Annotated in this window: 56 protein-coding genes, 2 tRNA genes and 2 rRNA genes (1 of these 60 running past the window's edge); 31 read left to right on the top strand and 29 right to left on the bottom strand. The window is 59.9% G+C overall.

The window, feature by feature from the left end:
* The 4 genes from F8N96_RS07825 to F8N96_RS07810 all read right to left on the bottom strand — a co-directional run.
* Positions 1–293 carry the beginning of a M48 family metallopeptidase gene (locus F8N96_RS07825; protein WP_150797326.1) on the bottom strand. The gene continues 526 nt to the left of window position 1, outside the view, so the window shows 293 of its 819 coding nt (coding positions 1–293); the start codon lies at positions 291–293; its stop codon lies beyond the left edge, outside the window.
* Between the two features lie 277 nt (positions 294–570).
* Positions 571–1,194: an SOS response-associated peptidase gene (locus F8N96_RS07820; RefSeq protein WP_150797325.1), complete on the bottom strand. Its 624-nt coding sequence runs from the start codon at positions 1,192–1,194 to the stop codon at positions 571–573.
* Positions 1,195–1,232: 38 nt separating this feature from the next.
* Complete coding sequence (locus tag F8N96_RS07815) at positions 1,233–1,493, bottom strand: putative signal transducing protein (RefSeq protein WP_150797324.1); 261 nt, start codon at positions 1,491–1,493, stop codon at positions 1,233–1,235.
* Between the two features lie 13 nt (positions 1,494–1,506).
* On the bottom strand, positions 1,507–1,689 hold the full coding sequence (locus F8N96_RS07810) for a CPXCG motif-containing cysteine-rich protein (protein WP_008153387.1): 183 nt from the start codon (positions 1,687–1,689) through the stop codon (positions 1,507–1,509).
* Between the two features lie 139 nt (positions 1,690–1,828).
* Between F8N96_RS07810 and F8N96_RS07805 the strand changes: the two genes are divergently transcribed.
* Positions 1,829–2,995 carry a 1-acyl-sn-glycerol-3-phosphate acyltransferase gene (locus F8N96_RS07805; protein WP_150797323.1) on the top strand — a complete coding sequence of 389 codons (1,167 nt, stop codon included), beginning with the start codon at positions 1,829–1,831 and terminating at the stop codon, positions 2,993–2,995.
* A gap of 231 nt (positions 2,996–3,226) precedes the next feature.
* Here the strand turns inward: F8N96_RS07805 and F8N96_RS07800 are convergent, their stop codons facing one another.
* Together F8N96_RS07800 and F8N96_RS07790 are read right to left on the bottom strand one after the other, a co-directional pair.
* Positions 3,227–3,505 (bottom strand): hypothetical protein, encoded by a 279-nt coding sequence (locus F8N96_RS07800; protein ID WP_150767390.1) that lies wholly within the window; start codon positions 3,503–3,505, stop codon positions 3,227–3,229.
* Between the two features lie 339 nt (positions 3,506–3,844).
* On the bottom strand, positions 3,845–4,429 hold the full coding sequence (locus F8N96_RS07790; RefSeq protein WP_150797322.1) for a YajG family lipoprotein: 585 nt from the start codon (positions 4,427–4,429) through the stop codon (positions 3,845–3,847).
* Between the two features lie 199 nt (positions 4,430–4,628).
* Here F8N96_RS07790 and F8N96_RS07785 point away from each other — a divergent pair, with 199 nt between their 5' ends.
* Positions 4,629–4,862 (top strand): hypothetical protein, encoded by a 234-nt coding sequence (locus F8N96_RS07785; RefSeq protein WP_150797321.1) that lies wholly within the window; start codon positions 4,629–4,631, stop codon positions 4,860–4,862.
* Positions 4,863–5,601: 739 nt separating this feature from the next.
* Positions 5,602–7,110: a malate dehydrogenase (quinone) gene (gene mqo / locus F8N96_RS07780; protein WP_150797320.1), complete on the top strand. Its 1,509-nt coding sequence runs from the start codon at positions 5,602–5,604 to the stop codon at positions 7,108–7,110.
* A 65-nt stretch (positions 7,111–7,175) separates the two neighbouring features.
* Here the strand turns inward: mqo and F8N96_RS07775 are convergent, their stop codons facing one another.
* The 4 genes from F8N96_RS07775 to F8N96_RS07760 form a co-directional block, all read right to left on the bottom strand.
* Positions 7,176–7,463 carry a PA4642 family protein gene (locus F8N96_RS07775; protein WP_059406169.1) on the bottom strand — a complete coding sequence of 96 codons (288 nt, stop codon included), beginning with the start codon at positions 7,461–7,463 and terminating at the stop codon, positions 7,176–7,178.
* Between the two features lie 63 nt (positions 7,464–7,526).
* Positions 7,527–8,012 (bottom strand): hypothetical protein, encoded by a 486-nt coding sequence (locus F8N96_RS07770; protein WP_150797319.1) that lies wholly within the window; start codon positions 8,010–8,012, stop codon positions 7,527–7,529.
* Between the two features lie 188 nt (positions 8,013–8,200).
* Positions 8,201–8,674: a WbuC family cupin fold metalloprotein gene (locus F8N96_RS07765; protein WP_150797318.1), complete on the bottom strand. Its 474-nt coding sequence runs from the start codon at positions 8,672–8,674 to the stop codon at positions 8,201–8,203.
* A 4-nt stretch (positions 8,675–8,678) separates the two neighbouring features.
* Positions 8,679–9,236, bottom strand: a complete 558-nt coding sequence (locus F8N96_RS07760; RefSeq protein ID WP_150797317.1) for a hypoxanthine-guanine phosphoribosyltransferase — start codon at positions 9,234–9,236, stop codon at positions 8,679–8,681.
* A gap of 175 nt (positions 9,237–9,411) precedes the next feature.
* Between F8N96_RS07760 and upp the strand changes: the two genes are divergently transcribed.
* Entirely contained in the window at positions 9,412–10,050 is a 639-nt protein-coding gene (gene upp / locus F8N96_RS07755) for a uracil phosphoribosyltransferase (protein WP_064675925.1), read from the top strand.
* A gap of 2 nt (positions 10,051–10,052) precedes the next feature.
* Positions 10,053–11,327, top strand: a complete 1,275-nt coding sequence (locus tag F8N96_RS07750) for a uracil-xanthine permease family protein (protein ID WP_150797316.1) — start codon at positions 10,053–10,055, stop codon at positions 11,325–11,327.
* Positions 11,328–11,434: 107 nt separating this feature from the next.
* Here the strand turns inward: F8N96_RS07750 and hemH are convergent, their stop codons facing one another.
* Together hemH and F8N96_RS07740 are read right to left on the bottom strand one after the other, a co-directional pair.
* Positions 11,435–12,457, bottom strand: coding sequence for a ferrochelatase (hemH, locus tag F8N96_RS07745; RefSeq protein WP_150797315.1), 1,023 nt, complete (start codon positions 12,455–12,457; stop codon positions 11,435–11,437).
* Positions 12,458–12,470: 13 nt separating this feature from the next.
* Positions 12,471–13,373, bottom strand: coding sequence for a TIGR01777 family oxidoreductase (locus F8N96_RS07740; RefSeq protein ID WP_150797314.1), 903 nt, complete (start codon positions 13,371–13,373; stop codon positions 12,471–12,473).
* A gap of 196 nt (positions 13,374–13,569) precedes the next feature.
* Between F8N96_RS07740 and F8N96_RS07735 the strand changes: the two genes are divergently transcribed.
* The 6 genes from F8N96_RS07735 (at position 13,570) to F8N96_RS07705 (ending at position 19,476) form a co-directional block, all read left to right on the top strand.
* Positions 13,570–14,556 carry an NAD(P)/FAD-dependent oxidoreductase gene (locus F8N96_RS07735; protein WP_150797313.1) on the top strand — a complete coding sequence of 329 codons (987 nt, stop codon included), beginning with the start codon at positions 13,570–13,572 and terminating at the stop codon, positions 14,554–14,556.
* Between the two features lie 258 nt (positions 14,557–14,814).
* Complete coding sequence (locus F8N96_RS07730; protein WP_150797312.1) at positions 14,815–15,774, top strand: YbgA family protein; 960 nt, start codon at positions 14,815–14,817, stop codon at positions 15,772–15,774.
* On the top strand, positions 15,774–16,715 hold the full coding sequence (locus F8N96_RS07725) for a MerR family transcriptional regulator (RefSeq protein WP_150797311.1): 942 nt from the start codon (positions 15,774–15,776) through the stop codon (positions 16,713–16,715). Before F8N96_RS07730 ends, F8N96_RS07725 begins: the two co-directional genes overlap by 1 nt.
* A 21-nt stretch (positions 16,716–16,736) precedes the next feature.
* Entirely contained in the window at positions 16,737–18,182 is a 1,446-nt protein-coding gene (gene phrB / locus F8N96_RS07720; protein ID WP_150797310.1) for a deoxyribodipyrimidine photo-lyase, read from the top strand.
* 113 nt (positions 18,183–18,295) lie between these two features.
* A complete protein-coding gene (locus F8N96_RS07710) occupies positions 18,296–19,078 on the top strand; it encodes an SDR family NAD(P)-dependent oxidoreductase (protein ID WP_150797308.1) in 783 nt (260 codons plus the stop codon).
* A 92-nt stretch (positions 19,079–19,170) separates the two neighbouring features.
* Positions 19,171–19,476 (top strand): YkgJ family cysteine cluster protein, encoded by a 306-nt coding sequence (locus F8N96_RS07705; protein ID WP_150768103.1) that lies wholly within the window; start codon positions 19,171–19,173, stop codon positions 19,474–19,476.
* A 79-nt stretch (positions 19,477–19,555) separates the two neighbouring features.
* On the opposite strand, the gene F8N96_RS07700 is transcribed toward F8N96_RS07705, so the two are convergent.
* The 6 genes from F8N96_RS07700 to hemA form a co-directional block, all read right to left on the bottom strand.
* A complete protein-coding gene (locus tag F8N96_RS07700) occupies positions 19,556–20,074 on the bottom strand; it encodes an acyloxyacyl hydrolase (RefSeq protein ID WP_150797307.1) in 519 nt (172 codons plus the stop codon).
* A 124-nt stretch (positions 20,075–20,198) separates the two neighbouring features.
* Entirely contained in the window at positions 20,199–20,990 is a 792-nt protein-coding gene (gene murI, locus F8N96_RS07695; protein WP_150797306.1) for a glutamate racemase, read from the bottom strand.
* Positions 20,983–21,738, bottom strand: coding sequence for a molybdopterin-synthase adenylyltransferase MoeB (locus F8N96_RS07690; protein WP_150797305.1), 756 nt, complete (start codon positions 21,736–21,738; stop codon positions 20,983–20,985). Before F8N96_RS07690 ends, murI begins: the two co-directional genes overlap by 8 nt.
* Positions 21,732–22,562: a peptide chain release factor N(5)-glutamine methyltransferase gene (gene prmC, locus F8N96_RS07685; RefSeq protein WP_150797304.1), complete on the bottom strand. Its 831-nt coding sequence runs from the start codon at positions 22,560–22,562 to the stop codon at positions 21,732–21,734. The genes F8N96_RS07690 and prmC overlap by 7 nt, the downstream gene beginning before the upstream one ends.
* A complete protein-coding gene (prfA, locus tag F8N96_RS07680) occupies positions 22,563–23,645 on the bottom strand; it encodes a peptide chain release factor 1 (RefSeq protein ID WP_150797303.1) in 1,083 nt (360 codons plus the stop codon).
* Positions 23,642–24,931 carry a glutamyl-tRNA reductase gene (gene hemA, locus F8N96_RS07675; RefSeq protein ID WP_150797302.1) on the bottom strand — a complete coding sequence of 430 codons (1,290 nt, stop codon included), beginning with the start codon at positions 24,929–24,931 and terminating at the stop codon, positions 23,642–23,644. Before hemA ends, prfA begins: the two co-directional genes overlap by 4 nt.
* Before the next feature lie 348 nt (positions 24,932–25,279).
* Here hemA and F8N96_RS07670 point away from each other — a divergent pair, with 348 nt between their 5' ends.
* The 8 genes from F8N96_RS07670 to ychF all read left to right on the top strand — a co-directional run bounded on the left by F8N96_RS07670 (position 25,280) and on the right by ychF (position 32,201).
* A complete protein-coding gene (locus tag F8N96_RS07670; protein ID WP_150797301.1) occupies positions 25,280–27,004 on the top strand; it encodes a tetratricopeptide repeat protein in 1,725 nt (574 codons plus the stop codon).
* A 4-nt stretch (positions 27,005–27,008) separates the two neighbouring features.
* Positions 27,009–27,626 (top strand): lipoprotein insertase outer membrane protein LolB, encoded by a 618-nt coding sequence (gene lolB / locus F8N96_RS07665; protein WP_150797300.1) that lies wholly within the window; start codon positions 27,009–27,011, stop codon positions 27,624–27,626.
* A 2-nt stretch (positions 27,627–27,628) separates the two neighbouring features.
* Positions 27,629–28,480, top strand: a complete 852-nt coding sequence (gene ispE, locus F8N96_RS07660) for a 4-(cytidine 5'-diphospho)-2-C-methyl-D-erythritol kinase (protein WP_150797611.1) — start codon at positions 27,629–27,631, stop codon at positions 28,478–28,480.
* 36 nt (positions 28,481–28,516) lie between these two features.
* Positions 28,517–28,591 (top strand) — tRNA-Gln (locus tag F8N96_RS07655).
* A 45-nt stretch (positions 28,592–28,636) separates the two neighbouring features.
* Entirely contained in the window at positions 28,637–29,578 is a 942-nt protein-coding gene (locus F8N96_RS07650; protein WP_003208392.1) for a ribose-phosphate pyrophosphokinase, read from the top strand.
* A gap of 141 nt (positions 29,579–29,719) precedes the next feature.
* Positions 29,720–30,322 (top strand): 50S ribosomal protein L25/general stress protein Ctc, encoded by a 603-nt coding sequence (locus F8N96_RS07645; protein ID WP_150797610.1) that lies wholly within the window; start codon positions 29,720–29,722, stop codon positions 30,320–30,322.
* A gap of 170 nt (positions 30,323–30,492) precedes the next feature.
* On the top strand, positions 30,493–31,077 hold the full coding sequence (gene pth / locus F8N96_RS07640; protein WP_046030136.1) for an aminoacyl-tRNA hydrolase: 585 nt from the start codon (positions 30,493–30,495) through the stop codon (positions 31,075–31,077).
* 23 nt (positions 31,078–31,100) lie between these two features.
* Positions 31,101–32,201 (top strand): redox-regulated ATPase YchF, encoded by a 1,101-nt coding sequence (ychF, locus tag F8N96_RS07635; protein WP_008153431.1) that lies wholly within the window; start codon positions 31,101–31,103, stop codon positions 32,199–32,201.
* Between the two features lie 160 nt (positions 32,202–32,361).
* Here ychF and F8N96_RS07630 read toward each other — a convergent pair whose 3' ends face one another.
* Complete coding sequence (locus tag F8N96_RS07630; RefSeq protein ID WP_150797299.1) at positions 32,362–33,579, bottom strand: MFS transporter; 1,218 nt, start codon at positions 33,577–33,579, stop codon at positions 32,362–32,364.
* Between the two features lie 319 nt (positions 33,580–33,898).
* Here F8N96_RS07630 and F8N96_RS07625 point away from each other — a divergent pair.
* The 4 genes from F8N96_RS07625 (at position 33,899) to F8N96_RS07610 (ending at position 37,055) form a co-directional block, all read left to right on the top strand.
* Positions 33,899–33,975 (top strand) — tRNA-Met (locus tag F8N96_RS07625).
* A gap of 292 nt (positions 33,976–34,267) precedes the next feature.
* Positions 34,268–36,100 (top strand): gamma-glutamyltransferase, encoded by a 1,833-nt coding sequence (ggt, locus tag F8N96_RS07620; protein ID WP_150797298.1) that lies wholly within the window; start codon positions 34,268–34,270, stop codon positions 36,098–36,100.
* A 277-nt stretch (positions 36,101–36,377) separates the two neighbouring features.
* Positions 36,378–36,680, top strand: a complete 303-nt coding sequence (locus tag F8N96_RS07615; protein ID WP_150797297.1) for a type II toxin-antitoxin system HigB family toxin — start codon at positions 36,378–36,380, stop codon at positions 36,678–36,680.
* Positions 36,681–36,683: 3 nt separating this feature from the next.
* On the top strand, positions 36,684–37,055 hold the full coding sequence (locus F8N96_RS07610; RefSeq protein WP_150797296.1) for a helix-turn-helix domain-containing protein: 372 nt from the start codon (positions 36,684–36,686) through the stop codon (positions 37,053–37,055).
* An 80-nt stretch (positions 37,056–37,135) separates the two neighbouring features.
* Here the strand turns inward: F8N96_RS07610 and ddlA are convergent, their stop codons facing one another.
* Entirely contained in the window at positions 37,136–38,230 is a 1,095-nt protein-coding gene (gene ddlA / locus F8N96_RS07605; protein ID WP_150797295.1) for a D-alanine--D-alanine ligase, read from the bottom strand.
* Between the two features lie 152 nt (positions 38,231–38,382).
* Here ddlA and F8N96_RS07600 point away from each other — a divergent pair, with 152 nt between their 5' ends.
* Positions 38,383–39,192, top strand: a complete 810-nt coding sequence (locus F8N96_RS07600; protein ID WP_150797294.1) for an AraC family transcriptional regulator — start codon at positions 38,383–38,385, stop codon at positions 39,190–39,192.
* A 76-nt stretch (positions 39,193–39,268) separates the two neighbouring features.
* On the top strand, positions 39,269–39,637 hold the full coding sequence (locus tag F8N96_RS07595; RefSeq protein ID WP_150797293.1) for a cupin domain-containing protein: 369 nt from the start codon (positions 39,269–39,271) through the stop codon (positions 39,635–39,637).
* A gap of 72 nt (positions 39,638–39,709) precedes the next feature.
* Here the strand turns inward: F8N96_RS07595 and F8N96_RS07590 are convergent, their stop codons facing one another.
* Complete coding sequence (locus tag F8N96_RS07590; protein WP_150797292.1) at positions 39,710–41,023, bottom strand: MFS transporter; 1,314 nt, start codon at positions 41,021–41,023, stop codon at positions 39,710–39,712.
* Positions 41,024–41,224: 201 nt separating this feature from the next.
* Here F8N96_RS07590 and F8N96_RS07585 point away from each other — a divergent pair, with 201 nt between their 5' ends.
* The gene (locus tag F8N96_RS07585) at positions 41,225–42,643 is read left to right on the top strand and encodes a short-chain fatty acid transporter (protein ID WP_150767953.1); all 1,419 of its coding nucleotides are present in this window, start codon (positions 41,225–41,227) and stop codon (positions 42,641–42,643) included.
* 109 nt (positions 42,644–42,752) lie between these two features.
* Positions 42,753–43,931 (top strand): hypothetical protein, encoded by a 1,179-nt coding sequence (locus F8N96_RS07580; RefSeq protein WP_150797291.1) that lies wholly within the window; start codon positions 42,753–42,755, stop codon positions 43,929–43,931.
* Positions 43,932–43,987: 56 nt separating this feature from the next.
* On the opposite strand, the gene can is transcribed toward F8N96_RS07580, so the two are convergent.
* Complete coding sequence (can, locus tag F8N96_RS07575; RefSeq protein ID WP_150797290.1) at positions 43,988–44,632, bottom strand: carbonate dehydratase; 645 nt, start codon at positions 44,630–44,632, stop codon at positions 43,988–43,990.
* Positions 44,633–44,801: 169 nt separating this feature from the next.
* Between can and F8N96_RS07570 the strand changes: the two genes are divergently transcribed.
* Positions 44,802–45,206 (top strand): serine kinase/phosphatase, encoded by a 405-nt coding sequence (locus F8N96_RS07570; protein ID WP_150797289.1) that lies wholly within the window; start codon positions 44,802–44,804, stop codon positions 45,204–45,206.
* A 125-nt stretch (positions 45,207–45,331) separates the two neighbouring features.
* Here the strand turns inward: F8N96_RS07570 and rimI are convergent, their stop codons facing one another.
* Both rimI and F8N96_RS07560 read right to left on the bottom strand, forming a co-directional pair.
* Positions 45,332–45,784, bottom strand: coding sequence for a ribosomal protein S18-alanine N-acetyltransferase (gene rimI / locus F8N96_RS07565; protein ID WP_150797288.1), 453 nt, complete (start codon positions 45,782–45,784; stop codon positions 45,332–45,334).
* Positions 45,777–46,517 (bottom strand): energy transducer TonB, encoded by a 741-nt coding sequence (locus F8N96_RS07560; RefSeq protein WP_150797609.1) that lies wholly within the window; start codon positions 46,515–46,517, stop codon positions 45,777–45,779. The genes rimI and F8N96_RS07560 overlap by 8 nt, the downstream gene beginning before the upstream one ends.
* A 226-nt stretch (positions 46,518–46,743) precedes the next feature.
* Between F8N96_RS07560 and mksB the strand changes: the two genes are divergently transcribed.
* From mksB to mksF, 3 genes are read left to right on the top strand one after another with little or no spacing between them, the layout of a single operon-like run.
* Positions 46,744–48,033, top strand: coding sequence for an Mks condensin complex protein MksB (gene mksB / locus F8N96_RS07555; RefSeq protein WP_191630721.1), 1,290 nt, complete (start codon positions 46,744–46,746; stop codon positions 48,031–48,033).
* The gene (gene mksE / locus F8N96_RS07550) at positions 48,023–48,724 is read left to right on the top strand and encodes an Mks condensin complex protein MksE (protein ID WP_150797286.1); all 702 of its coding nucleotides are present in this window, start codon (positions 48,023–48,025) and stop codon (positions 48,722–48,724) included. The genes mksB and mksE overlap by 11 nt, the downstream gene beginning before the upstream one ends.
* Positions 48,721–51,561, top strand: coding sequence for an Mks condensin complex protein MksF (gene mksF / locus F8N96_RS07545; RefSeq protein WP_150797285.1), 2,841 nt, complete (start codon positions 48,721–48,723; stop codon positions 51,559–51,561). The genes mksE and mksF overlap by 4 nt, the downstream gene beginning before the upstream one ends.
* 143 nt (positions 51,562–51,704) lie before the next feature.
* Here the strand turns inward: mksF and F8N96_RS07540 are convergent, their stop codons facing one another.
* The 5 genes from F8N96_RS07540 to F8N96_RS07520 form a co-directional block, all read right to left on the bottom strand.
* Entirely contained in the window at positions 51,705–54,008 is a 2,304-nt protein-coding gene (locus F8N96_RS07540) for a PqiB family protein (RefSeq protein ID WP_150797284.1), read from the bottom strand.
* A complete protein-coding gene (locus F8N96_RS07535; protein ID WP_150747850.1) occupies positions 54,001–54,624 on the bottom strand; it encodes a paraquat-inducible protein A in 624 nt (207 codons plus the stop codon). Before F8N96_RS07535 ends, F8N96_RS07540 begins: the two co-directional genes overlap by 8 nt.
* The gene (locus F8N96_RS07530; protein WP_150797283.1) at positions 54,611–55,270 is read right to left on the bottom strand and encodes a paraquat-inducible protein A; all 660 of its coding nucleotides are present in this window, start codon (positions 55,268–55,270) and stop codon (positions 54,611–54,613) included. The genes F8N96_RS07535 and F8N96_RS07530 overlap by 14 nt, the downstream gene beginning before the upstream one ends.
* A gap of 147 nt (positions 55,271–55,417) precedes the next feature.
* Positions 55,418–55,533, bottom strand: a 5S ribosomal RNA gene (rrf, locus tag F8N96_RS07525).
* Positions 55,534–55,685: 152 nt separating this feature from the next.
* A 23S ribosomal RNA gene (locus F8N96_RS07520) occupies positions 55,686–55,778 on the bottom strand; the annotation flags it as partial.

Raw genomic sequence — 55,778 nt, 5'->3', positions numbered from 1 at the left:
TGCGCCGAATCCGGCCGGAATTTCGGCGCCTGGGCAATCAGCCGGTCGGCAATCGCCTGGACGCGCTTGGCGTCGTTACTGGTCTTGTCCAGCACACCTTTGCTGGTCGCCTCGCCCACTGTCTTTTGATAAGACTGGGCATACATCTGGTTGACCTCGTCCGTCGACAACATGCTGAACATGTACTGCTTGCGCTCAACGCCCACAGCGCCACCGCTGGTGGTATTGACCGACTGACAACCGGCGAGCAGCAAACCTGCGCTCAGCGCACACAAAACCAATGTCTTGCTCATCAAAAAACTCCCTGAAAACATGCCGGGTATCCTAGGCGTGGATGGGTTTCGGCGCCAGATACATCAGATATGCAGACTGATATTTCGGATAAAGCTCCCATTATTGCAGCAAAAAAACTTCACAGCGGATGAGACTGGTGCTGCCGGGGGCGGGCATGGATCCATCGGCTCAAGGCCAGACAGCAGGGCCCCTTCGCGGGCAAGCCTCGCTCCTACCGAGAAATGCATTCCTCCTGTAGGAGCGAGGCTTGCCCGCGATGGCGTCAGCCCCCCCACATTAACCCGGCGTCAGACACTCGGGCCCATTCAGCTTCGGATCATTCACCATGTTCGCCAGCACCCGCTCGCGCAACGCCGTGGGCTCACTGGCCAGCAATGCTTGCAACCCATGCAGCGGTGTCTCGGGGTTGAGCCAGGCCTCCTGCCCCGCTGCGTCGAGTATCAGTGGCCGACGCTGACTCGCTGCCGGCTGGGTGATCACCGCCGTACTCAGCCATACCTGCTCCTGCACCGGATAAGCCTCCCAGATCGCCGCAAAAAACAGCGCCGAGCCCTCCGCCGGGGTCAGCCAGTACGGGCGCTTGCGGGTGGTGCCGCGCCATTCGTAGAAACCGTTGGCCGGTAGCAGGCAGCGGCGCAAACGCAGGGCCTCGCGAAACATCGGCTGTTCGGCCACGGTTTCGGCCCGGGCATGGGCCGGGGTGCGGGACAGGTCAGTCAGCCACGGAGGAGTCAGCCCCCAACGGGCACGGGCCAACTCACGCTGGCCATCAGTGCCGGCGCGCAGCATCAACACCGAATCGTTGGGAGAAATATTCCACTGGGCCTGTTGATCGGCGGGAAAACCAGGCAAGGCCGCAAAGGCGGGGTTCCAGCGAAACAGGGCATAACGTCCACACATGGGGCAGCACAACTCTAGATAAAACGAACAACACCAGCCTAACAGACCAGCGTGCCGGGAAAACTCTCCGGTTCATCGCCGGACAGCGGCAGCGCTGCATTGTACGCAGTGATCAGTTCCCTGGCGTAGTCAGCCTGATCGTTATCGACCGACAGTCCCAGCAGGCCGAAGATCGGCAATTCGCCGGTGCCCCCGAGCAAATCGCGCCCCACCAGATGCGCCTCGATGCCCTCGCTGGCCAGCATGCCTTGGAGCAATTCCCCTTCCATCAGGTTTTCCGGCTCGTAGATTCGCTGCATGGGGCGCCCCTTTTCATTCGTTTTCGCTGTGAACTTCGAGCAACCATTCCTGACCGTCGGTCTGCAGGACAAACGTAATGGGGCGACAACACACCGGGCAATCTTCGATATACGTCTGATCGCCGCCGGACAAGTCCAGAACAGCTTCAGCCTCTTCACCACAATACGGACATTCGTAGCGCTCGGTTTCCAGCATCGCGGTCTCCCAGGTGACTTGTGCGTATAATCGCCGGTCTATTTGCAGGGCTATTGTTGTCTGGCTAACTTTTCAGACCGCGCCCCGTTGGTTTTCGATCAAAACCTTTACTTACCCTAGCCGTTTCCAACAAGAGAGCATGATGGGCGAATTCGATGCCATCCGACCTTACGACGATAGCGAAGTCCCGGCAGTGCTGGACCGGCTGCTTGGTGACAAGGCATTTCTAGATATCCTCATCCACTTCCGCTTCCCGCGTTATGCCGGTGCCTTCGGCTGGATGCTCAAACCTCTTATAGCTCATCGGCTGCGCCGTGAGTTCGCCGGCGTCAATTCGGTGGCCACGTTGCAGGACAAAGTCGAGTTCTACGTCGACCACACCATCGAGCGGGCCACCGACGGCGTGACGTACACCGGCGTCGAGCAGTTCAAGTCCGGCAGCGCCTATCTGTTCATCGCCAATCACCGCGACATCGTGATGGACCCGGCCTTCGTCAACTATGCGGTGTATCACGCCGGCCTGCCGACACCCCGCATCGCGATTGGCGACAACCTGCTGCAAAAGCCCTTCGTCAGCGACCTGATGCGCCTGAACAAGAGTTTCATCGTGCACCGTTCGATCAGCGGTCGGCGCGAGAAGATGGCGGCCTATCAACTGCTGTCGGCCTACATCAACCACTCGATCCGTAACGATTGCGCGTCGATCTGGATCGCCCAGGCCGAAGGTCGGGCCAAGGACGGCGACGATCGCACGGAATCGGCGATCCTCAAAATGTTCCACATGAGCCGCAAGGACGAGCCGTTTGGCGAAGTCATCCGTTCGCTGAACGTCACTCCGGTGTCGATCAGCTATGAGTACGACCCGTGCGACCAGGCCAAGGCCCGCGAGCTGTTCATCCGCGCCACCACTGGCAGCTACACCAAAGTGCCGGGCGAGGACGACGTGAGCATCGCCAAGGGCATCACCGGCTACAAGGGCCGCGTCCATGTGAACTTCGCCGCGCCGATCACGCAGCTGTTCGAAGACACCAAGCAATTGGCGATCGAGATGGACAAGCAGATTCTCGGCGGCTACCGGTTATTCCCGGTGCATTACCTGGCGTATGCGCAGTGGAAAGACGCCGACCCGCAATTGCAGGTGCCCAAAGCCACCGAAGTGTTCACCGCCGATGAACTGGTCAAGGCCCAGGAGGAATGGCAACGACGCCTGGAGGCATGCCCGGAGGAACATCGCCCGTTCCTGGTGCTGCAATATGCGATGCCGGTGCGTAATCAGTACAGGGTCAAGGCGGGATTGCCTTTGTGAGGTAATGGCTTGATACGACAACGGCGCCCTCGGGCGCCGTTTTCTTGAGCCAGGATCTTGCTTTTAACGATCTAGTGTCCTGCCTCACAAATACGTTCCTCTTTTGACGAGTGGCTGTTGCTGCCAGGCAAGGCGCCGCGACGAGTCATAGCCCGCTATGGCGAGGAGCGGCAACGCAGCATGGCAGCAACAGACGCCGTAAAAAAGGAACAGTATTTGCGAGGCAGGACACTAGACCTGTGTGCTGATCCACGACACCAGCAGGGCCAACCCCAGGCAAGCGAAACCGAAGCGGTAGAAAAACCGGTTCATGCGCAAGGTCGCCCAATCCAGATTGGGCTCTTCGCCAGGACGACGCTGGCGCTGCACCTCGATGCTCGCCAGCGCACGCTGCTCGCGACGACGGGTCGCGTGCAGCAACCAGCTGCCAGGGAAGGCAAACAGCAAGGCCAGCAGGTTGATCAATTTGGCGGGATGGGCGGTAAACAGCGTCATCAAATGCAGCGACATCACGAACCTCGGAAAAATCAGCTGTGGCAGGCGCCGGACCGACGACCGCGGGGCGGATTCTACCGAATGACTCCCCTGCCGCGCCGCCCTTTGCGACAAATAACGCACCATTTGGCAGATTACTGTCCTGCGCCAGGCTGTCGTCCGCTACCCGCCGAACCCAACGCCCTCCCCTGTAGGAGCTGGCTTGCCAGCGAAGGCGTCCTCAAAGCCAACAATGATGCTGACTGACACACCCCTTTCGCCGTAGGAGCCGGCTTGCCGGCGAAGGGGCCGCTGGATTTTGCGGTGATTTTGAAATCGCCTTCGCTGGCAAGCCAGCTCCTACAGGGGATCGCATCATTCGTTGAGAACCTGGCCAATCGTCGGGTCCTTGAACAGACGCGTCAACGCATCGCTCAACACATCACTGACCAGCTTGGTATTGGTTTCCTGATTGGGCGCCATGCCGAAACGCTGGTCCAGGGATGCACCGTAACGGCCGCTGTAACGGCGGTTGGCGTTCTGCACATCGGAGCGGAAGGTCGCGCCAATGGTCGCCTCGGTCACGTACATGCCTTCCTTGGGCGATTGGTATTTAAGCTCCGCCAGGGTCACGGTCAATTGCGGCGCATTCAACGCGTTGGACGTCGGGGTAAAGCCCAGCAGACGCACGGCCGCTTCGGCCTGGGCCTGCAACTTCGGCAGAATCTGCGCGCCCTGCACGGTGATCGCGCTGGTCTCGGGGTACAGGCCACCGCGGGTGCCCAGGGTTGGCGACGGACGACCGTCCACCACGCGCACCACCACCGGCTGGCCACGGCCGACCGGGGCCAGCTGCGTCGTCAGCTTGGGTTCCGGATTCAGTTGTTGCGGGCTGTGGGCGCAGCCGACCAAGGTCAAACTGGTCACAGTGATCAAACCGAACAACAGGCGTTGCAACATGCTCTTCTCTCCAGAATTCAGGCACAAACAAGCCCGCAGTATAGCGGTGCGTCCCTGCAGCGAACCAGCGCAACCATTACGGAAAAGTCCGACAAACCTTTCAGACCGCGATACCTGTCACACACCTGTCATCGCTCATACACTTTCACGTCACGACTCGATGCCAATCTTCACAGCAGTCCCTCCAAGGTACTTCGCCATGCGTTATCTCATCTCGCTGTTCGCGCCACGCCCGCTGCACCGCTGCTTCGCCCTGCTCGACCGCAATGGCCATTGCCAGGCATTCAAGCAGTGCAGCCTCCAGCCCATGGGCGATGGCTGGGTCGAAATCGAAGAAATCCGCCTCAACTGGCTGCACCATCCCCTGCCCGCCAATGCCCGCGTCGACCAGCGCCAAACACGTGCGCGGGTGCAACATCTGTTGACCACCTGACCGAACGCCTAATAAAACTCATCAAACTCGACCATTTCCCTGCGTTTCTTCGCTACAATCTCCCCCCGATTATAAGGACGTCTCCTGATCGGGCCTCGCAGCATCGTCAATACCCCTGGTATTGGCACCCCGCACCGCCCACAGAGAGCCGCCCACACAGATCGAGTGAAGCTGGCGCGCTTGCTGTCCCTTAGGCAAAAACCCCACTTTTCGCGAATCTGCAGAGCTGTCATTACGCTCGGTCACTGAGCTGTTTGCCCGTTTTGACTGTCATGTATTGCATGGCGGCCATCCATCCGGGCCCGGTGCCAGGCTGGGGCAGCCCTTTTTGAGGTTCACGTCTTCAAAAGAGCGTGAAAAAACGGGTTTTCACTACTTCACAAGAGTGTGGCGAGCAAATGAATAGTTTTGCGTCTGAATATGCACCATTAGCGTCTGAAACAGCCCAACGACACAGGACCGAGTATTCCTCGAACACCGGAGCCTGAAGCCTGTCCGCTACGGATTTGGTTGCACAAACGGATGTCTCGACCATAAGTCGAATTGCCAACCGCGTGTCGAAGTGAGTTCATGTAACTCTTTTTGGTCCCGGCCGGTAGCGTCCGTCGAAGTTGCGAAAAATTGCGAAGATTCGGACATGGCGATCCTGCCATGGGTATTTGGGGCATCACTGACACGCCCCGCAACGCCTGGCAGCCATGCCGACAATTTGGTGCTGCAGATTTTGGAGACGCGTTAAATGGCGCATAACGAAGCAGTCGACGTAGTACTGGTTGGGGCCGGCATCATGAGTGCCACCCTGGCCGTACTGCTAAAAGAGCTCGACCCCGCGATCAAGCTGGAAGTCGTCGAGCTGATGGATTCCGGTGCCGCGGAGAGTTCAAACCCGTGGAACAACGCCGGGACCGGCCACGCCGGGCTGTGCGAGCTCAACTACACGCCGCAGGCCGCCGACGGCACCGTCGACATCAAGAAAGCCGTGCACATCAATACCCAGTTCGAGGTGTCGAAGCAGTTCTGGACCTACCTGACCAAAAAGGGCACCTTCGGCTCGTCCAAGACCTTCATCAGCCCGGTGCCGCACCTGAGCTTCGTCCAGGGCGACGCTGGCGTTTCCTTCCTCAAGGAACGCTTCGAGGTGATGAGCAAGCATCACGCCTTCGCGGACATGGAATACACCGAAGACAAGGCCACCATGGCCGAGTGGATGCCACTGATGATGCCCGGCCGGCCGGCCGACGAAGTCGTCGCCGCCACCCGCGTCATCAATGGCACCGACGTCAACTTCGGCGCCCTGACCAATCAATTGCTCAAGCACCTGACCAGCGCACCCGATGCCCAGGTCAAGTACTGCAAGCGCGTCACCGGCCTGAAGCGTAACAACGGTGGCTGGACCGTCAGCATCAAGGACGTCAACAGCGGCAACACCCGCGACGTCGATGCCAAATTCGTCTTCCTCGGCGCCGGTGGCGCGGCCCTGCCGCTGCTGCAGGCTTCGGGCATCGAAGAAAGCAAAGGCTTCGGCGGCTTCCCGATCAGCGGCCAGTGGCTGCGTTGCGACAACCCGGAAGTGGTCAAGCATCACCAGGCCAAGGTCTACAGCCAGGCTGCAGTCGGTTCGCCACCGATGTCGGTGCCGCACTTGGACACCCGTGTGGTCGACGGCAAGAAGTCCCTGCTGTTCGGGCCTTACGCCGGTTTCACCACCAAGTTCCTCAAGCACGGTTCCTTCATGGACCTGCCGATGTCGGTTCGCGCCGGCAACATCGGCCCGATGCTGGCGGTGGCGAAAAACAACATGGACCTGACCAAGTACCTGGTCAGCGAAGTCATGCAGTCGATGGAGCAGCGCCTGGAATCCCTGCGTCGCTTCTACCCGCAGGCGAAAGCCGAAGACTGGCGCCTGGAAGTGGCAGGCCAACGGGTGCAGATCATCAAGAAAGATCCGAAAAAGGGCGGCGTCCTGCAGTTCGGTACCGAACTGGTCGCGGCCAAGGACGGTTCCCTGGCAGCACTGCTTGGCGCTTCGCCAGGTGCGTCGGTGACGGTTTCGATCATGCTTGAGCTGATCGAAAAATGCTTCCCGAACAAGGCCTCCAGCGAATGGGCTGCCAAACTGGCGGAAATTTTCCCGGCCCGGGAAAAGGTTCTGGAAACCGATGCTGCGCTGTATCGCAAGATCAATGTGCAGAACAACATCGCACTGGAACTGGTTGAAGCCAGCAGCGAGACCGAAAGCTACGCTTGATTCGGTTGTACAAAAAACGCCCCGTTTTCATTGAAAACGGGGCGTTTTTTATGTCGCCTTTGATCTTAACCGCGAGCCTTGGCGATCAGCTCGATGTACTCGGCCGCGTTGCGCTGATCCTTGATCAAAGCAACGAAGTCATTACCGTGCTCATCCTTACCGTCCAGATCCAGGCCAGCTTCGACGAAGAACGTCAGAAAACGCTCGAAATCATCAATGCGCAAGCCGCGATAAGCCTTGATCAACTTGTGCAGGGATGGCGAGGTGGCGTCGACCGGCTCGAAATCGAGGAACAGTTTGATCTGCGCATCGCCGATCTCGTCACCAATCACTTGTTTCTTATCTTTACGCATTGCCGACTCCAGCTCGCAGACATTTCACGGGGCAGGCAGTTTACCCCTCACTTGCCGCCGGGCTCAACGCGGACGAACGCTGCCCGTGTGCAGATCGGCCCAGATATGACCGTTGGCATAGCTGAGGAACTGGCAATACACCGTATCGTTGCGCAACAGGTCGATCACCACCCGGTACTGCGCCATCGGGTAAAACAGCGTCAGGGTTTTGCTCTTGTCGTCGTAGACCGGCTTTTTCAGGCTTTTGCTCTCGCCATCGAAGTTGACCAGTACCTGGTTGATGGTCGCGCCTTTGTTCAAGGATTTGCCCTTGAGGCGGATCAGTAACGGGGAAGTGACCGGAATCGGCTGCTGGTTGGACTGGCGCTGGCTGCCCACCACCACGGCGTAGTCGGTGACCTGCAGCAGTTGTTGCTGCTCGGGAGCCGCGTCACGCAGGGTCAGGTCATCCGGGGGCAGGAACTGCGCGTGCATCGGCGCCGGAGCGGCGGCCAGGGGTAAACTGAGGGTCAGCAACAGAGCGGCGCAGCTGCGGATCGATAGACTCATGATGGGCTCCGGAAACGTGGCCGAGCACTCTATCACGCAGATACGAAGGTGGATCAGTGAGCATGCCCCCCCTGTAGGAGCTGGCTTGTCGGATCGCCGCACCGCAGCGAAAGGGCCGTCACATTCAACATCATTGTTGCCTGACAGTCCGCCTTCGCTGGCAAGCCAGCTCCTACAGGGGGTGAAGATCAATCGAACTGCGCGCGCATCCAGGCGTGATATTCGGCAACACCAGGCTCGCCTTCACGCGGCGCCCACGGCGCCAGCTCACCCGCGCCGACCGGGCGATAAGGGCCGGCCTTGCACTCGAACATCAGGCTGTCGGCTTCCAGCACCACCAGGCCATGAAACACGCCCGCTGGAAGGTCCACGCCGACACAGTCGCCACCGGCCTGCAGAATCTGTTTTTTCAGTACGGTGCCGGATTCATCGAATATCAACAGACCAAGCCGCCCCTTGAGCACCAGCAAGGTTTCGGCCTTGTTGTCGCCCAGGTGGCGGTGAGGCGGGATATAGGTGTTCGGCTGCAGCCCTACGGCCATGCGGTGACAGGCGTCTTCCATCTGATGGAAGTTGTGATGCAGACGCCCGCGCGGATTAGCCGCCGCTTTCTCGGCCAATTCAGTGAACAGGGTTTGATCAAGAAAGCTTGGCGTGGTCATCTGCTTACATTCCTTTGACAGCAAAAATTCCGTTGGCGTTACGCCAGTAGCCTTTGTAGTCCATGCCGTAACCGAAGATGTAACGGTCGATGCACGGCAGGCCGACGGAATCGGCTTTCAAGTCCGGGCGGGCCTTGCGGTCGTGGTCCTTGTCGATCAGCACGGCGGTGTGCACTTTGCGCGCGCCGGCGTGTTTGCAGAAGTCGATGATCGCGCCCAGGGTGTGACCTTCGTCGAGGATGTCGTCGATGATCAGCACGTCGCGGTCGATGAAGGAGACTTCCGGCTTGGCTTTCCAGAACAGGTCGCCGCCGCTGGTTTCGTTGCGATAACGGGTGGCGTGCAGGTAGGACGCTTCCAGCGGGAATTGCAGATGCGTGAGCAGCTTGCCGGCGAAGATCAGCCCGCCGTTCATCACGCAGAACACCACCGGATTGCTCTCGGCCAGCTGGTCGTTGATGTGTGCACCGACGCGGGCGATGGCCGCCTCGACTTCAGCTTCGGTGTACAGGCAGTCAGCCTCTCGCATGACTTGACGGATATGCTCGAGATCAGCGGACATGGCGCTCTCCAGGGGGGTTGAGGGGGAGGGACGGTTCAGGAAAAGCGGGCAAAGGTACGCATCAAGCGAGGCCAGATCAAGCCTTTGTGGACTAACGTACTCTATGTCTATAGGACAACACCCTCGGATAGATTAATCTAGGCCGGTTTTTTTGCCCGCCGCCGGAGCCTTTCCCATGCCCATCCTCGAGATCCGCCACCCGCTGATCCGTCATAAACTTGGCCTTATGCGCCGCGCCGACATCAGCACCAAGAATTTCCGTGAACTCGCTCAGGAAGTCGGCGCCCTGCTGACCTACGAAGCCACCAAAGACCTGCCGCTGGAAACCTACGATATCGAAGGTTGGGCCGGCACCGTGTCGGTGGAGAAAATCGCCGGCAAGAAAATTACCGTGGTGCCGATCCTGCGCGCCGGTATCGGCATGCTCGAAGGCGTGCTCAGCCTGATCCCGGGCGCCAAGGTCAGCGCCGTTGGCGTGGCCCGTAACGAACAGACCCTGCAGGCTCATACCTACCTGGAAAAACTGGTCCCGGAAATCAACGAACGCCTGGCGATGATCATCGACCCGATGCTCGCCACCGGCAGTTCCATGGTCGCCACCATCGACCTGCTGAAGAAGGCCGGTTGCCGCGACATCCGCGCCATGGTGCTGGTCGCTGCGCCAGAAGGCATCGCCGCCGTGGAGAAGGCTCACCCGGACGTGACCATCTACACCGCTTCCATCGATGAAAAATTGAATGAACACGGTTACATCATCCCAGGCCTGGGCGATGCCGGTGACAAGATCTTCGGTACCAAGCAGAAGGACGCGTGACCATGCAGGATGAGTTCAACGATCCGCTCTGGCGCACCGTGCTGTCTGGTGCGCAGATGCTGTTCGTGGCGTTCGGTGCGCTGGTGTTGATGCCATTGATTACCGGCCTCGATCCGAACGTGGCACTGTTCACTGCAGGCCTGGGGACGATTCTGTTTCAGATCGTCACCGGGCGTCAGGTGCCCGTGTTCCTGGCGTCCAGCTTTGCCTTTATCACCCCGATCATTCTCGCCAAGGGCCAGTTCGGCCTCGCAGCGACCATGGGCGGTATCATGGCGGCAGGCTTCGTCTACACCTTCCTCGGCCTGGCCGTGAAAATCAAAGGCACCGGTTTCATCGACCGTTTGCTGCCCCCGGTGGTGATTGGCCCGGTCATCATCTCCATCGGCCTGGCCATGGCGCCGATTGCCGCCAACATGGCGATGGGCAAGTCGGGCGACGGCGCTGTGCTGATTCATTACCAGACGGCGATGTTGATCTCGATGCCGGCGTTGCTGACCACCCTGATCGTCGCGGTGTTCGGCAAAGGCATTTTTCGCCTGGTGCCGATCATCTCCGGCGTGCTGGTGGGTTTTGCGATGGCATTCTATTTCGGCGTGGTCGATACCGCGAAGATCGCCGCAGCCCCCTGGTTTGCGATTCCGCACTTCACCGCGCCGGAATTCAACTGGCAGGCGATTCTGTTCATCGTTCCGGTGGCATTGGCTCCGGCCATCGAGCATATCGGCGGCGTGATTGCCGTGGGCAGCGTCACCGGTCGCGATTACCTGAAGAAACCCGGCCTGCACCGCACCCTGCTGGGCGACGGGATTGCGACTACCGCCGCCGGCCTGTTCGGTGGTCCGCCTAACACCACCTACGCCGAAGTGACGGGCGCGGTGATGCTGACCAAGAACTACAACCCGAAGATCATGACCTGGGCGGCGATTTTCGCCATCAGCCTGGCGTTCGTCGGCAAATTCGGTGCACTGCTGCAGAGCATCCCGGTGCCGGTGATGGGCGGGATTCTGTGCCTGTTGTTTGGCTCGATCGCGGCGGTGGGGATGAATACGCTGATTCGCCATAAAATCGACCTGGGCGAGGCGCGCAACCTGGTGATTGTCTCGGTAACCCTGGTGTTCGGGATTGGTGGCGTGCTGGTCGGCACCGGCACTGGCCCGGACGACTTCGGCCTCAAAGGCATTGCGCTGTGCGCGGTGACGGCGATTGCGCTGAACCTGTTGCTGCCGGGCAATGACAGCTGGAAGCGCAAGAAGGCGGGTGAGTCGTTGTTGTAACCCACAGATTTTTGTTGCTGTTTATGACGTCTTCGCCGGCAAGCCGGCTCCTACAGGTTGGTGTCGATCACGCGGCCTGTGTAGGAGCCGGCTTGCCGGCGAAGCTTTTAAAGCGCCAACGGCGCTCGCTCGCACAAGGCGCTCAACGCCCGCGCCCACTGCGGATCATCATTGAGACACGGCACCAGCACCAACTCCTCCCCCCCCGCCTCGCGGAATTGCTCCTTGCCGCGATCGCCGATCTCTTCCAGCGTCTCTATGCAATCGGCGACAAACGCCGGACACATCACCAACACTTTCTTCACGCCCATTCCAGCCAACTCATCAAGGCGCGCTTCGGTGTAGGGTTCAATCCATTTGGCCCGGCCCAGACGCGACTGAAACGATACCGACCACTTGCCGTCCGGCAAGCCCATGCGCTTGGCAAACTCCGCCGCCGTGCGCAGGCACTGACCGCGATAACAGGTCGCGACCACTTCCGGTGGCGCACCGGCGCAGCAATCGCCGCCGCCCTCAAAGCTGTGGCCGGGGTTGAGTTTCTTCAAGTGCCGCTCGGGCAAGCCATGGAAGCTCAACAACAAGTGATCGAAATCCTGCTGCAGGTGAGGCCTGGCACTGGCGACCAGCGCGTCAAGGTATTCCGGCTGGTCGTAGAACGGCTGAAGTATCGAGAACTGCACATCGAGGTTGTGCTCTCGCACGACCCGTTTGGCTTCTTCGATCACCGTAGTCACCGTGCTGTCGGCGAACTGCGGGTACAGGGGCGCCAAGGTGATACGTTTGATCCCCTGCCCCGCCATGCGCACCAGCGTCGACTCGATCGACGGCTCGCCGTAGCGCATCGCCAGTTCCACCGGGCCGTGGGTCCATTGCGCGGTCATGGCCTGTTGCAGGCGACGGCTGAGCACCACCAGCGGCGAGCCCTCCTCCCACCAGATCGAGGCATAGGCGTGGGCCGACTGCTCCGGGCGCTTGAACAGGATCAGCGACACCAGCAACCGTCGCACCGGCCATGGCAAGTCGATCACATAGGGGTCCATCAGAAATTGATTGAGGTAACTGCGCACATCTGCCACCGAGGTGGAGGCAGGCGAGCCCAGGTTGACCAGAAGCAATGCGTGATCGGTCATGCAACGTCCTATTTCAGAGGCGGCTGGACAGATCGTCCAGAGCCGCACGCAAATCATTGAACCGAAAGGTGAATCCCGCTTCCAGCAAGCGCGCCGGTACAGCCTTCTGGCCGCCCAGCAACAGCAACGACAACTCGCCCAGACACACTTTTAAAGCCAGGGCCGGCATCGGCATGAACGTCGGGCGATGCAACACGTCGCCCAGCGCCTTGGCAAACTCGCGATTACGCACCGGCTGGGGCGCGCAGGCATTATAAGGACCGCTGGCATCTTTACGATGCAGAAGAAAATCAATCAGGGCGACTTGATCGTTGATATGGATCCACGGCATCCACTGTCGACCGTTGCCGATCGGTCCGCCCAGCCCCAGTTTGAACGGCAGCAGCAGCCGCGACAAAAAGCCGCCCTCGGCCGACAACACCAGCCCGGTACGAATAAGGATCACCCGAATGCCCAAGGCTTCGGCACGCTGCGCGGTCTCCTCCCAGGCGATGCACAACTGGCTGGCGAAATCATCGATGACCGGGGGCGATTGCTCAGTCAATTCCCGTTCGCCACCGTCGCCGTACCAGCCAATGGCGGAGCCCGAGATCAATACCTGCGGTTTCTGCTCGCGGCTTTCGAGCCAGGCCAGCAGGGTTTCGGTCAACGTGATTCGGCTGCTCCAGAGCAGCGCCTTGCGCTTGGAGGTCCATGGTCGGTCGGCTATCGGGGCACCCGCCAGATTGATAATGGCATCGACGGTTTCCTGCCCGAGGTCTTCGAGCAGTGCGACGCCGCGCACCTGTGTCCCGCAAATTGTTGCGACTTTTTCCGGCGTGCGACTCAACACAGTCAGACGATGCCCCTGACTCAACCAGTGTCGGCAGAGTTGACGGCCTATCAAACCAGTACCGCCGGTCAGCAATATGTGCATGACTACTTCCTCGCGTGGCGTTTAACCCTGATCACTAGTCTATTTTTATAAGCAGGGATCTTTGGTATCGGGCAGGCTCTGTGTTTAACAATAGGCCAAGCCGTCAGAACGAGAACGCTAAAAGTTATACCAAAAAACAATATTGTACAGGTTCAAACCCCGGCGTAGTCTGTACAGAAAGGTAAACGAGGCCCCTATGACTGTACCTATCGCAATCATCGGCACCGGCATCGCCGGCCTATCCGCCGCCCAGGCCCTTACGGAGGCCGGGCATGTCGTTCAACTTTTCGATAAAAGCCGCGGCAGTGGCGGACGCATGTCGAGCAAGCGCAGCGATGCGGGGGCTCTGGACTTGGGCGCGCAATATTTCACCGCGCGCGATCGCCGCTTCGTCACGGAAGTCCAGCGTTGGCAAGCCAACGGCTGGGTCGCCGAGTGGACGCCGCAGCTCTACACCTACCACGGTGGCCAGCTCAACCTGTCGCCGGACGAACAGACCCGCTGGGTCGGTACGCCACGCATGAGCGCCATCACCCGCGGCCTGCTTGGCGATCTGCAAGTGCAGTTCGCCTGTCGGATCACCGAGGTCTATCGAGGTGAGGAGCACTGGCATCTGCAGGATGCCGAAGGCTTCACCCATGGCCCCTTCGGCCATGTGGTGATCGCCACGCCAGCGCCGCAGGCCACCGCGCTGCTGGCCTCCGCGCCGAAGCTCGCCGGGGCGGCTGCCGGGGTGAAAATGGACCCGACCTGGGCTGTCGCACTGGCCTTCGAAACGCCACTGGATACACCCATGGAAGGCTGTTTCGTGCAGGACAGCCCACTCGACTGGCTGGCCCGCAACCGCAGTAAACCCGGGCGCGACAACACCCTGGACACCTGGGTATTGCATGCCACCAGTGCCTGGAGCCGGCAGCATATCGACCTGTCCAAGGAAGCGGTCATCGAACAGTTGCATGGCGCCTTCGCTGAACTGCTGCACGACGCCATGCCCGCTCCAACCTTCAGCCTTGCCCATCGCTGGCTCTACGCCCGCCCCGCCACCAGCCATGAATGGGCTGTGCTGGCCGATGCCGATCTGGGTCTCTATGTGTGCGGCGACTGGTGCCTGTCCGGGCGTGTCGAAGGTGCGTGGCTCAGCGGTCAGGAAGCTGCCCGCCGCTTGCATGCGCATTTGCAGTAATCGCTTTTGATTCCCCTGTAGGAGCTGGCTTGCCAGCGAAGGCGGCGGAACGGTCAACATCATTGTCGAAGCTGAAATCGCCTTCGCTGGCAAGCCAGCTCCTACGAAAGGCCACCTGCCGCAGGGGAATGTGTCCGCAGGTATTGGGTTACCGCAAAAACCTATACAAATAATTTGACTTGTACACCTTTGAATCTATGATCAAGTAATGTTGTACAGAACAAAAACTCTGTACAGGTCTGGATTCGAGGTGCCCCGATGCCCCATCCCACCGTGAAACCGAAAATCGCCATCAGCGCCTGCCTGCTGGGTGCCGAGGTGCGCTTCAACGGCGGGCACAAGCAATCGCGGCTGTGCAGCCACACCCTCACCGACTACTTCGATTTCGTCCCGGTGTGTCCAGAAGTTGCCATCGGCCTTGGCATTCCTCGCGAGCCTATTCGCCTGGTGGGTAACCCCGAACAACCCGAGGCCATCGGCACAGTCGATCCCGCTATCAATGTCACTCGGCCACTGGCTGAATATGGCCAGAAAATGGCGGCCGAGCTCAGCGATATCTGCGGCTACATCTTTATGCAGAAATCCCCCTCATGCGGACTGGAACGGGTCAAGGTCTACCACTTCAACGGGGCGCCGGTGGACGGCGGCGGTCGCGGCATCTACGCCAGGGCTTTTTGTGCCCTGCATCCGGATTTGCCGGTGGAAGAAGACGGTCGACTCAAGGATCCGGTGCTGCGGGAAAACTTCCTGACCCGCGTATTCGCCTACAGCGCCTGGGACCAGTTGCGGCAAGCAGGCCTGACCCGCCGCGGCCTCATGGACTTTCACTCGCGCTACAAATACCTGCTGATGGCCCACAACCCGGTGCACTACAAAACCCTGGGCAATCTGCTGGGCAATATGGGCCGCAGCGATCCCGGCGAACTGGGTCCACGCTATTTCAGCGAACTGATGGCCGCCCTGAAGAAATGCGCCACGCGCCGCACCCACACCAATGTCCTGCAGCACCTCAGTGGTTACCTGAAACAGGTGATCAGCGCTGAAGACAAGCAGGAAGTGCAGCACGTCATCGGCCAGTATCGCCTAGGCATCGTGCCGCTGGTGGTCCCGCTGACCCTGCTCAAACATTATTTTCGCCAGCACCCGGATCCATACATCGCGCAGCAGGTTTACCTGCAGCCGCACCCGGAAAATCTCAGCCTGCGAAACGCGATCTAATGAAAACCCCACTCGACACCAGCGCCAGCGCAGACATGGGTGGCGACTTAGCAAAGGCCCTCGGTGAAGGCTGGGTGCCCATTCGTGAGGTGGCCCGCCAGACCGGCGTCAACGCCGTGACCCTGCGCGCCTGGGAACGGCGTTATGGCCTGATCGTGCCGCAACGCACCCCCAAGGGTCATCGGCTGTTTGGCGCCGAACATGTTCAACGCATCCTGACGATTCTTACCTGGCTCGATCGCGGCGTTGCCGTCAGCCAGGTCAAGCAACTGCTCGACACCCCGCAGGCCTTGCTCGAATCGGTCGAAAACGAGTGGCATGTGCAGCGCCACACCCTGCTGCACGCAGTGACTCAACTGAACGAACGTAACCTCGATGACACCGTCAACCAGGTCATGGCGCTGTATCCGCCGCGAATTGTGTGCGAACAACTGCTGATGCCGTTGCTGGCGGAACTGGAACAACGCTGGCAAGGCCAGTTCGGCGCACAGATGGAGCGGGTGTTTTTCTTTTCCTGGCTACGCAGCAAATTCGGCGCTCGCATCTACCATAACAACCGCCAGTTGCGCAGCGCACCGCTGCTGTTGATCAATCACTCGGACCTGCCGCTGGAACCTCACCTGTGGCTCACCGCCTGGTTGATCAGCAGCGCCGATTGCCCGGTGGAGGTGTTCGATTGGCCACTCCCCGCCGGCGAACTCGCGCTGGCGGTCGATCACCTGAAAGCACGAGGCGTACTGCTGTATTCAAGTAAAACCATGAACCTTTCACAACTGACGAAACTTTTGAATGGCGTCAGTTGCCCAAAAATGATTGCAGGCTCCACGGTGTGCATCCATCACAGCGAGTTGTCCGCAAAAGCCGCCGAGACTGCAGATGTGTTCCTGGCCAAAGATCCGTTATCGGCTCACCAGGATCTGGTCCAGCGTGGGCTCATTTAAATGTTATCCATGGACACCAGCATGCAATTGATCTGGCTGCGCAGCGACTTGCGCCTGCATGACAACACCGCCCTCTCGGCCGCCGCAGGGCGGGGTTCGAGCGTGGCGGTGTTTCTGCTGAGCCCGGAACAATGGCGGGAACACGACGATGCGCCGTGCAAAGTGGATTTCTGGCGACGCAACCTGAGCGAGTTAAGCCGCGCCCTGAACGAACTGAACATTCCCTTGCTGATCCGCCAGGCACCACGCTGGGATGACGCTCCGAATGTTTTGCTCGAGCTGTGTCAGCAGTTGGCGATTGATGCGGTACACGTCAACGAGGAATACGGCCTTCATGAAACCCGACGGGACCTGGCGGTGGCTGAGGCGCTGAAAACCAGGGGTATCGAGTTTCACAGCTATCTCGACCAGCTGTTGTTCAAGCCCGGCAGCGTCCTGACCAGAACCGGCACTTATTTCAAGGTGTTCAGCCAATTCCGCAAGGTGTGCCATGAGCGCCTGCATCATGCGCTTCCGAGCCTGGTGAACGCCCCAAGGGCGCAAGCAACTTTGAGCATCAAACCGGACAAGATCCCCGCAAACATCGAGGGCTTCGAGACGCCCGGCGACAGCTTGCGCGCCCTCTGGCCGGCCGGAGAACGCGAAGCCCGGCGCCGCCTCGACACCTTCACCGACGCACAGATCGACTATTACGAAAGCGAGCGGGACTTCCCGGGCAAGCCCGGCACCAGTCAGCTTTCGGCCTATCTCGCTGCCGGTGTGATATCCCCTCGCCAATGCCTGCATGCGGCCCTGCAAAGCAATCGGGGTGAGTTTGACAGCGGCAACGTGGGCGCCGTGACCTGGATCAACGAATTGTTGTGGCGCGAGTTTTATAAACACATTCTGGTGGGCTACCCACGGGTGTCCCGTCACCGCGCCTTCCGCCCGGAAACCGAGGCCCTGGCCTGGCGCGATGCGCCGGAAGAACTCCTGGCCTGGCAGCAAGCCCGCACCGGCCTGCCCATCATCGATGCGGCCATGCGCCAATTGCTTGAAACCGGCTGGATGCACAATCGTCTGCGGATGGTAGTGGCGATGTTTCTGACCAAGAACCTGCTGATCGACTGGCGCGAAGGCGAACGCTTTTTCATGCGCCACCTCATCGATGGCGATCTTGCGGCAAATAACGGCGGCTGGCAGTGGAGTTCATCCACCGGCACCGATTCGGCCCCCTATTTCCGGATTTTCAACCCGTTGAGCCAGTCGGTAAAATTCGACGCCGAGGGTGTATTCATCAAGCACTGGCTGCCGGAACTGGCCGGACTGAGCAAAAAAGAAGTGCACAACCCGGCAAACCTCGGCGGGCTGTTTGGTGTGGCAGGTTATCCGTCGCCAATCGTCAATCTTGGTGAGTCCCGCACGCGAGCGCTAGTGGCGTTCAAGAATCTACCGTCGCGGCAGAACGCAGGAGGCGGGGATGAGTGATCTCCTGCGCGAGAAAGTACATTGGCACCGGATTACTTCGATGCCCGGGCATTATTTTATGAACATCTACCCGTATTGGGCCAGGCGTGTGCCTGGCTGCAAAGGAGCATGGGATGAGCGTTACACTTGCACGACGCTATTGGCTGACCGGCGCCAGCAACGGAATTGGCGCGGCATTGGCCGAGGAAATACTGAAAACCGGCGCCCACCTGGCGGTCAGTTCACGTTCGGCGGCATCATTGCAGGTCTTGTCCAAGCGCTATCCAGGGCAGGTGATGGTGGTGGCCGGCGACCTGACCAACAGCCAGACCGTGCGTGAAATCAGCGAGCGGATTGCCCAGGAGTGGGGCTCGCTGGATTCGGTAATCCTTAATGCCGGCACATGCGAATATGTCGACGCCAGGCAGTTGGATGCGTCAATCATTGAGCATGTCGTACGCACCAACCTGCTCGCCAGCAGTTATTGCATCGAAGCTGCCGTGCCCTTGCTCCGGGCCGGGACTGCGCCGCACCTGGTGGGGATGGCCAGTCCGGCAACCTATCTGCCGCTGCCCCGGGCCGAAGCCTGTGGCACTTCGAAAGCCGGCCTGCGTTACTTGTTCGAATCGTTGCGCCTCGATCTGGCCGCGGACGGCATCGCAGTCACCATGGTCAGTCCTGGCTTCGTCGACACACCGCCGGCCGCGAACAACGACGTGCCGATCCCCCTCTCCTGGCCTGTGGATAAAGCCGCTCGGCATGTCTTCGACGAACTCAGGCGCCGCCCTCCGGAGATCACACTGCCTGCGCTGTTCATGGCCGCCCTCTGGCCACTGTCGAAGCTGCCCGACAGCGAAAAACTGGCGATCGGGGAACCCATGATCCGTAGCCAGCCGCCAAACAAGGATCAGCCGTAAAAATCGTCATCATCGGCAGCGGCATGACGGGGCAGCCAGGCGTCCGTCAGGCCTTTCACACAGCACCGTCCCGCTGCCTTACACTGCGCCCCATGAAGACCATCCCCCACACACAAATCGCCGAACCCGCGATCACTTGCTCGACCTGCGCAGCCTGCTGCTGCCAGCTCGAAGTGATGCTGATCACCGACACTGGCGTGCCCGAGCGATTTATCGATACCGATGACTGGGGTGGGGAAGTCATGCTGCGTCTGGATGACGGCTGGTGCGCCGCGCTGGATCGCAACACCATGATGTGCACCATCTATGAAAAACGCCCGTTGATCTGCCGGGAGTTCGAGATGGGGGCGCCAGAATGCATCGAAGAACGCCAGGGGATAACCACGGCGTATCGTTGAATTAAAAAATCACCAAAGATTCTATGTGGGAGCGAACCTGCTCGCTCCCACAGGTACCCACAGTAAAAAGCACCGAGGGCTACAGCGGCATCGTGTAGTGCAACGCGTAGCTTTCTACACCGTTGTTTGGACTGCTGATCCCGGCATTGGAGTAGTGCGTCGCACGAATCCCGACTTCATGTCCGCCCGCAAAGCGCAGACCAAAGCCGAACCGGTCTTCAAACTGGAACGCACTGCCGAGCTGGTTGTTTTCGACTTCGGTATTGGCAAACGCCGCTACGCCAACGCCCAATTCCACGTACGGCTTGACGTTCTGTCCGGCAAACTCGTAGACCAGCACCGGCGAGAACGACAGGCTGTGGTTGCTGGAACTCTTGTCGCCTTCCCAATAGGTATAGGCACCACTCCAGTAACCGGTCAAACGACCGACGTCACTTTGCAGCCAGCTCTTGTCCCAATCGAATTGCATGCCCAGTCGATAGGTCATGGTCGACTCGCTGGTCTGGCCGACCGCGAACTCCACGCCTGCCGCCTGAGCGGTAAAACTGTGCCCCATCAGTGCGGCCGCAATCGCGGCCAAGCAGAATAGTCGCTTCATTAGAAACATCCTTTTCCGAACGAGTATCGTGTGGTTTTTTTGTGGCGCTAAATAGCACTAAAACTATAGAAGTCGACGCTTAATCAGAAGTTCAGCCCGATTACTCGTTTTCCCCAAGATTTATCTACTGCTTGAAGCTTTGCACAACACCCGAGGTATGCCACAGAATCGGCAAGATATTTCTGAAATGCTCCGGATCCGCACTCGTCCAGAACTGCGCCGCACGGGCAGCCCCGTCGGCCAGCAGTTCCCGCTCGGTCAACAGACGCTGTAGTTGCCGTGCCACCGCGGCACCGGTGTCGATCAAACTGATGTCCTCAGGGATCATCTGCTTTAGCAACGGCTTTAGGAAGGGATAATGCGTGCAGCCGAGAATTATCGTGTCGCAGCCGGCGGCAAGCAGCGGCCCGACATACCTGGCAAGCAATTCACGCAAGGCGGGGCTGTGCAGATCACCGTTTTCAATCAGCTCCACGAGCCCGGGACACGGCTGGGTGATCACCCGCACATCCGTGGCGAAGCGATCGAGTAACGCGGCAAACTTGGCACTCTGCAAGGTGCCGGTGGTGGCCAGCACACCCACCACACCACTGCGGGTGGCCGCAGCGGCGGGCTTGACCGCCGGCTCCATGCCGACAATCGGCCACTGGGGATAGTCGCGCCGCAAATCCGCAACACCGGCGACCGTGGCGGTGTTGCACGCCAGCACCAGGGCCTTGGCACCCTGCTGCTGAAAAAATTCGGCCATGACACTGCAACGGTGACGGATGAATTCCGGGGTTTTTTCGCCGTAGGGCACATTCCCGCAATCGGCAACGTACAGCAGTGACTCATTGGGCAGTAAACGCTGGATCTCGGCCAGCACCGAAAGCCCTCCGACGCCGGAGTCGAACACGCCGATGGGCGCTTCACGCATGGGCAGTACCACAGACGCTGCAACCTGGATCACGCTTGACCCGCAGTTCACGGAAGCGCGTGCCCAAGGCATCGATCAACAACAGACGCCCCACCAGCGGCTCGCCGAAACCCACCAAGAGTTTCATGGCTTCCAGCGCCTGGAGGCTACCCACCAGCCCAACCAGAGGCCCGACTACGCCGGCTTCGCTGCACGTCAGTTCGGCTTCGCTGCCGTGCCCGTACAAGCAGTGGTAACACGGACTGTCCGGACGGCGTGGGTCGAACACCGACAATTGCCCTTCGAGGCGAATCGCCGCGCCGCTGACCAACGGCTTGCGCGCAGCCACACAGGCAGCATTGACCGCTTCACGGGTGGAAAAATTATCCGAGCAGTCCAACACCAGATCCACGGCGCCCACGGCGGCGGCCAGGGAATCTTCGTCCAGCGCCGCGCGATGGGCCATCAACTGTATCTCGGGGTTGATCGCGCCTAGACGGCGGATGGCCGAATCGACCTTGCTGACCCCGACGCTATCCGTGTCGTGGATGATCTGGCGTTGCAGGTTGGTCAGGTCGACGCTGTCGAAGTCGGCCAGGTGCAGTTCACCGACCCCGGCCGCGGCCAGGTACAGCGCCACCGGAGAGCCAAGACCGCCAAGACCGACGATCAATACGCGGCTGTCCTTGAGTCGCAACTGACCGTCGATGTCGACGTGTTGCAACAGAATCTGCCGGCTATAGCGCAACAATTCCTGATCATTCAGCATGGCAGGCACCCCAGACTGATACGTTCGTGACCGCCCAGGTCGGTGCGGCTGTGGACCTGTTCAAAGCCGCGGGCCAGCAGTAAATCGCGCACCGCAGCGGCTTGATCATAACCATGTTCGAGCATCAGCCAGCCACCCGGCTCAAGGTAATCCGGCGCTTGGGCGACGATCAGACGCAGATCGTCGAGCCCGTCGACACCGGCCACCAGGGCACTGGCCGGTTCGAAGCGAACGTCGCCCTCGACCAGGTGCGGATCGGCGGACGCGATGTAGGGCGGGTTACTGATGATCAGTTGAAAGCGCTGGCCCTGCAGCGCGCTGAACCAATGACTACTAAGGACCGTGGCGTTGTTCAGGTGCAGGCGCTGCCGATTGCGCTCGGCCAGGGCCACGGCTTCGAGCACGCGATCCACGGCGGTGACCTTCCAGGCCGGACGTTCGCTGGCCAGGGCCAGGGCAATGGCGCCGCTGCCGGTGCCCAGGTCGAGAACCCTGGCAGGGCTCGCCGGCAGCAATTCCAGTGCGGCTTCCACCAGCAGCTCGGTGTCCGGGCGCGGGATCAGCGTGTGCGGCGCCACTTCCAGATCGAGCTTCCAGAACCCTTGCTGACCAAGAATGTACGCCACCGGCTCTCCGCCACGACGGCGCTGCAAAAACCCGGCAAACGTCAATGCGGCGTCGCTCGGGACGATACGTTCGGGCCAGGTATGCAGGAAACTGCGGGATTTGCCCAAGGCAGCGGCCAGCAGCAATTCGGCATCCAGACGCGCCGTGGGCGAATCGGGCAATTCGGCGGCGCGCAACAAGCTGGCAATGATCGTCATTTACTCACCTATGGCCGCCAGTTGATCGGCCTGGTACTCGGCCAGCAACGGCTCGATCACCGCATCGACACCACCCGCGAGGATTTCGTCGAGTGAGTACAACGTCAGGTTGACCCGATGGTCAGTCACCCGGCCTTGGGCAAAGTTGTAGGTGCGGATCCGCTCGGAGCGATCGCCCGACCCCACCAGCAATTTGCGCTCGCTGGCAATGGCATTGGCGGCGGCGCTGGTCTGCTGGTCGTTGAGCTTGGCCGACAGCCAGGACATCGCCCGGGCGCGGTTCTTGTGCTGGGAACGCTCTTCCTGGCACTCGACGACGATGCCGGACGGCAAGTGGGTGATGCGGATCGCCGAATCGGTCTTGTTGACGTGCTGACCGCCGGCACCCGAGGACTTGTAGGTATCGATCCGCAAATCGGACGGGTTGATCTCGATCGCTTCCTGCTCGTCCGGTTCGGGCAATACCGCCACAGTGCAGGCCGAGGTGTGGATACGCCCCTGGGATTCAGTGGCCGGAACCCGCTGCACACGGTGTGCACCGGATTCGAATTTCAACTTGCCGTAGACGTTGTCGCCTTCCACCCGGGCGATGACTTCCTTGAAGCCGCCGTGTTCGCCGATGTTCTCCGAGAGAATTTCCACCCGCCAGCCACGCCGTTCGGCGTAACGCGAATACATGCGGAACAGGTCGCCGGAGAAAATCGCCGCTTCGTCACCGCCGGTGCCGGCGCGGATTTCGAGGAACACGTTACGGCCGTCGTTCGGATCCTTGGGAAGCAGCATGCGCTGCAGGCTGGCTTCGATTTCGATCAATTGCTCTTTGGTTTCGCGGACTTCTTCCACGGCCATTTCGCGCATGTCCGGGTCGCTGTCCTTGAGCAGTGCCTGGGCGCCTTCGAGGTCGCCTTGCACTTTGAGCAACTGTTTATAGGTTTCGACAATCGGCTCGATTTCCGCGTATTCCTTGGAATAGGTGCGGAATTTGGTCTGATCGGAAATGACCTCGCCATCGCCAAGCAAGGCGGTCAATTCCTCGAAACGGTCCTGGAGGATGTCCAGCTTATTGAGCAGTGACGCTTTCATTGCGGTTTCTTATCCGAAAAGCTATCCGATGAGCCCTCACCGAGGGCAAAGAGTTCCTGGGCCATGGCCAGCGCATCGAGGCGGCCTTCGGCAGAGAGCTTTTTCAATTGCACGCTCGGGGCATGCAAGAGTTTGTTGGTCAGGCCTCGCGCCAATTGCACCAGCACGTCTTCGGCGCTGCTGCCGTTGGCCAGCATGCGCTGGGCCTTGAGCAATTCTTCGTCGCGCAGGCGCTCGCTTTGTTGCCGATAGGCCTTGAGCACATCCACCGCCGCCAGTTCGCGCAGGCGGACCATGAAGTCTTCGGCACCGATCGAGACCATCTCTTCCGCCGCCTGGGCTGCACCCTGACGGCTCTTGAGGTTTTCGGCGACCACTTCGTGGAGATCGTCGACGCTATACAGGTAAACGTCGTCCAGTTCACCGACTTCCGGCTCGATATCTCGCGGTACGGCGATGTCCACCATGAAGATCGGCTTGTGCTTGCGCAGCTTCAAGGCACTTTCTACCGCCCCCTTGCCCAGGATCGGCAACTGGCTGGCGGTGGAACTGATGACGATGTCGCTGCGCACCAGTTCGGCCGGGATATCCGAGAGCAACACGGCGTGGGCGCCGAACTGCTCGGCCAGGATGCTCGCGCGCTCCAGCGTCCGGTTGGCGACCACGATGCGCTTGACCCCCAACTCATGCAAATGGCGGGCGACCAGGGTAATGGTCTCGCCGGCGCCAATCAGCAAGGCCTGGCTGCGTTGCAAGTCGCTGAAAATCTGTTTGGCCAGGCTGACCGCGGCAAACGCCACGGACACCGGGTTCTCACCGATGGCGGTGTCGGTGCGCACTTGCTTGGCCGCATTGAACGTGGCCTGGAACAGCCGCCCGAGCAGTGGACCGATGGTCCCGGCCTCGCGAGCGACAGCGTAGGCCGATTTCATCTGACCGAGAATCTGCGGTTCGCCCAACACCAGCGAATCGAGCCCGGAGGCCACCCGCATCATGTGACGAACTGCCGCATCATCTTCGTGCACATAAGCGCTCGCGCGCAGCTCTTCGAGGCTCAAATGGTGATAATCGGCCAGCCAGCGCAACACGATGTCAGCCGAAAGGTGATCCTGTTCTATATAGAGCTCACTGCGATTGCAGGTGGAGAGGATCGCAGCTTCGCGGCTGTCGGTGAGTCGGCAGAGCTGCTGCAAGGCCTCCACCAGCTGCTCAGGGGTAAAGGCCACGCGCTCGCGGACGTCTACTGACGCAGTCTTGTGGTTGATACCGAGTGCAAGGAAGGCCATTCAAGGTCGCTGATGGTGACGTGAAGCCGGCAATTGTCCTACTTCGACACAACGAGAACAACTATTCGATCTCTATTGGTCTGGCAGGGGCTAGCCAGGGCTGCGAGCGCTTCTCGTTTACAGACGTCCGCTGCCTCGCCGCCGCCCCCCCTGTAGGAGCTGGCTTGCCAGCGAAGGCGTCTTCAAAGGCGCTGCAAGACTGGAGGCCGTCTTCGCTGGCAAGCCAGCTCCTACAGGGGATCGGGTGCACACGGGACCGGTGTACAGGGGAAAATGGGCGGTCGGTTATGTTTGACCGAAGGCTTGTGTCATGATGATCCGACCGCAGGTTAGTCGTCCTCTTCCTATATGAATAGATCTTCCGCGTTGCTCCTCGCTCTTGTCTTCCTCAGCGGCTGCCAGGCTTTGGCACCCGTTTCGCCGGACGGTACGCCGCCGGTCGAAGACAGCACTCCGGCCCCTGAAAAGCCCAAGGTTTACAGCTCATTCAGCGAAGATACCGTCTTCAGCCTGTTGAGCGCCGAACTGGCTGGCCAGCGCAATCGCTTCGACATTGCACTGGACAACTACGTGACCCAGGCGATCAACACCCAGGATCCGGGCATTTCCGAGCGGGCATTTCGTATCGCCGAGTATCTGGGCGCCGATCAGGCCGCGCTGGACACCGCGCTGATCTGGGCAAAAAACGCCCCTGACGACCTCGAGGCGCAACGGGCCGCTGCGGTGCAGCTGGCTCGCGCCGGGCGCTATGACGATTCGATGGCCTATATGGAGAAAGTCCTGCAGGGCAAGGGCGACACGCATTTCGACTTCCTCGCCCTGTCCGCGGCCGATACCGACCAGGACACGCGCAACGGCTTGATGAAAAGCTTTGACCGTCTGCTGCAGCGCCACCCGAACAACAGCCAGCTGATTTTCGGCAAGGCCTTGCTGTTGCAACAGGACGGTGACGCCAAGGGCGCGCTGGGCCTGCTGGAGGACAATCCACCGGACGAGGGCGAAATAGCCCCGATCCTGCTGCGCGCACGCCTGCTGCAATCGCTCGAACGTGGCGATGAAGCCTTGCCGCTGCTGAAAAAAAGCATCAAGCAGTACCCGGACGACAAACGCCTGCGCCTGACTTACGCGCGCATGCTGGTCGAACAGGACCGCATGGCCGATGCCAAGGTCGAGTTCTCGAGCCTGGTTCAGCAGTACCCGGAAGACGACGAACTGCGGTATTCGCTGGCGCTGGTGTGCCTGGAAGCCAAGGCCTGGGACGAGGCCAAGGGTTACCTGGAAGACCTGATCGCCCGGGACAGCCATGTCGATTCGGCTCACTTGAACCTCGGCCGTATCGCGGAAGAGCGCAACGACCCCCAAGGGGCATTGATCGAGTACGCCCAGGTCAAGCCGGGTAACGATTATTTGCCGGCACAATTGCGCCAGACCGATATCCTGATCAATAACGGCAGGACCGCCGAAGCCCAACGCCGTTTGGCGGCAGAGCGCGACGAACAGCCCGACTACGTGATTCAGTTGTATTTGATCGAAGCCGAAACCCTGGCGGCCAACAAACAGGGGGACAAGGCCTGGAAAGTTTTGCAACAAGCCTTGCAGCAATACCCGGACGACTTGAACCTGCTGTACACCCGCGCCATGCAAGCGGAAAAACGCAATGACCTGGCGCAGATGGAAAAAGACCTGCGGCTGATCATCAAGCGCGACCCGGACAATGCGATGGCGCTGAACGCCCTCGGCTATACCCTGTCCGACCGTACGACGCGTTACGCCGAAGCCAAGGCCCTGATCGAACAAGCGCACCAGATCAATCCGGAAGACCCGGCGGTGCTCGACAGCCTCGGCTGGGTGAATTACCGCCTGGGCAATCTCGATGAGGCCGAACGTTACTTGCGCCTGGCCCTGGAGCGCTTCCCCGATCAGGAAGTCGCCGCTCACCTGGGCGAGGTCCTGTGGGCCAACGGCAAACAACGCGAAGCCAAGCAAATCTGGGGCAAGTTCCTCAAGGAGCAGCCCGACAGCCCTACCCTGCGCAGCACCATCAAGCGCTTGACCGGATCAGAGACTCTTTAAATTTATGTTCATGCGCCACCTCATCGTTTTCAGCTTCATCGCCCTGCTCGCCGGTTGCGCGGGCTTCGGTGCCCGCGAATCGGTCCAGGGCCAAGGCAACCCGGCCCAGTGGCGCGAGTACAAGCAGCAGCTTACGGGGCTTGATGGCTGGCAGATCAACGGCAAGATCGGCATCCGCGCCCCTAAAGATTCCGGCAGCGGCACCTTGTTCTGGCTGCAGCGCCAGGATTACTACGACATCCGCCTTTCCGGCCCCCTGGGTCGCGGCGCGGCTCGCTTGACCGGTCGCCCCGGCAAAGTCTCACTGGAAGTCGCCAACCAGGGCCGTTATGACGCGACGTCTCCGGAAGCGCTGCTCGAAGAACAACTCGGCTGGAAGTTGCCGGTGTCCAATCTGGCCTGGTGGGTGCGCGGGCTTCCGGCCCCGGACAGCAAAAGTCGCCTGACCCTGGACACCGACAGTCGCCTGGCCAATCTCGAACAGGATGGCTGGCAGGTGGAGTACCTCAGTTACGCCGAGCAAAACGGCTATTGGCTGCCCGAGCGCATCAAGCTGCATGGCACCGACCTTGACGTCACGCTGGTGATCAAGGAATGGCAACCGCGCAAGATGGGGCAATGACCATGACCGCCCCTCGCTTGACGCTGCCCTCGCCGGCCAAACTCAATCTGATGCTGCATATTCTTGGTCGTCGTGAAGACGGTTACCACGAGTTGCAGACCATTTTTCAGTTTCTCGATTACGGCGATGAAATCACCTTTGCCGTGCGCGACGATGGCGTGATTCGCCTGCACACCGAATTCGATGGCGTTCCTCACGACAGCAATCTGATTGTTCGGGCGGCAAAAAAACTTCAGGAGCAATCGGGTTGTTCGCTCGGCATCGACATCTGGATCGAAAAAATTCTGCCCATGGGCGGTGGCATCGGTGGCGGCAGCTCCAATGCCGCGACGACTTTGCTTGGCCTGAATCATCTCTGGCAACTGGGCTGGGATGAAGATCGGCTGGCCGCTTTGGGCCTGACGCTTGGCGCGGACGTCCCGGTTTTCGTGCGTGGCCACGCGGCTTTTGCCGAAGGCGTAGGGGAAAAACTGACCCCTGTAACCCCTGAAGAACCGTGGTATCTCGTGCTTGTGCCGCAAGTATCTGTAAGTACAGCAGAAATTTTTTCAGATCCGTTGTTGACACGTAACTCTTCTCCCATTAAAGTGCGCCCCGTTCCCAAGGGAAACAGTCGAAATGACTGCTTACCGGTGGTAGCAAGGCGTTATCCAGATGTACGTAACGCATTGGATTTGTTAGGTAAATTTACCGAAGCAAAACTCACCGGAACTGGAAGTTGTGTGTTTGGGGGCTTCCCAAGCAAAGCTGAAGCTGATAAAGTCTCGGCCCTTCTTACAGAGACCCTTACAGGGTTTGTAGCAAAGGGAAGCAACATTTCGATGTTGCATCGCAAGCTGCAAAGTCTGCTCTAAAGGAACCGAGTACTGGGTACTCGTTGCAACAGATACAGGGGCGTCGCCAAGCGGTAAGGCAGCAGGTTTTGATCCTGCCATGCGTTGGTTCGAATCCAGCCGCCCCTGCCATTTTCTATACTCATCCAGGTTACCCTCAGCCTCTAGGTACTGCGCGTGTCCAAGATGATGGTCTTTACGGGGAATGCTAACCCCGATCTGGCTCGGCGTGTCGTACGTCAGCTGCATATCCCTCTCGGTGACATCTCTGTCGGTAAATTCTCCGACGGCGAAATTACAGCCGAGATCAATGAAAACGTCCGCGGTAAAGATGTCTTCATTATTCAGCCGACTTGCGCTCCGACCAACGATAACCTGATGGAACTGGTAGTGATGGCCGATGCCTTCCGCCGCTCCTCGGCTACTCGTATCACTGCTGTAATTCCTTACTTTGGTTATGCCCGTCAGGATCGCCGTCCGCGTTCCGCACGTGTGGCTATCAGCGCGAAAGTCGTTGCTGACATGCTCACCGTAGTCGGCATCGACCGTGTTCTCACGGTTGATCTGCATGCTGACCAAATCCAGGGTTTCTTCGACATTCCGGTAGATAACATCTACGGCTCCCCAGTATTGGTGGATGACATTGAAGATCAGCGCTTCGAAAACCTGATGATCGTTTCCCCGGACATTGGCGGCGTCGTGCGTGCACGTGCTGTTGCCAAATCCCTGGGCGTGGATCTCGGGATCATCGACAAACGCCGTGAGAAAGCCAATCACTCTGAAGTGATGCATATCATCGGTGATGTCGAAGGGCGTACCTGTATTCTGGTCGATGACATGGTCGATACCGCCGGCACTCTGTGCCACGCGGCCAAGGCCCTGAAAGAGCATGGCGCTGCCAAGGTTTTCGCCTACTGCACACACCCTGTGCTGTCCGGTCGGGCGATCGAAAACATCGAAAATTCAATGCTGGACGAACTGGTGGTGACTAACACCATTCCGTTGTCCGCTGCTGCTCAAGCCTGCTCGCGTATCCGTCAACTGGATATCGCGCCGGTAGTTGCCGAAGCGGTTCGCCGCATCAGCAACGAAGAATCGATCAGCGCGATGTTCCGTTAAGGGCCCAGCCCTTCTCGAATATCTCGTTGACGAAAAGCGCCCCGCCCCGGCATTCCTGTCGGGGCGGGGCTTTTTTGCCCATATCGCCTTTAGCGCTGGTCGCAAACGCTGGGGCGAATGTGGTTATTTTGGAGATACAACATGAACGAATTTACTCTGAATGCTGAAGTGCGTTCCGACCTGGGGAAAGGTGCGAGCCGCCGCCTGCGTCGTCTCGCAAGCCTGGTACCAGCTGTAGTTTACGGTGGCGAAAAAGCCCCTGAATCCATCAGCATGCTGGCTAAAGAAGTTGCCAAACTGCTCGAAAACGAAGCGGCTTACAGCCACATCATCGAGCTGAACGTTGGCGGCACCAAGCAAAACGTAATCATCAAAGCCCTGCAGCGTCACCCGGCCAAAGGCCACGTGCTGCACGCTGACTTCGTACGCGTTGTAGCCGGCCAGAAACTGACCGCTATCGTGCCTGTACACTTCGTCGGCGAAGAAGCTCCGATCAAGAAAGGCGGCGAAATTTCGCACGTTGTTTCGGAAATCGAAGTGACCTGCCTGCCGAAGGACCTGCCTGAATTCATCGAAGTCGACCTGGCTGACGCCGAAATCGGCTCGATCATTCACCTGTCCGACCTCAAAGCCCCTAAAGGCGTTGAGTTTGTTGCTCTGGCACACGGTGACGACAAGGCTGTTGCCAACGTTCACGCTCCACGTGTTGCTCCAGAAGCTACCGAAGAAGGCGCTGCAGAGTAATTCACTCTGTGATGCCGGAGTGATCAAGTAACATCGCGGACTGGAACGTAGCGAGAAAGCGGGCGAGAACGCGGAGTTTACATAATGGTAAATGAGCACTTGTCGTCAACTTTCGCCGCACACACTGGTCGCGGCGATGTTATCCACCACTCCAAGGAAGGGCCCCTATCGTGACTGCCATCAAACTGATCGTTGGCTTGGGAAATCCAGGCGCTGAATACGAACAGACCCGGCATAACGCAGGGGCCCTTTTTGTTGAGCGCATCGCGAACGCACAGGGTGTAAACCTCGTGGCGGATCGCAAGTATTTCGGCCTGACCGGGCGCTATTCGCATCAGGGTCAGGATGTTCGTCTGCTGATTCCCACCACGTACATGAACCGCAGCGGCCAGGCCGTAGCGGCACTCGCCGGTTTCTTCCGCATCAAGCCTGAAGAAATCCTCGTGGCGCACGACGAACTCGACCTGCCTCCGGGCGTTGCCAAGCTCAAACAGGGCGGCGGCCATGGCGGTCACAACGGGTTGCGCGACATCATCGCGCAACTGGGCAATCAGAATACCTTTCACCGCTTGCGGCTTGGCATTGGCCACCCGGGCGTTGCCAGTATGGTTTCAAATTTCGTCCTGGGTCGTGCGCCACGCGCCGAACAGGAAAAACTCGATGCCAGCATCGATTTTGCCCTCGGCGTGCTGCCGGATATCCTCGCCGGGGAATGGAACCGTGCGATGAAAAACCTGCACAGCCAGAAGGCCTGACTCTACTCCTCGGGGAAAACACCATGGGATTCAATTGCGGCATCGTCGGCCTGCCTAACGTCGGCAAGTCCACCCTGTTCAACGCCCTGACCAAATCCGGGATCGCGGCCGAGAACTTCCCCTTCTGCACCATCGAACCGAACACCGGTATCGTGCCGATGCCGGATCCGCGCCTGGAAGCCTTGGCGGCCATCGTCAATCCCAAGCGCATCCTGCCGACCACCATGGAATTCGTCGACATCGCAGGCCTGGTGGCTGGCGCCTCGAAAGGTGAAGGCCTGGGCAACAAGTTCCTGGCCAACATCCGTGAAACCGATGCCATCGCCCACGTGGTCCGCTGCTTCGAAGACGAGAACGTGATCCACGTCTCCAACAGCGTCGACCCCAAGCGCGACATCGAGATCATCGACCTGGAACTGATCTTCGCCGACCTCGACAGCTGCGAGAAGCAACTGCAGAAAGTCGCCCGCAACGCCAAGGGTGGTGACAAGGACGCCGTGGTCCAGAAAGGCCTGCTGGAGCAATTGATCGCTCACTTCACTCTCGGCAAGCCTGCGCGCACCCTGATGAAGACCATGGGCGCCGACGACAAAGCGGTGATTCGTGGTTTCCACCTGCTGACCACCAAGCCGGTCATGTACATCGCCAACGTCGCCGAAGACGGTTTCGAGAACAACCCGCTGCTGGACATCGTCAAAGCCATCGCCGAAGAAGAAGGCGCCATGGTGGTGCCGGTCTGCAACAAGATCGAAGCCGAAATCGCCGAACTGGAAGACGGCGAAGAGAAAGACATGTTCCTCGAAGCCCTGGGCCTCGAAGAGCCTGGCCTGAACCGCGTAATCCGCGCCGGCTACGAAATGCTGCACCTGCAGACCTACTTCACCGCCGGTGTCGAAGAAGTACGCGCCTGGACCGTCCGCGTCGGTGCTACCGCACCCCAAGCCGCTGGCGTGATCCACACCGACTTCGAAAAAGGCTTCATCCGCGCCGAAGTCATCGCCTATGACGACTTCATCCAGTACAAGGGCGAAGCAGGCACCAAGGAGGCCGGTAAATGGCGTCTGGAAGGCAAGGATTACATCGTTAAAGACGGCGATGTGATGCACTTCCGTTTCAACGTGTAAAGCACCTGCCAAAGAAAAAGCCGCGTTCGATACGCGGCTTTTTTGTACCTGGAATCCGGGCAACATCACCGACCTGTAGGAGCGAGGCTTGCCCGCGAAGCTTTTAGCGTCAGTGATGACGCCTTCGCGGGCAAGCCTCGCTCCTACAGGTCACGCGGGGTCAGGTTTTTTTGGTTCTCGGCAGGAAGATCGCCAACACGCCAAACAACGGCAGGAACGAACACAGGAAGTACACGTACTCGATGCCGTGAACATCCGCCAGATGCCCCAGCAACGCCGCGCCAATCCCGCCAAAACCGAACATCAAGCCGAAGAACACCCCGGCAATCATCCCGACATTGCCCGGCACCAGCTCCTGGGCATACACCACGATGGCCGAGAACGCCGAAGCGAGGATGAAGCCGATCACCACGCTGAGAATGCTGGTCCAGAACAGATCGACGTGAGGCAGGATCAAGGTGAACGGTGCCACGCCAAGAATCGAAAACCAGATCACTGCCTTACGCCCGATCTTGTCGCCGATCGGCCCGCCGAAGAAGGTCCCCGCCGCCACCGCTCCGAGAAACAGGAACAGATGCAGCTGTGAACTGGCCACCGACAGGTCAAATTTCTCTATCAGGTAAAAGGTGAAGTAGCTGGTCAAACTGGACATGTAGAAATACTTGGAGAACACCAGCAACCCCAGCACCACCAAAGCACTGATCACCCGGTTTTTCGACAGGCCGTGCGTCGCCGCCTGACCCTGCTTGAGCTTGAACAGATTCAAGTGATTGGCGTACCAGCGACTGATCCGGTAGAGCACGAACAGCGCAAATACCGCGAACAATCCAAACCAGGCCACATGGCCTTGGCCGAAGGGGATGATGATCGCTGCCGCAAGCAACGGCCCGAAGGCCGACCCGGCATTGCCACCGACCTGGAAGGTCGATTGCGCCAGGCCGAAACGCCCGCCCGAAGCCAGGCGCGCCACGCGAGACGCCTCCGGGTGAAAGGTCGAGGAGCCGATGCCGATCAGCCCGGCCGCCAGCAGGATCAACGGGAAGGTACCGACCACGGACATCATCAGAATGCCGATCAGCGTGCACACCGTCCCCGCCGGCAGCAGCCAGGGCTTGGGATGGCGATCGGTGTGGTAGCCGACCCACGGCTGCAGCAGCGAGGCTGTCAATTGAAAGGTCAGGGTGATCAGGCCGACCTGGGTGAAGGTCAGGCCATAATTGGCCTTGAGCATCGGGTAAATCGACGGCAGCACCGACTGGATCAGGTCGTTGATCAAATGCGCCAGGGCCACGGCGCCAATGATGCGCATGACCAAAGGGCTGCTTTGTGAAGTCGCGGATGCCGGCTGGGCGCCGGTCTGGACATTGCTGATAGCCATGAGAATTTCCGTACAGCGGATGGGTGCACACAGGCAGGTGCGTCAATGTGCCATTTTTCAGTGCCGCAGCGCCATCCCCTTAGCCTGCTAACGACATCGCTACGCTTGCTCGAAGGCGCCCGGGCCGTAAACCAGGCAGCGGGCACCCTGAGCCAGGGCAGCAAGGCCGTGAGCGCGAATACGGGAGATTTCAGCTCGATTGATGCCCTCCCCCAACCCGATTTTTCGGCCCAGAGGGATAAGCGGTTGAAAGCGCAGAGAAATATTTTATATTTCCGCTTGACGCATTATCGTTTGCGGTGAATAATGCGCGCCACTTGGCTACATAGCTCAGTTGGTTAGAGCATAGCATTCATAATGCTGGGGTCCGGGGTTCAAGTCCCTGTGTAGCCACCAAGTACTAAAAACGGCTTACCGAAAGGTAGGCCGTTTTTTTATGCCCTGTAGAAACCGGCTTGCCGGCGAAAGGGCCCCAACAGACAACACACAACTTGAGTCGAACCTCGACACCTGCCACAAACGCATCGCCGCCAACGCACTTTCAACCCGTCCCCAAATCCCCACGTACGCAACTAAACCATTGCCTGCCAGTCGTTATCGGCGCGTCTTCGCCGTAGATGGGGGTTTGCGTCGCTCCCTGTCTGCCGATAAAGTCCCCGGATCTTTTCCCACGGACGGAGTGCCCCGCGTGTTCTCAGCCTTTGACTTGAGCCGCTATCGCCTGTCAGCGCTGTCGCTGATTGCCACCGCTTCGATCCTTGCCGCCTGCAATGCCCCGCCCACCTCCACTTTACCGATCGCACCGGAATCCGCCTCGGGCTATCGCACCGACTTGCAAACCCGGCACGCCTCGAAACACATGGCGGCAGCAGCCAATCCCCTGGCGGCCGCAGCAGGGCGGGAGATGCTGCGCCGGGGCGGTTCGGCGATCGATGCGGCCATTGCGATGCAAGCCGTGCTGACGCTGGTCGAGCCGCAATCCTCGGGCATCGGCGGCGGTGCATTGATCGTGCTCTGGGACGGCAAGACCGTGCGCACTTACGACGGCCGCGAAACCGCACCGGCCGGCACCACCGAGAAACTTTTCCTACAGGCCGACGGCCAACCTATGCCGTTCACCCAGGCCCAGATCGGTGGCCGTTCCGTGGGCACGCCAGGCGTATTGCGCGCGCTGGAACTGGCCCATCACAAACACGGCCGCCTGCCATGGGCCCAGCTGTTCAAGCCGGCGATCGAACTGGCCGAGCAAGGCTTTGCCATCTCGCCGCGCCTGCATCGATTGATCGCCTCGGATTCATCCATCCGACGCTCGCCGCAAATGGCAGCGTATTTTCTGAACGTCGACGGCAGCCCGAAAGCCGCTGGCACGCTATTGAAAAACCCGGCGCTGGCCGCCGTGTATGAACGCATCGCCAAGGAAGGACCCGATGCGTTCTACAAAGGCGCTGTCGCGCAAGAGATCGTCGCCAGGGTTCAGGGTCACGCCAACCCCGGCAGCCTGTCGCTGAACGATCTTCAAGGTTACAGCGCCAAGGAACGCGCACCACTGTGCACCGACTACAAACGCTGGCAAGTCTGCGGCATGCCGCCGCCGTCGTCGGGCGGGATCGCCGTGGCACAGATCCTCGGCACCTTGCAGGCACTGGAGAGCCGCGATGCGCGCTTTGCGTTGGCGCCACTGAAGCCGCTCAAGACTGACAAGCCTGCGGGCCTTGAGCCCGCCCCTGAAGCCGTACACCTGATCGCCGAAGCCGAGCGCCTGGCCTACGCCGACCGCGCGTTGTATCTGGCCGATACAGACTTCGTGCCCGTCCCCGTCAAAGGCCTGATAGACCCGGCCTACCTGGCCAGCCGCGCCGCCCTGATCGGTGACCGCAGCATGGGCATGGCCAAACCCGGCACGCCGCCAGGCATTAAGGTCGCCTATGCACCCGACCGCTCGCCGCTGCGCATCTCCACCTCGCAAGTGGTGGCGGTCGATGACCTGGGCGGTGCGGTGTCGATGACCACCACCGTCGAATCCGCCTTCGGTTCGCACCTGATGGTTCAGGGCTTCCTGCTCAATAACCAGATGACTGACTTCTCGTTCATCCCCGAAGAAAACGGGCAGAAGGTCGCCAACCGCGTCGAGCCCGGCAAGCGCCCGCGCTCATCCATGGCACCGACCTTGATCTTCGACCGTCAGAGCGGCGAATTCCTCGCCACCCTCGGCTCCCCTGGCGGCTCGCAGATCATTGAATACGTCGCCAAATCCACCATCGGCCTGCTCGACTGGAACCTGGACCCGCAAACCGCCATCGCCCTGCCCAACTTCGGCAGCCGCAATGGCCCGACGGAACTGGAACGCGGGCAGTTCAGCGCCGGGCTGATTCAGACATTGAAGGACAAAGGGCACAGCGTGACCGAGATCGACATGACCAGCGGGACCCAGGCGATTGTTCGGGTCAAGGATGCGCAGGGAACAGCAGCATTGGCAGGTGGGGCGGATCCGCGGCGTGAGGGGGAAGCGTTGGGGGATTGAGTCGTACGCTGGAACGAGAAAGGGCTTACCGGGAAGTAGGCCCTTTTTTATGGAGACCAGATCCCAATCCCTCAGCTCACGCAGCCTTTTCCTACTCCCAAAGGAATACATTTTCGGTAGATTTGAGGATTAATTTTTTCGACTTTGCACTAACCCTGCTTTTTTATCGAGCCAGCTCTCGGCAGCCATTGATTAGCGATATCAAACTCGCTCTCCCACACATGGGCTGCGCCTCCACAGACTTGCATTAGTCCCAGCATGGGACTAGGATCATGCCATGAGAATCGTCGCCATCAGTCACTTGAAAAGTTTTTGGAAGAGATTCCCTGACTCGGAACCCTCCCTCCTGGCCTGGATTGACGAGGCAAGAAATGCAGAGTGGAAAACGCCGGCGGACATAAAAGCGCACTTTGCCACCGCCAGTATTCTTAAAAGTCGCAGAGTCGTGTTCAACATCAAGGGCAATGACTTTCGATTAGTAGTCGCTGTGGCCTATCGCTTCGGCGCCGTGTACATAAAATTTGTCGGCACTCACAAGCAGTACGACGCAATCGACGCTGACACCGTCGAGATGGAGTAACCCATGAATATTCGTCCGATTCACACCGCCGAGGATTACCGTACAGCCCTGAAGGACGTGTCCGCTCTCTTCGACAATGAACCTGAGCCAGGCACTCCCGAGGGTGACTACTTCGATATCATGATCACGCTCATCGAGGCGTATGAAGCGAAGCAGTTTCCAGTCGATTTGCCGAACCCGATCGATGCGATCAAATTTCGCATGGAACAGTCCGGCCTGTCCGCAGCTGATCTGGCACCTGCCATCGGCCGGACAAACCGGGTCTACGAAGTGCTTAATGGCAAGCGCGCCTTGACGCTTCCTATGATCTGGAAACTGCATGATCTTTTCGGTATACCAGCAGAAAGCTTGATCAAGCCTATGAAGCAGGCCTGATCACGCGACAGCCGGACGATCATCCTGGCACCTGCGGAGAAGCCTGGTGCCATTCACCTGAAGTCAGACCTGCACATTGCCTAACGCGAGATCTTCAACGCCTGTCGCGCCTTGTGCTTCTCCAGTGCCAGCTCGATCAGGCGACTGACCAGCTCGCTGTAGGTCATCCCGGTGGCTTGCCACAGCTTGGGGTACATGCTGATGCGGGTGAAGCCGGGGAGCGAGTTGATTTCGTTGATCAGCACTTCACTGCTGTCTGTCAGGAACACATCGACCCGCGCCAGCCCGGAACAGCCCAACACTTGAAACGCCTCGACGGCCAAGGCCCGAATGCGTTCGCTGGCCTCAGTGCTGATGTTGGCCGGGACCACCACCTGCGCCGCCTGATCGTCGATGTATTTACTGTCGTAGGAATAGAACCCGCTGCGCACCACAATCTCGCCGCAACCGCTGGCGATGGCGTCTTCGTTGCCAAGAACCGCGCATTCGATCTCGCGGCCGCTGACGGCAGACTCGACCAGGACTTTTTCATCGAAATCCAGCGCCAGTTCGATCGCTGCCTTATACCCGGCTTCATCGCTCACCTTGCTCACGCCCACGGAGGAGCCCTGGTTAGCCGGTTTGACGAACAGTGGCAGGCCCAGCTTGCCCTGGACCTCAGCGAACCCGGTGCGCGCCGCCGTGGCGCGGGTCAGGGTCATGAACGGCGTGACCGCCAGGCCGGCATCCCGCAGCAGGCGCTTGCTGATGTCCTTGTCCATGCAGACTGCCGAACCGAGCACATCGGAGCCGACGAACGGCAGATCGGCCATGCGCAGCAATCCCTGCAGGCAACCGTCTTCACCCAGGGTGCCGTGGACGATCGGGAAGATCACGTCGACATGGCCCAGCAGTTCCTGGCTGGAGGTTTCGACCAACTGCTGGCTGGCCTTGCCCGGCACGACGGCCAGTTCGCGGTTGGACTGGTTGAGGGCGATCAGTGCAGGGTTTTCCTGGTTCAGCAGAAAATTCGAAGGATCGTTCAGGTGCCAGTGACCCTGCTTGTCGATGCCGATCAGTACCGGTTCGAAACGCGAACGATCCAGCGCATCGACAATGTTTTTCGCCGACTGCAGCGACACCTCGTGCTCGGCCGAACGGCCTCCGAAAATAATCCCCACCCGCAACTTGCTCATTAAATGACTCCTCAGCGATTGGCCAGATGTGCACCACCTTGCGATATTTGCCCTCGGTTTTCCACTCGCCAGAACGGTTCATCGACCCAGAAGACAGGTGGCGTATGACTGGGTTAATGTGTTGCATACCGCGTTCAACACAACGATACCCCATGGCCAAGCACCCACCTCGCAAGGATTGGTTCCACCGCGCGCCCGATGTGGGCGGGCTGCAGCGTTTCGAGGCATTTTTTTCCGGCCATGGTTACGACCTTCACCGCCACGACACCTACGCCATCGGCCATACCCTGGCCGGCGTACAGAGTTATCAGTACCGCGGTGGCTGGCGGCACAGCCTGCCAGGCCAGACGATGGTGCTGCACCCGGACGAAGTCCACGATGGAGAAGCGGGTACCGAGACCGGGTTCCATTACCGCATGATGTATATCGAACCGGCGTTGATCCAGCAGATGCTGGGCGGCCAGCCGCTGCCATTCATCAAGGATGGGCTATCGACCGATCCCCGCCTGTTCGCCGCGACCCAAGCGCTGCTGCGCAGCCTGGATTGCCCCCTCGAACCACTGGAGGAACAGGACGCGCTGTTCGATCTGGCGCAAGCCCTGAACGGCGCTGGCGGGGTGACGGCCAAGCGCGGGAACGTCGACTACGTAGCAGCCGAACGCGCTCGCGAATACATGCACAGCGCCCTCGATCGTACCGTGACCCTGGAGGAACTGGCGCATCACAGCGGCCGGGATCGCTGGAGCCTGTCGCGGGATTTTCGTCTGTTGTTCGGCACCAGCCCTTACCGCTACCTGACCATGCGCCGCCTGGACCTGGTCCGCGCGCTGCTGATCCAGGGTCAGTCGCTGGTCAGTGCCGCACTGATTGCCGGTTTCACCGATCAGAGCCACATGACGCGGCAGTTCAGCAAAACCTACGGCCTGTCGCCTGCGCGCTGGATGAAAATGCTCCGCCGCTGAGCCACGCACAATCGTACAAGAAGTGCTTCGAAGCCTTGTCTATCGTGGATTCACGATCAACCAGGAGACCGGCTTCATGAACGCTTATCAAAGCCTTAACTTTGCTGAAAAAATCGCCAGGATCGACCCTTACTGGTCACCCCGGGTCATCGCCGAAATGAACGACTACCAGTTCAAGGTGGTGAAGTTGCTAGGGGAGTTCATCTGGCACGACCACCTTGATACCGACGAAACCTTCATCGTGCTTGAAGGCCAGCTTCGCATCGACTTTCGCGATGGCCATGTGCTGGTCAACGCCGGCGAAATGTATGTGGTATCAAAGGGAGTCGAGCACAAACCGTTCGCCGAGCAGGAGGTGAAGCTCCTGCTGATCGAACCCAAGGGTGTGCTCAATACCGGCAGCGAAGTGGGTGAGCGCACGGCGCAGAACGACGTCTGGGTGTAATAGACCGCCGGCTTGCACCTCCAGGGGGCTCGCCGGCCATCGGGTCACCGATCTTCAGGAATGACCCGCCGATTACACAACGCTCGCGGCCGGGCAACTTCCGGCCCGCGGCATCCGCGCGCCGAAATAGGCCGCGCAGCTCACGCCGACGGCGCCCATCACCGCGCTGAAAATCACGCAGATCCACGGGCTCCATGGCATCAGGCCGATCAACAACAGCGGCGTGACACTCGCCCAGGCGGCGTAGGCAATGTTGTAAGTGAAGGAGATGCCCGAGACCCGGATCCGTGCCGGAAACAGGCTGACCATCACCGACGGCACCGCACCCACCACCCCGCAACAGAGGCCGGCCACCGCGTAGGCCAGGCCGATCCAGCTGCCACCGACGATCAGGCAGATATAGAGCACGCCGATGCCCAACGGCAACAGCAGGCTATAGAGCATCACGGTGCGCCAGGCACCGATGCGGTCAACAAGCAGCCCCGCGAGTACACAACCGATGTTAAGGAACACGATGCCCAGCGCACTCAGGGCGAAGGTATGGCTGGCCGTCATGCCGAAGGATTTCTGCATCATGGTCGGGGTGATGACCACGAACACCACCACCGCCGAGGTCAGCACGCAGGTGAGGAGCATCGCCGGCAGCATGGCCAGGCGATGTTCACGCAACACCGTGCGCAACGGCAATTCGACCGTGGCATCGCGCTGGGCCTGCATGGCCATGAACACCGGCGTCTCGCTGAGCCAGCGACGCAACCAGACGCCAATCACCCCAAACACACCGCCGAGCAGGAACGGATAGCGCCAGGCGTAATCGAGGATTTCCGCCGGGGTGAACGCCTGAGCCAGAAAGGTCGCGGTCAGGGCACCGATCAGGTAACCAAACGTCAGGCCGGCCTGCAGGAAACCGAGGGCGTAACCTCGATGGCCCACGGGTGCGTGCTCGGCGACGAACACCCAGGCGCTCGGCACTTCCCCGCCGACCGCGGCCCCCTGGAGGATGCGCAGGGCCAACAGCAGCAGCGGGGCAAAATAACCGATTTGCCCGTAAGTCGGCATAATCCCGATCAGCAGGCAGGGCAGCGCCATCATCAGGATGCTCAGGCTGAAGACTTTCTTGCGTCCCAGCCGGTCGGCGAAATGCGCCATCAGGATCCCGCCCAAGGGCCGCGCCAGATAACCGGTGGCGAAAATCCCGAAGCTTTGCAGCAAGCGCAGCCATTCGGGCATTTCCGGCGGAAAGAACAGCTGGCTGAGGGTCAGCGCGAAAAACACGAAAATGATGAAATCATAGATTTCCAGCGCGCCACCCAAGGCTGCAAGGCCCAGGGTCTTGTAGTCGGAGCGGGTGAAAGGCGCCGGGTGCGAAACGGTATTGGCAGTCATGAACAGAACTCTGGCACAGGTCAGAAACCAAGGCGCACATGGTCTACGCAAACGCGCCAGCGGACAACCCGTTAGACCAAAGTCCAATACGGGTAAAACTCGGTCACAAAAAAAGGGCGATTGAATTACTGTTGGCAGCTGTCCAGACGGGCCTGTGCGGCCCTGAAGACCTCAAAAAACATAAAAATCCGAGGTACTCCCGTGGCCGCCGATATCGAAGATAGCCGCTCCGCCCGCTTTGCCCTGCGCTGCTCCAGCTTTGCCGAGCGCTGGTTCCCCGACTCCTGGGTGTTTGCCGCGCTGGCGGTGATCATCGTCGCCGTGGCCACCATGGCCATGGGCGCCAAACCCACCGATGCCGCCATGGCCTTCGGGGACGGTTTCTGGAGCCTGATCCCGTTCACCATGCAGATGGCCTTCGTGGTGATCGGCGGTTACGTGGTCGCCAGCTCGCCACCGGCGGTGAAACTGATCGACCGTTTGGCACGCCTCCCGAAAAACGGCCGCTCTGCCGTGGCTTGGGTTGCGCTGATCTCCATGGTCGCATCCTTGCTGAACTGGGGCTTGTCGCTGGTGTTTGGCGGTTTGCTGGTGCGTGCCCTCGCCCGTCGGACCGATCTGAAAATGGATTACCGCGCCGCCGGTGCCGCCGCTTATCTGGGTCTGGGCGCGGTGTGGGCCTTGGGCCTGTCGTCCTCCGCCGCGCAATTGCAGGCCAACCCCGGCAGTCTGCCGCCATCGATTCTATCGATCACCGGGGTAATTCCGTTCACCCAAACCATCTTTCTCTGGCAGTCCGGCGTGATGCTGCTGGCGCTGATCGTGATCTCGCTGATCATTGCCTATGCCACCGCACCCGGCCCGAACTCCGCCCGTGATGCGCAAGCCTGCGGTGTCGACCCGAGTTTCAACCTGCCGCCCCTGCAACCGCGCACCCGCCCCGGTGAATGGCTGGAGCACAGCCCGCTGCTGACGATCTTGCTGGTGTTGCTGGCGGCCGGATGGCTGTTCCACGAGTTCTCGACCAAACCGGCGATCAGTGCGATTTCCGGGCTGAACACCTATAACTTCCTGTTCATCATGCTCGGCGCCCTCCTGCACTGGCGCCCGCGCAGCTTCCTCGATGCGGTGGCCCGCGCGGTGCCGACCACCACCGGCGTCCTGATCCAGTTCCCGTTGTACGGCTCGATCGCAGCGCTGATGACCACCGTCAAGGGGACGGACGCCCAGACCCTGGCCCACCATATCTCGACCTTTTTCGTCAGCATCGCGTCCCACGACACCTATGCGCTGTTGATGGGGGTGTACTCGGCAATCCTCGGTTTCTTCATCCCCTCCGGCGGCGGCAAATGGATCATCGAAGCGCCCTACGTGATGCAAGTGGCCAACGACCTGAACTACCACCTGGGCTGGGCCGTGCAGATCTACAACGCCGCAGAAGCCTTGCCGAACCTGATCAACCCGTTCTACATGCTGCCCCTGCTGGGCGTGCTGGGGCTGAAGGCGCGGGACCTGATCGGATTCTCGTTCGTGCAGCTGCTGGTGCACACGCCGCTGGTGCTGGTGCTGTTGTGGGCATTGGGGACGACGCTGACGTATACGCCACCCGTGATGCCTTGACGCAAAAAAGGGCCGATATTTCCATCGGCCCCACTTCTTGTTCGGTCCAGTCTGTTTCAGTATGTAGGCGCCCGAAGCCAAGGGCCCACACGCTGAAAAGGATCTGAGCATGTTCAAACTCGCAGGACTCGCCCTCGCCACCCTTACCCTGACCCTAAGCGCCGCTGCCCATGCCGATGTCGCCCTGAAGCTGGGCAGTACTGAACGCGTCACCCGCCTGTTCGCGTACCCCAACAACTGCAACGTCATCTGCTTTCGCAACTGGACGCTGGAGCAAACCGTCGAGCATTACCTGTCCCAAAGCGTCAAGCGCGATGGCTACAGCTCGGCGACAGTGCTGGTCAAGACCGATAACGATCAGCTCTACGCCGAAATCAGCGGCGTTCCCGACGGTTATGAGAAACCGTTGGCGGCGCTGCTCGACGCTGGCGATCTGGCCTACACCGGTGCCAGCAAGTTGAACGCCGATGGCAAGTGGGCCTTCAGCTGGAATCTGTTCCTGCCATTGGGCATGGCCCTGGAAAACCGCAAGAGCATCGAATTGCTGCACTTCCCGCCGGACTATTCGCTAACCCAGGCCCAGGATTACCTCCGGTCCGCCACCACCGATCGCTGGGCCACGCTGCTCACCGACAATGGCATCCCTGCTGAACAGACACCGGGCTACCAGACCATCATCGACATCGCTCCGATTGCCGCGCCGTCCAGCGCCGGCAAGGATCTGGAAGGTGTCTACGACTATTTCAAGGACTACCAGACCACCATGGTCAAGGACGTCAGCCAGAATGCCAGTGGCGCGGCATTGCCGATGGTTGCCTTTGGTGCACCGGTGCGTAACTGGATCAAGCAGCAATATGGCCCGACCGTGAATGTCCTGGGACTGGCGACCATCAGCCCCAGCGAAGGGGTCAAGGTACCGGTGCTGGGTTCCAACCACCCGAGTTACATCTGGTATGCCGCCAATCCGGCCAGTTACGGCGGCACCGATGCCCAGGCCCAGGCCGACGCTGCGGGGCTGAAAATCATGGGCCAGGATCTAACCGCCGCCTGCTGGCAAGCCGGGATGGGCAGCAAACCGGGCAGCGACCCGAACGTTCAGCTCAACAGCTGCACCCAGACCTGGCAAGTGACCCGTAAAGAAAAAACCTGCGAGCTGTTCTACACCTCGATCCGCAGCCTGACGCCTGAACAGGCCGTGGCCAAATGCGCGATGCCCACGATCAAGTCCCAGCTCACACAGCTCAAGGTCCCTGCCCCTGTGCGTGCGAATTCTGCGACGAACCTGTAAGGATGAGCGGCTTTGCCGCGTAAGCCATGGCTGACGCGGCAAAGCGCGCGCTTCCTTTACAACGCCTCGACCGGACGCAGCCGGTACTGCGGCGGCAACTGCTCGAATCCGCTGATGGTCGTGTTCAGGCTTTTCCAGCGACCGTCCTTGATGCCATAGATGCAGCCGTGGATCGACAGTTTCTGCCCGCGATGCCAGGCATTTTGCACAATGCTGGTGTGCCCGACGTTCGCCACTTGCTGGATCACGTTGAGTTCGCAAAGGCGGTCGACCCGCTCTTCTTCGGTTGGCAACTCGGCCAGCTCTTCGCGTTTTTCATAGTACAGATCGCGAATCGAGCGCAGCCAGCCGTCGATAAGACCCAACTGGCGATCCTGCATCGAGGCGCGCACACCGCCACAGCCGTAGTGGCCGGTGACGAGGATGTGTTTGACCTTGAGCACGTCGACCGCGTACTGGATCACCGACAGGCAATTGAGGTCAGTGTGCAATACCACATTGGCCACGTTGCGGTGGACGAACAGGTCGCCCGGCAGCATGCCGACGATTTCGTTGGCCGGCACCCGCGCATCGGAGCAGCCGATCCACAGGTATTCCGGGGTTTGCTGACGGGCCAGCTTGGCGAAGAAGTCAGGATCTTCCTGCTTGATCGCATCGGCCCAACGCGCGTTGTTATCAATCAGATCTTGTAAGTCGTTCATGCAATGAAAGCCTCGTGAATGATGCGCTGATTTGACAGACAACCGCCCGTCGGGGTCACGCGCGAGATGCAGATTGCAGGTGATGCATATTACCGGTGTTCCAGCCCGGCGGAATTCTGGGCTGCCCAGCGGGTCCACCGTAGTAAGGCCCACAGTATGAGGAATTACCATGACTGATACACGCCGTCCGTTCGATGCGGTGCAACCCGAGCCCATTGACGACAACGAAGACCGCATGGGTTCGATGCATGAGCTGGATTTCGACGAAGAAGAACCGAGCGCCAAAATCGGCGACGAATTGCCGGAAGCGGAGCGCGAGCGCCTGATGCCCCGTGAGCGAGTGAAGGAAGCCGGCATGACCGGCGCCTCGACCGATGACCATGAATCTACCGACGACGACATGAGCCCGGAAACATTGATCCGCGAAGACGGTTCGCGGGATGCTCATGAAGCGGGTGAAGGCGACCAGGCGGATTGGGATTTGAGCATTGTCGATGAAGACGACATCGGTGGGGGCAATGGGCTGGATGAGGAGGAGCTGGCGCGGCGGGATCCGATGGATGGTAAACGTTGATATTCTTCGTCCGTTAAGACGCATTCGCGGGCAAGCCTCGCTCCTACAGGATTGGTGTCGGACACAACATGTGAGACCGACGCCCCCCCTGTAGGAGCGAGGCTTGCCCGCGAAGCTTTCGGGAATCAATCCACCAAAGTGCAGGCCATGACCACTGCATCTTCGCGCCCACCCACCGCCGGATAGTAATCCCGGCGACGACCAATCTCGTTAAACCCATACCGCTCATACAACCGAAATGCCGACCGATTACTGTCGCGCACTTCCAGAAAACACTCCCGCGCCTCGGCCTTGCAGGCAGTCGACATCAGGTGCTCCAGCAGCGTCAAACCCAGGCCGCGGCCCTGATTCTCCGGTTTGACGGTGATGTTCAGCAGGTGCGCTTCATCGAGAATGATCTGCACCACACCATGACCGACCTGCTGCTGCCCTTCGAACATCAGCCAGATCTGGTACTTGCCCAGGCCATCGAGAAAAATCCCGCGGGTCCAGGGATGGCTATAGGCCGCGTATTCGATTTTCAGAACGGCATCCAGGTCCGCCTCGGTCATCGGGCGGAACGATACAGCGTCACTCATTGGGTTCTTTCCAGCGCGCCATCAGCCGACGCATGGCTTGCCAGACATCAGCCTTACGCTGTGGCTCTTCCATTAATAACTCCAGACCCGGCAGGGCCCAGACCAAGCCCAGGCCTTCGACCTGGAGTTCACGGTTGAATGCCTCGGCATTCGCTTCACCGGCAAAACGTATCGCTGGCAGGCCGATCAGCCACAGGCAGACGCACGGGGCGTCTTCCAGCCGGGCCGAGAGAAATCCCTGAACGAAATCACGGGCGGCTTCCGGGCCCTGGTCCATGGTGCCCCGGGCCAGCAACGGCCAGCGCACCGGCTCGCCGACGATTTGCGGGCTGTCCGGCAGACCGCCGGCGCGCAGCATGTCCTTGAGCAGCAGATAGGCAGGGTCGCGCGCCTGGAATGTTTCGCCTGTGGGTAACTCCACCAGCAACAGGCAGCGACCGGCCCGCAGCAATTGCAGGGCGAAACGTGGTGGCGGCACGACCGGCGCCCTGATCGCGACGGGGGTGGCCGCTTCTTCGACCTTGGCGTTCGTGCGCGTGCTGGCCAACGATGGCCGGGGTACCTCGATCTTTACCCGTTCGGCAGGTTTGACCCGCGGTTCCACGGGCGCCTCAGCCACAGGAGCCGGCGCAACGGGGGCGACGACCAAGGGCTCGGGCGTTGCCAGGAGCTCGGGCCGCGAAGGCGCGGCAAAGGGCAATTCGGTGCGCGGCAGCCAGTTGACCACCTGCATGGCGGCCAAATAAGCGCGGCGACGGGACTCGATAAGCAAAGGTCGGCCACTTGTGGATAACTGAAAGTGCAGGGATTCTACCGCCCTTCGCTCAAGATCGCCCGCGCTGTTGATCGATAGTCTTTCCACCTGTGAAAAAAGGCGACAGCCCATCCCGAGAGTGATTTGCATTGGCCCCGATGCAGTACAATCGCGGCTTTCAATCGTCAGACAACCGGCCATCCCGATGATCGAACCCAAGCGCGTCTTGCGCGCCCTCGCTGAACACTGGGCCCTTCTGGAGCCACTGTGCGAGCACTTCGACCAAGGCACCCTGAGCCTCAACGAATTGCGTTCACAGCTGGCCGCCCAGCAACTGGACAGTACGCCGCAGGACATCACCAGCCTGCTGGACGTGTGGATTCGTCTCGATATTCTGGTTCCGGTGGCGAAAAGCCCGAACCGTTTCGAGCTCAACGCGCAGATTCACGATTTCCTCGCTTACCTGCGCCGTGAACACCGTTTGGGCCTGTGCCTGGAAATCGAAGCCTATCTGCGCCATCTCGAGCGTCTGGCCGGTTACATCCAGGACGCGTTCGACATCCGCGACGGCAACGACCTCGCGCGCCAGCTGCGCCTGCTCGACATGCGCGTGCGGGACGTATTGAAGAAGCTCGCCAACGACGAACAGGCCCTGGTGGCCGTCGCCGAACGCGCCAAGACCAGCGACCGGCAGATTCCGCTGCGCCAGCGTTACGCTGAAGTATTGGCGACCTGGGATGAATACGTCGAGCCGATGATCCAGTTGGTGAACGCCGACGGCGCCTTCGAACAAGGCGTGCGCAAGGTTGAAAACGTGCTGCTCAAGATGCTCACCGAACAGCAGCGTCTCGGGCACCTGGTCGATGACGACATGTTGCTGCGAACCCACGCGCGCATCCTCGAAATGCAGACCAGCGCCCAACTGACCCTGCGCCATGCCCGTGAATTGCTGCTGCCGCTGCGTGAAGAAGCGCGCCGGCACAATGCCGTGACCCGGGGCGCCGCGCTGGCCCTGGCGGCCATCCGGCGCAAAGGCATCGACGCGGTACCACAAGCGGCGATGCCGATGTTCACCCGCCCGCAAAGCACCTTCCTCGGCAGCGCCAGTCAGGTCGAAGCCTATGTGTACGCCCTGGCCCGCTTCGAGCCGAAGCCCGCACGCTTCCCCAAGGCCCATAAAACCCAGAAAGACGAAGCCACGCGCGCGCCTCGCACGGTTCGGGAGATGCTCGAACGCTGCGAAGACGCCCTGCCGATGCCGGACCTGATGACCTGGCTGCTGGAGCAGGAACCGGACGTCGCCACCGACGAATTGCTCTACTGGTTCTCGCGCCTGTCGCGGGAGAAACGCTTCAAACGCGAACGTCTGGAACGCCGCGATTACCACACTCTCGAGCACCAGGTCAGCCTGCGCTCCTTCGCCCTGCTCTCGGCCCGCGACAGCGCCGAGGATTCTGCGAGCACCCTCTATGCAAGTACTTCCCATGCATCTTGATCTATCCGAACTGTCTCAGCTGGCACCGATCTTTCGCGAGCTGTTCAAGGGCTACCACGTCAGTCGCCGAGATCCTGAGCTGTACGCACAGCTGTCGAACTTCCAGGATCAGTACCGCACGCTGTTCAAGGCCTTGGGTTTCGAGCTGGTCTGCGACACCCGTGGTTTCTATTATTTCGTGCCGGACCTCGCCGCTGCGGCGGTGAACAAGACCGCGCAACGCCTGGCGCTGTTCACCTTTATCCTGGTCGAGCACCTGGCGGACCAGGGCCGCGACCCGGTCGCCGTGCTCGACGGTGGCAGCCTTGGTCGCGATGAACTGCCATCGTTGCTGGAAAAATACCGCGACCTGTTCATCCAGGCCGAAGTGCAGACTGTCGAAGAGCTCGAAGAAAAAATCATGCGCCGCATGACGCAGCTTGGTTTCGCTGGCGAAGAAAACGGCGTGTATCGCTTTCTACCGCCGATGCACCGGTTCCTCGATGTCTGCCTCTCCGTCCAGCAGGACCGCGACCTGGCGGCTAGCCTGCACAGCGTCCTGCCGTTGCCGGCGCCGGTACTGATCGATGATGACAGCGACGAAAAGCTGCTGGAAACCGATGATCCGCTGGATCTCGGAGAGTTTGAGGAAGAGAGCGAAGAAGATGCCCTGGCCCGCGCCATTGCCGAAGAACAGGAGACCGACGCATGAGCAAGGAACGCTACGGCATTCGCCGCTTTGCCCTTTTGAATACCGCCGGTTACAGCCTCGGCCTGTTCCCCCTGGAAGAGCCGCTGTCGGTGTATGGCGCGAACAACCTCGGTAAATCCGCCTCGATCAACGCCCTGCAGTTCCCGATCCTGGCGCGCATGTCGGACATGAGTTTCGGCAAGTACAGCCTGGAACAATCCCGGCGCTTTTACTTTGCCTCGGACACCAGCTACATTCTGGTCGAAGTCTCGTTGCCCCACGGCCCGCACGTGATCGGTGTGGTCGGTCGCGGCCCCGGGGGCGGTTTCGGTCACCAGTTCTTTGCCTACGCCGGCAAGCTGGACCTGGCCCATTACCAGAAAAACGACACCTGTCTGCGTCAAAAAGAGTTGTTCACCAACCTCGAGCGCGAAGGCTTGAAAGCCTACGAACTCAAGCCGGATGAACTGCGTCGCTTGCTGGTGGGCGGTCACACCTCGATCCCGCTGGACCTGACGTTGATCCCGCTGCGCTCCACCAGCGAGCAGAGCCTGAAGACCTTCCGCGCCCTGTTCATCAACCTGCTGCACATGCGCGAAATCACCGCGGCCAAGCTAAAACAGCTGTTCCTCGATGCCTTCGAACACAGCCTGCGCTCCGGCAGCGTCGATTACATTGCCGCCTGCGAAGAAGCCTTCCGCGATGTACGCCGCATGGAGCAGGACTATAACTCGCTGGTCGCGGCCGGCCCGTTGGTCGAGGCCTTGGCCAACGGAGTGAAACAACGGGACATCCTGCGCGGCAAACTGCACCGGATCTCGCCATTGCTCGATTCCCTGCTCGGCACCTGGTCGGACTACGCCGGTGCACGCAAGGAAGAACTGACGATCCAGGCCGAGCACTACCGCAACGAGCAGGATGCCCTGCAAAACGATCAGCGCGGCGGCACTCAGGAACTGATGCGCATGGAGCGGGAGATCGCCGGTATCCAGCGCTGGCTCGGCGAACTGTCGGTGCTCAAGCATCGCTTCGCCCTGGTCGATGACGTCAAAGTCCTCGAGCAGCAACTGCTCGCGGCCAAGGACGCGCATGATGAACTCGCTGGCGCACTGGCGCAGTCGCGACAGTTCAGTGCCGAAGACCTCGACGAGCGTCTGCGGGATCTGGAAAAACGCCTGAAGTCGGTCAGGCAGCAACTCGATCACGCCGACAACAACAGCTACGCCCGTCTGCGCGAAGAGTTCTCGCAACAGGATGTCGAACGCCTGATGCGCCTGTTCAACAGCGCCTTGTTCAGCCTGCCGCTGGGCGAGCACGGCATCACGCTGGATGAGGACGGTGCGTGGGTCAAATCCCTGGAGCTGATCCTCGACGGCTTCAAGGGCGAGCGCTTTGAAGTGCCGGGCCTGTCCATCGACATCTCGCACATCGAGCCACCCGCACTGCAAGCCTTGGCTGACCGCGCGGCGTTGCGCGATCAGAAAGAGCGGCTGGAAAAAGAGCTCAAGCAGCTTAAAACCCAAGCGGCCGTAGCAGCCGACCGCGCGGCGAGCAAGACCCAGACCGAAGCCCTGTACCAGCAAGTGCTGGATGCACAGAAAGCCCTGGAAGATTTCCGTCGTGGGCAAACCCTGGGCGCCGAAGAAGGCGACAAGCTGGAACAGCTTGCACAATTGGAGGCCGCGCAGGACGAGTTGAAGCGCTCCAGCGATGCCTTCACCGAGCGCGTCCAGCAACTGTCGGCCAAGCTGCAATTGGTTGGCCGGCAGATCGGCGATATGGAAGCCAAGCAACGCACCCTCGACGACGCCCTGCGCCGGCGTCAGCTGTTGCCAGCCGACCTGCCGTTCGGCACGCCTTTCATGGATCCGGTCGATGATTCCATGGACAACCTGCTGCCGCTGCTCAACGACTATCAGGACAGCTGGCAGGGCCTGCTGCGCAGCGACGGTCAGATCGAGGCGCTATACGCCCAGGTTCGCCTCAAGGGCGTGGCCAAGTTCGACAGCGAAGACGACATGGAACGTCGTTTGCGATTGCTGATCAATGCCTACGCGCACCGCACCGACGAAGCCCTGACCCTTGGCAAGGCCCGCCGTGCGGCAGTGACCGACATCGCCCGGACCCTGCGCAATATCCGCAGCGATTACGACAGCCTCGAACACCAGCTGGCGCTGTTCAATCGCGAGATCAACAAGCGTCAGGTGTCCAACCTGCAGAGCTTTCGCATCGTGCTCGCGCCGAACAAGGAAGCGCTCAAGCATATCGACCAGATCATTCACAGCGCCGGTCAGTACGAAGAAGGTGAAACCCTTTCCGTGTTCGACCTGAACCAGAGTGCCGATCAGGACAACAAGAACGAAGAGGCCAAGGAATACCTGGCGCGGCTGGTGGCGGCGAACCATAACCAGCTTGGGCTCAAGGACTTGTTCGAACTGGCATTCGAAATCACCAAGGTCAACGGATCGCCGGTGATTCACACCGACATCGATGGCGCGGCGTCCAACGGCACCACCATGACCATCAAGGCCCTGACCAACATGTACTTGTTGCTGCACTTGATGGACCGCGACCAGGCCGGTCGCGTGCGCCTGCCGTACTACCTCGACGAGGCGGCGGACATCGATGAGAAGAACCAGGCAGCGCTGCTGGAAACCAGTCTGCAACTGGGCTTCGTGCCGATTCTGGCCAGCGTGAAGCCGCAGGTCTGCGCCAGTGTGGCCATCGACCTGGAAGGTGGCAGCGGGCCGAACGGGATCTACATCGATGAAGAGGACTGGAAGTACATTCGCCGGCATGATGAAGTGAAGCCAGCCGTCGTTGTCGAAGCCGATGAGCCGGAGCTGGATGCGGTCTGATCGGTATTAGTGGTGGGTAATAAAAAAGGCCGCGATCTAATGGATCGCGGCCTTTTTTGTTGATGGCCAGCAAGCGCACCTGTAGGAGCCAGGCTTGCCGGCGAAAGCGATTTTGAATACGCCTTCACCGGCAAGCCTGGTTCCTACTTGCCGATCGCGATCTTCGGCGCCCAGGTCAGCCATTCCTCTTCGAACTTGTCGAACAACGGGAACGTCTGCTCAGGTCGCGCCGGACTGCCCATGCGCTCCCCATCCGGCGTGGCAAAGGCGATGCCGCCCTCAATCAGCGTCTCCAACGATTCGGTTCGCATCGTCGCGCCCTTGAACAAGCCGTAGTCGAAACCGAAGCCACTGGAGTTCCAGAAACGGGTACCGCTGCGCACCAAGGGCGCATATTTCGGCTCGATCAGAATGCGCACCAATACCCGATCAGCGGTCTGGCCCAGCTCATAGCCTGTCACCTTGCCCACGGTGATTTCACGGTACGTCACCGGCACCCCGGTTTTCAGCGAACCACGGCGGGCAGCGCTCAAAACCAGGCTTAACCCGGCTTCCTGCCTGGTGGCTTCCGGCGGACTGGCCAGGGCCACGAAGTTCTTTTGTGGCCCCAGGTTTTTCGCCGCCGGCTGCACTTCAATGTACTGCCCGGTGACCAGGGTTTCGAGATTGGACGTCTTGATCAGGCCCAGCTCAGGCTTGACCACCCAGAACTGGCTGCCAGCCCGGGCAATACGCTCCGGCACCTCGGTAATGCGTGCCGTCAGCAGCACCGATTGCAGGTCATCGCTGAGGTCGACGTCTTCAATCTTGCCGACATCCAGGCCTTTGAAACGAATCGGCGTGCCGCTGCGCAAGCCATCGGCGCGCTCCACCTTGATCGTGACCACAGTGCCTTTCTGATTGGCTTCTTCACGGTTGGCGTGCAGACGGAATCGCGGAATCCGCTTCTGCAATGGCGCTGTTGCCAGCGGCGTTTCGAAGGCGATGCCGCCAGCCATCAGGCTTTGCAGCGATTCACTTTTTACCTGGATTCCGCCGGTCAGCCCGCCCGTGAGGGTAATGCCGCTGGCATTCCAGAACCGGGTCGACGCGTTGACCAGGCCTTCGTATTCCTTCTCGATGTGTACGCCGATCACCAACTGTTTTTTGGTCCGCGAGAACTGATAGCTCTGGACCGAACCGACCTTGACCTGTTTGTAGAGGATCGGGCTGCCGACATCCAGCGACCCCAGGTTATCGGTGAACAGCACCAGGTGCAGCCCCGGCGAACGCAAGTCGAGCGGCGGCGCCTTGGGCCGTGCCACGAATTCCCGTTGCGGTGCGGCGCCCTTGTCGCCTGGGCGTACGGCGATGTAATTACCTTTGACCAATGCTTCAAGGCCGGTAATACCGGCGAGGGAGATCGACGGCTTGACCACCCAGAACTGAGTGCCGTCCACCAGGTAATCCTCGGCCAGGGGATCCAGGGTCAACTCGGCACTGGCGGCGGTCAGGTCAGGGTCGATCTTCAGTGCTTTCAGCGTGCCGACCTGAATGCCTTTGTACATCACCGGTGTGCGACCGGCCTGCAGACCCTCGAAGTCACTGAGTTTGACCTTGACCCGAATACCGGCAGCAGCGGCATCGAAGTCTTCGTAGAGACGGAACGGCAAGCTCGGATCGGTGGCCGGGCTGTCCTTGCGATTCTCCGGCGTGGCGAACGCGATACCGCCGGCGACGATGCTGGCGAGGGATTCGCTGCGCACTTTCACGCCCGACAGGTTCGCGTCGATGCTGATGCCGCTGGCATTCCAGAAGCGCGTGTGTTTGCGCACCAGCTTGGCGTAGGTGGGTTCGATAAAGACTTTGAGCTCAACGGTGCCTTGATCCTCGGACAGCAGGTAGCTTTTGATCTGCCCGACCCTGATCTGCTTGTAGAACACCGGGCTGCCGCGGTTCAGCGAGCCGAGGCGATCAGCCTTGATGGTCAGGTGCAGACCGGGTTGCGCATCGGACAGCGGCGGTTCTTCGGCCAGCGCCTTGAACTTGCGGGCCGGTTCGCCTTCACCCGGGCTGATCGCGACGTAGTTACCCGACACCAGGGTTTCCAGGCCGGTGATACCGGCCAGGGTCACGCTCGGCTTGACCAACCAGAAGCGCGTGCTGGTCCTGAGGTATTGCTCGACGTCCTTGTTCATCTCGACGGTGGCGATGACGCCCTTTGAGGCGCCTTCGTCGTCGAGCTTGAGGGTTTTTACCTTACCGACGGACATGCCTTTATAGACGACCTCGGTCTTGTTGGCCTGGATGCCTTCACCACTTTCGAAACGCACCTGAATCTCGATGCCGGTCTCGTTGTAGGCACGCCAGCCAAGCCAGCCGCCGATGATCAAGGCGATCAGGGGCAACACCCAGATAGCGGACCAGTTCGAAGCCGGTCGGGTTTTCGCTGTAGGCAAATCAGTCATGGTCGTCATCCGACTCCGTGTTATCCCAAATCAGTCGGGGATCGAAAGTAACGGCGGCAAGCATCGTCAGAATCACCACACTGGCGAAAGCGATGGCGCCAAGATTGGCTTCGATGCTGGCAAGCCGTCCGAAATTCACAACCGCCACCAGGATGGCAATCACGAAGATGTCCAGCATTGACCAGCGGCCGATGAACTCGATAAAGCGGTACATCCAGATCCGTTGACGAGCCGATAGCGGCTGACGGCGCTGCACCGAAAACAACAGCAGCGCGATGCCCACCAACTTGAACGTCGGTACCAGAATACTGGCGATAAACACCACCGCCGCAATGGGAATCATCCCGTGCTGAACCAGTTGGATCACACCGGACATGATGGTACTGGGGTCGCCCTTGCCCAGGGAACTGACGGTCATGATCGGGAGTACGTTGGCGGGGATATAGAGCACCGCCGCGGTAATCAGCAGCGCCCAGGTGCGCACCACACTGTTCGGGCGGCGGGCGTGGACCAGCGCACCACAACGGGTGCAGGCCTGCTCGTCGGTGTCAGCTTCCTGCTTGTTCAATTCGTGGCATTCGGCGCAAATCAGAATGCCCGCATCAATCGCCCGCATGGGCATCCTCTCCTGATAAAGCCTGCCAGATCTGATGGGGCGACATCACCACCTCCAACCAGACCTGGACCAACAACATACCGATGAAACACGCCAGGCCAAGGCCGACGGTAACGGCTGCCATATCTGCCAGCTTGACGATCGCCACCAGCACGCCCATGAGGTAGACCTCAAGCATTCCCCAATCGCGTAGATGGTGATAAATGCGGTAAATCAACAAGCCGTAGCTGCGTCCGACATCAAAACGAATACTGAGCAATACGGCCAGCTGACAGAGCAACTTGAGCAAGGGAATCCCCATGCTGCACAGGAACACAATCACCGAAACACTCTGCATGCCGGAATCAAAAAGACCGACAACGCCACTCCACACCGTATCGTTCGACGATTGTCCGAGTAGATTGAGCTGCATGATGGGTAAAAAGTTCGCCGGGACAAACAACAACAGCGCGGCGATGACCAACGCCAGACTGCGCTGCACAACGTTGTGCCGATGGGCGTAGAGCTCGTAACCACAGCGAGGGCACAGGGCTTTCTCGCCATGGGCGAGTTCGGGCTTGCGCATCAGCAAGTCGCACTCATGACAGGCCACCAAGTCGTCCAGTGGTAATTCTGACAGCCCGAGGGCGTCAACCGGATCTGGCATAAAGGCTCTGGCTCCGAAAAAGTTGGACCTATTCTAGTGTTCTGAGTCGAAAATAACTGTGCAAATTTGTATTAGCCGAAGCGCGGTTTATTCCAGGCAAAAACAAAACCCCTACCTGCATACGCAGATAGGGGTTTCGGAATTTAATCTTGACGATGACCTACTCTCACATGGGGAAACCCCACACTACCATCGGCGATGCATCGTTTCACTGCTGAGTTCGGGATGGGATCAGGTGGTTCCAATGCTCTATGGTCGTCAAGAAATTCGGGTACCGAGTCGTGGCCTGATGGCCTCGCTTCAGCAAATTGGGTATGTAATAGATTTGTGTGTTGCTTTCGAACTTTCGGTTCATTGCGTCTTCACACACCGCAATCTGGTGCTCTTTCGAGCAAGCAAATTGCTTGGGTGTTATATGGTCAAGCCTCACGGGCAATTAGTATTGGTTAGCTCAACGCCTCACAGCGCTTACACACCCAACCTATCAACGTCGTAGTCTTCGACGGCC

Origin of the sequence: Pseudomonas fluorescens (assembly GCF_902497855.1) — a bacterium.
GTDB lineage: Bacteria > Pseudomonadota > Gammaproteobacteria > Pseudomonadales > Pseudomonadaceae > Aquipseudomonas > Aquipseudomonas fluorescens_BI.
Note: the sequence above shows the minus strand (reverse complement) of the source record. Positions and strands in the feature narration are given on the sequence as shown.

Coding starts and splice junctions, on each gene's coding strand:
- F8N96_RS07805 (WP_150797323.1), top strand. CDS start 1,829: ATGATGGGCGAATTCGATGCCATCCGACCTTACGACGATAGCGAAGTC.
- F8N96_RS07610 (WP_150797296.1), top strand. CDS start 36,684: ATGAATATTCGTCCGATTCACACCGCCGAGGATTACCGTACAGCCCTG.
- murI (WP_150797306.1), bottom strand. CDS start 20,990: ATGCGTGAAGCGCCCATCGGCGTGTTCGACTCCGGCGTCGGAGGGCTT.
- prfA (WP_150797303.1), bottom strand. CDS start 23,645: ATGAAAGCGTCACTGCTCAATAAGCTGGACATCCTCCAGGACCGTTTC.
- F8N96_RS07630 (WP_150797299.1), bottom strand. CDS start 33,579: ATGGCTATCAGCAATGTCCAGACCGGCGCCCAGCCGGCATCCGCGACT.
- ychF (WP_008153431.1), top strand. CDS start 31,101: ATGGGATTCAATTGCGGCATCGTCGGCCTGCCTAACGTCGGCAAGTCC.
- F8N96_RS07560 (WP_150797609.1), bottom strand. CDS start 46,517: ATGCAGGTGGTCAACTGGCTGCCGCGCACCGAATTGCCCTTTGCCGCG.
- phrB (WP_150797310.1), top strand. CDS start 16,737: ATGCAATTGATCTGGCTGCGCAGCGACTTGCGCCTGCATGACAACACC.
- F8N96_RS07595 (WP_150797293.1), top strand. CDS start 39,269: ATGAACGCTTATCAAAGCCTTAACTTTGCTGAAAAAATCGCCAGGATC.
- F8N96_RS07775 (WP_059406169.1), bottom strand. CDS start 7,463: ATGCGTAAAGATAAGAAACAAGTGATTGGTGACGAGATCGGCGATGCG.
- F8N96_RS07790 (WP_150797322.1), bottom strand. CDS start 4,429: ATGTTGCAACGCCTGTTGTTCGGTTTGATCACTGTGACCAGTTTGACC.
- F8N96_RS07535 (WP_150747850.1), bottom strand. CDS start 54,624: ATGCGGGCGATTGATGCGGGCATTCTGATTTGCGCCGAATGCCACGAA.
- F8N96_RS07705 (WP_150768103.1), top strand. CDS start 19,171: ATGAAGACCATCCCCCACACACAAATCGCCGAACCCGCGATCACTTGC.
- can (WP_150797290.1), bottom strand. CDS start 44,632: ATGAACGACTTACAAGATCTGATTGATAACAACGCGCGTTGGGCCGAT.
- F8N96_RS07690 (WP_150797305.1), bottom strand. CDS start 21,738: ATGCTGAATGATCAGGAATTGTTGCGCTATAGCCGGCAGATTCTGTTG.
- F8N96_RS07760 (WP_150797317.1), bottom strand. CDS start 9,236: ATGTCCGCTGATCTCGAGCATATCCGTCAAGTCATGCGAGAGGCTGAC.
- prmC (WP_150797304.1), bottom strand. CDS start 22,562: ATGACGATCATTGCCAGCTTGTTGCGCGCCGCCGAATTGCCCGATTCG.
- F8N96_RS07670 (WP_150797301.1), top strand. CDS start 25,280: ATGAATAGATCTTCCGCGTTGCTCCTCGCTCTTGTCTTCCTCAGCGGC.
- F8N96_RS07800 (WP_150767390.1), bottom strand. CDS start 3,505: ATGTCGCTGCATTTGATGACGCTGTTTACCGCCCATCCCGCCAAATTG.
- F8N96_RS07540 (WP_150797284.1), bottom strand. CDS start 54,008: ATGACTGATTTGCCTACAGCGAAAACCCGACCGGCTTCGAACTGGTCC.
- F8N96_RS07600 (WP_150797294.1), top strand. CDS start 38,383: ATGGCCAAGCACCCACCTCGCAAGGATTGGTTCCACCGCGCGCCCGAT.
- upp (WP_064675925.1), top strand. CDS start 9,412: ATGCCCATCCTCGAGATCCGCCACCCGCTGATCCGTCATAAACTTGGC.
- F8N96_RS07710 (WP_150797308.1), top strand. CDS start 18,296: ATGAGCGTTACACTTGCACGACGCTATTGGCTGACCGGCGCCAGCAAC.
- F8N96_RS07770 (WP_150797319.1), bottom strand. CDS start 8,012: ATGAGTCTATCGATCCGCAGCTGCGCCGCTCTGTTGCTGACCCTCAGT.
- mqo (WP_150797320.1), top strand. CDS start 5,602: ATGGCGCATAACGAAGCAGTCGACGTAGTACTGGTTGGGGCCGGCATC.
- ispE (WP_150797611.1), top strand. CDS start 27,629: ATGACCGCCCCTCGCTTGACGCTGCCCTCGCCGGCCAAACTCAATCTG.
- F8N96_RS07580 (WP_150797291.1), top strand. CDS start 42,753: ATGTTCAAACTCGCAGGACTCGCCCTCGCCACCCTTACCCTGACCCTA.
- ddlA (WP_150797295.1), bottom strand. CDS start 38,230: ATGAGCAAGTTGCGGGTGGGGATTATTTTCGGAGGCCGTTCGGCCGAG.
- F8N96_RS07815 (WP_150797324.1), bottom strand. CDS start 1,493: ATGCAGCGAATCTACGAGCCGGAAAACCTGATGGAAGGGGAATTGCTC.
- F8N96_RS07750 (WP_150797316.1), top strand. CDS start 10,053: ATGCAGGATGAGTTCAACGATCCGCTCTGGCGCACCGTGCTGTCTGGT.
- rimI (WP_150797288.1), bottom strand. CDS start 45,784: ATGAGTGACGCTGTATCGTTCCGCCCGATGACCGAGGCGGACCTGGAT.
- F8N96_RS07700 (WP_150797307.1), bottom strand. CDS start 20,074: ATGAAGCGACTATTCTGCTTGGCCGCGATTGCGGCCGCACTGATGGGG.
- F8N96_RS07735 (WP_150797313.1), top strand. CDS start 13,570: ATGACTGTACCTATCGCAATCATCGGCACCGGCATCGCCGGCCTATCC.
- lolB (WP_150797300.1), top strand. CDS start 27,009: ATGTTCATGCGCCACCTCATCGTTTTCAGCTTCATCGCCCTGCTCGCC.
- mksB (WP_191630721.1), top strand. CDS start 46,744: ATGATCGAACCCAAGCGCGTCTTGCGCGCCCTCGCTGAACACTGGGCC.
- F8N96_RS07820 (WP_150797325.1), bottom strand. CDS start 1,194: ATGTGTGGACGTTATGCCCTGTTTCGCTGGAACCCCGCCTTTGCGGCC.
- F8N96_RS07785 (WP_150797321.1), top strand. CDS start 4,629: ATGCGTTATCTCATCTCGCTGTTCGCGCCACGCCCGCTGCACCGCTGC.
- hemH (WP_150797315.1), bottom strand. CDS start 12,457: ATGACCGATCACGCATTGCTTCTGGTCAACCTGGGCTCGCCTGCCTCC.
- F8N96_RS07740 (WP_150797314.1), bottom strand. CDS start 13,373: ATGCACATATTGCTGACCGGCGGTACTGGTTTGATAGGCCGTCAACTC.
- F8N96_RS07725 (WP_150797311.1), top strand. CDS start 15,774: ATGAAAACCCCACTCGACACCAGCGCCAGCGCAGACATGGGTGGCGAC.
- mksF (WP_150797285.1), top strand. CDS start 48,721: ATGAGCAAGGAACGCTACGGCATTCGCCGCTTTGCCCTTTTGAATACC.
- hemA (WP_150797302.1), bottom strand. CDS start 24,931: ATGGCCTTCCTTGCACTCGGTATCAACCACAAGACTGCGTCAGTAGAC.
- F8N96_RS07645 (WP_150797610.1), top strand. CDS start 29,720: ATGAACGAATTTACTCTGAATGCTGAAGTGCGTTCCGACCTGGGGAAA.
- F8N96_RS07615 (WP_150797297.1), top strand. CDS start 36,378: ATGAGAATCGTCGCCATCAGTCACTTGAAAAGTTTTTGGAAGAGATTC.
- F8N96_RS07765 (WP_150797318.1), bottom strand. CDS start 8,674: ATGACCACGCCAAGCTTTCTTGATCAAACCCTGTTCACTGAATTGGCC.
- F8N96_RS07590 (WP_150797292.1), bottom strand. CDS start 41,023: ATGACTGCCAATACCGTTTCGCACCCGGCGCCTTTCACCCGCTCCGAC.
- F8N96_RS07810 (WP_008153387.1), bottom strand. CDS start 1,689: ATGCTGGAAACCGAGCGCTACGAATGTCCGTATTGTGGTGAAGAGGCT.
- mksE (WP_150797286.1), top strand. CDS start 48,023: ATGCATCTTGATCTATCCGAACTGTCTCAGCTGGCACCGATCTTTCGC.
- F8N96_RS07730 (WP_150797312.1), top strand. CDS start 14,815: ATGCCCCATCCCACCGTGAAACCGAAAATCGCCATCAGCGCCTGCCTG.
- F8N96_RS07530 (WP_150797283.1), bottom strand. CDS start 55,270: ATGCCAGATCCGGTTGACGCCCTCGGGCTGTCAGAATTACCACTGGAC.
- F8N96_RS07570 (WP_150797289.1), top strand. CDS start 44,802: ATGACTGATACACGCCGTCCGTTCGATGCGGTGCAACCCGAGCCCATT.